Below are 44,969 nucleotides of genomic sequence, written 5' to 3' on the forward strand. Positions count from 1 at the left end.
CTTTTGGGGTGCGGTTCAAACCGACCCTGTTTTCATTAAAAATCTGGAAAATGTTCAAGGCGATGAACGAGATGTGATTTTGATTTCAATGACCTATGGTCCAGAAACTATTGGTGGCAGGGTTTATCAGCGTTTTGGTCCAATTAACAGCAGTGGTGGTTGGCGACGCCTAAATGTGTTGTTTACGCGTGCCAAAAAGCGTATGCACATTTTTTCGTCTATGGGTTCAAGCGATGTGTTAATCGGTAGTGAAAGTGCCAAAGGAGTGCGGTCATTGCAAGCATTTTTGCATTATTGCGAAACAGGGCGTTTGGGAACGCAAGGCATTTTGACAGGCAAAGCCCCTGATAGTGATTTTGAAATTGCGGTTATAAGGGCATTGGAACAGCACGGTTATCAATGTGAACCGCAAGTGGGTGTGAATGGTTTTTTCATTGATATTGCGGTGCGTAACCCAAAATTGGGCAGTCAAGGGCAATTTTTATTGGGCATTGAATGCGATGGGGCGACTTATCATTCGTCCAAATCCGCACGCGACCGCGATAGATTACGCCAAGAAATTTTGGAAAATTTAGGCTGGGAGATTCAGCGAATTTGGTCAACGGATTGGTTTAGAAATCCACAAGCGGCATTGCAACCGATTTTAAATCGTTTGAATGCTTTGACTACACAATAAAATGGAGTCGGAAATTTTCAGGCTGCCTGAAATCATTTATCAGACAGCCTGAAAAAAATCACATAAACCCACGCTGATACTGTCTTGGCACAAACTGCATTTCGCTACTGTCCGCCCCATTTTGCTGATATTGGGCGTTCAGCACCCAATACGGGTCTCGCAACAGCCCACGACCGACCGCCACCAAATCGGCATCGCCCACACCAAGCACATGGTCAGCCACGGCAGGGTTGTCAAGCATACCCACCGCAATCACAGGTTTGCCTGTTGCGTGTTTGACCTTACGAGCCAGCTCCGCTTGATAGCCTGCAAAAAATTCGGGGTGCTTGCCTGCACACAGCACGCCATCTCCGCCACCGCTTACGTCAAACACGTCCGCCCCTGCGTCCGAGAAACGTTTGGCGACTTGTACGCCATAATCGCTATCAAAGCCGTTTTCGCCATATTCTTGGGCGGAAATTCGCACAATTAGGGACATTTCAGACGGCATCACTTTACGAGCAGCCTGAATGATTTGTTCGCCAAATAGCATTTTGTCTTGACCGTATTCGTCCGTACGCTGATTGGATTTGGGCGAGTAGAATTGATGAATCAAATAACCGTGGGCGGCGTGAATCTCAATCGTATCAAACCCTGCGTCCACCGCTCTTTTGACAGAGTCGGCAAATGCTTGTACCAATGCTTTTATCTCGTCAACGCTCAGCTGCCTTGGGGTGATGAGATTTTGCCCAGCATAGTCAAGCTCACCATAATGAATGGCAGACGGGGCAACGGCATTTGGCTCATCTTGGGCTTTACGACCTGCATGGGCGATTTGAATGCCAATTTTCGCCCCTTGTGCATGCACGCTGTCCACCAATTTTTTAAACGCTTGTTCTTGCTCATCATTCCAAAGCCCCAAACAGTTCGCCGTAATGCGACCATTGGCAGCGACATTGGTCATCTCAACAATAATCAAGCCCACACCGCCCACCGCTCGGCTGGTGTAATGGAGCAAATGCCAGTCATTTGGCACACCGTCCGTGGCAGAATATTGGCACATTGGGGGCATGACAATGCGGTTTTTTAGTTCAAGGTTTTTTAGGCTGATGGGGTTTAGGATTTTGCGAAATGTTGCCATGATTGTCCTATTGTTTTAGATGCTAATTGTTTTAGATGCTAAGTTACTTATACTAAGTTATTTTGATACTAAATTTTAGATGCTGATATTTTAAAAAAAATGTGTTATCATTTCAAATTGATTATTATGATATACCGATATTATATTTGACGATACCTGCGACCCATTTATCGCCCTGCCATACACCATTGACGCCATACACCATTGACAAGGATACCCTATGACAAGCCAACAACAACGAGCCGAACTACACCGCCGCATCTGGCAAATCGCCAACGATGTCAGAGGGTCGGTAGATGGTTGGGATTTTAAGCAGTATGTTTTGGGGGCGTTGTTTTATCGCTTTATCAGTGAGAATTTTGCTGATTATATTGAAGCAGGAGATGACAGCGTCAATTATGCACAATTTGATGACAACAGCCCCCTTTTAGACGCCATCAAAGACGACACCATCAAAGCCAAAGGCTACTTTATCTACCCAAGCCAGTTATTTGCCAATGTCGCCAAAAATGCCCACAATAACGACAATCTAAATACACAGCTAAAAGAGATTTTTACCGCCATTGAAGCATCTGCCAACGGCTACCCATCTGAACATGACATCAAAGGCTTATTTGCTGATTTTGACACCACATCCAACCGTCTGGGCAACACCGTCGCCGATAAAAACAAACGCCTAGCCGCCGTACTAAAAGGCGTATCAGAGCTTGATTTTGGTCGTTTTAGCGACAATCAAATTGACCTATTTGGCGATGCCTATGAATTTTTAATTTCAAACTATGCCGCCAACGCAGGCAAATCAGGCGGTGAATTTTTCACCCCGCAAAGTGTCTCCAAATTAATCGCCCAATTAGCCCTATATGGTCAAAAAACAGTCAATAAAATCTATGACCCTGCTTGTGGTTCAGGTTCGCTGCTGCTACAAGCCAAAAAACACTTTGATGAACATCTCATCGATGAGGGTTTTTTTGGGCAAGAGATTAACCACACCACTTATAACTTAGCCCGTATGAACATGTTTTTGCACAATGTCAATTACAACAACTTTCATATTGAGCTGGGCGACACCTTAACCGAACCAAAACTTAACGACGAAAAACCCTTTGATGCCATCGTCTCAAATCCGCCTTATTCCATCAAATGGATAGGCTCTGATGACCCCACTTTGATTAATGATGACCGCTTTGCCCCAGCTGGTGTGCTTGCCCCAAAATCCAAGGCGGATTTTGCCTTTATTTTGCATACTTTGCATTATCTGTCTGCCAAAGGGCGTGCGGCGATTGTTACCTTTCCAGGGATTTTTTACCGTGGTGGGGCAGAAGCCAAAATACGCCAATATCTGATAGATAATAACTTTGTGGAATCTGTCATCGCTCTTGCCCCCAATTTATTTTTTGGGACATCGATTGCGGTCAATATTTTGGTACTTAGTAAAAGCAAACACGATAACAAAACCCAGTTTATTGATGCCAGTGATATTTTTAAAAAAGAAACCAACAACAACATACTGACCGATGAGCATATCAACCAGATTTTAACGCTGTTTGCCAACAAGACCGATGTCCCCCATCAAGTGGCGACGGTGGATTATGACACTATCAAAGCGAGCGATTATAATTTGGCGGTCAGCAGTTATGTGGAGGCCAAAGACACCAGAGAGGTGATTGATATTGATGTACTTAATAGCGAAATCAAAACCACCGTTGCCAAGATTGATGAGTTGCGTGCTCAGATAGATGCAATTGTTAGGCAGATTGGGGCATGAATGTGATGATAAAAAAATTATTACAAGGGCAAGCGGTAGAGTGGCGAACTTTGGGGGAAGTAGTTTTACCAACAAATAACATCAAATGGCATGAAAGCGATTTATCTTACCGATATATTGATTTAAGTTCTGTTGATAAAGATAACAATAATATTGGTGAAACTTTGGAAATTACATCAAAAAATGCACCAAGTAGAGCCCAAAAAATTATTAAAAAAGATGATGTTATTTTTGCCACCACTCGCCCAACTCAAATGAGGTCTGCCTTAATTCCGCCAAATCTTGATGGGCAAATTGCCAGTACAGGTTATTGTATTTTAAGGGCAAATCAAAACGAAGTTTTACCCAAATGGATTTATTACAATTTACAAATAAATGAATTTAAAATTTATCTACAAGATAAACAAAGTGGAACGGCATACCCTGCCATTTCAGATGGGTTAATTAAACAATTTCAAATCCCAATCCCGCCCCTATCCGTTCAAAGTCAAATCGTGCAGATTTTAGACACATTTACCGAGCTGACCGCCGAGCTGACCGCCGAGCTTAGCATGAGACAAAAGCAATATCAATACTATCGGGATTTTTTATTATCAGAACATGAATTGGCAAAAGTGGGGTTTGAGTGGAAGACTTTGGGGGAAGTGGGCGAGCTTATTCGTGGTAATGGCTTGACCAAAAAAGATTTAACAGATGATGGCGTGCCTGCAATTCATTATGGGCAAATTTATACACGCTACGGACTAAGTACAGAAAAAACACTTTCTTTTGTTTCAACAGAATTAGCCAAAAGATTAAGAAAAGTGGATACAGGCGATGTTGTCATTACCAATACAAGCGAAAATTTAGCCGATGTTGGCAAATCATTGGTATATTTGGGTAAAGAGCAAGCGGTAACAGGTGGGCATGCGACTATTTTTAAACCCAATAAACAAATCATTTTGGGTAAGTATTTTGCTTATTTTACCCAAACTGATAATTTTGCCACACAAAAAAGAAAATATGCCAAAGGTACAAAGGTTATTGATGTCTCTACAAATGATATGGCAAAACTTAAAATCCCAATCCCACCCCTATCCGTTCAAAGTCAAATCGTTGCCATTTTGGACACATTTGACACGCTGGTCAGTTCCATCAGCGAAGGTCTGCCCAAAGAAATACAGTTACGCCAAAAGCAGTATGAGTATTATCGGGAGCTGTTGTTGGATTTTGATGCAGGTGATGGGGTCTAAGCCCTGACCCAACGCTTGGGAACTTTGGCAAATGCCAAAATGACAAGCAAAAGAAAGCCCCTAGTCTTGAACCCCAACCGCTTGGATTGGCAAAACTAGGGGAGTTGTTAGGTGCTGTTGTAGCCAAATATGCTTAGATTGTCAAGTCTTGTCAAGCCAATAATAATCAAGCCAATAGATATCAGATTATTTCAGTCAAACCATTCATTGATATCGTGGTATGTTGTTAAATAATGTGATTGCCATAAAGTGATTGCCATAAAATAAATCATAAAATACCCAAGGAAAAACAATGACCACCCAAACCACCCCAATCGCCGAAACCAATCACTTTATCGTTTTAGACAAATACGAAAAAATCATTCAAAACGGTGCAAGCTACCAAACCGAAGCCGATTTGGAAAAAGAGCTGATTGAAGATTTAATCCGCCAAGGCTACGAACACCGCCCCGATTTAAACAGCCAAGCCAAACTCATGGCAAATGTGCGTGAGCAATTACAAAAGCTCAATCATATGGCATTTTCGGATAAAGAGTGGGAGCGGTTTTTGGTGGAATATTTGGACGTGCCGTCTGATAACATCACCGAAAAAACCCGCAAAATTCATGATAATCATATTTATGATTTTGTGTTTGATGACGGACATATCCAAAACATTTATTTGCTGGACAAAAAGAACATCTCACGCAATCATCTACAAATCATCAGCCAGTTTGAACAAACAGGCACGCACGCCAACCGCTATGATGTTACGATTTTGGTCAATGGTTTGCCACTCATTCACATTGAGCTAAAAAAGCGTGGTATTGCCATTCGTGAAGCCTTCAACCAAGTACATCGTTATAGCAAAGAAAGCTTTAACGCTGAGCATTCTTTATTTAAATATTTGCAGATTTTTGTGATTAGCAACGGCACAGATACCCGCTATTTTGCCAATACCACCAAACGTGATAAAAACAGCTTTGATTTTACGATGAATTGGGCAAGGTCTGACAACAACCCCATTAAGGATTTAAAGGATTTTACCGCCACATTTTTCCAAAAAGATACTGTGCTTCGTGTACTGCTTCATTATTCGGTTTTTGATGTCAGCGACACGCTACTGATTATGCGACCTTATCAGATTGCGGCGGCGGAGCGGATTTTGTGGAAAATCAAAAGCTCAGCACAAAACAAAAATTGGAGCAATACCGAGAGCGGTGGATTTATTTGGCACACCACAGGTAGTGGCAAAACCTTAACCAGTTTTAAGGCTGCACGCCTTGCCACCGAACTTGACTTCATTGACAAAGTCTTTTTTGTGGTGGATAGAAAAGACTTGGACTATCAAACGATGAAAGAATATCAGCGTTTTTCGCCTGATAGTGTCAATGGTTCAGAAAGCACCGCAGGGCTAAAACGCAATTTAGAAAAAGACGACAACAAAATCATCGTAACCACCATTCAAAAACTCAATAATTTGATGAAAGCAGAAGACAATTTGCCGATTTATCAAAAACAAGTGGTGTTTATTTTTGATGAATGCCACCGCTCACAATTTGGCGAAGCCCAAAAGAATTTAAATAAAAAATTCAAAAAATTCTGCCAATTTGGTTTTACTGGGACGCCGATTTTTAGCCAAAACGCACTTGGAGCAGAAACGACCGCTTCGGTGTTTGGGCGAGAATTGCATTCTTATGTCATTACCGATGCGATTCGTGATGAAAAGGTGCTTAAATTCAAAGTGGATTATAACGATGTCCGCCCACAATTTAAAACCCTAGAAAAAGAGCAGGATTTGGACAAATTATCCGCTTTTGAGACCAAACAAGCCCTTTTGCACCCCGAGCGAATCCGTGAAATCACACAGTATATTTTGGATAATTTCAAACACAAAACCCACCGCCTAAATGCAGGCGGTAAGGGCTTTAATGCCATGTTTGCGGTCAGTAGCGTGGACGCTGCCAAAGCTTATTATGAAGCGTTTAAAGAATTGCAAAAAGGGCGTGAAAAACCGCTCAAAGTGGCGACCATTTTCTCATTTAGCACCAATGAAGCACAAGATGCCATTGGTGAGATTGAAGATGAGAGCTTTGAGCCGACAGCCATGCAAAGCAGTGCCAAAGAGTTTTTGGACATGGCGATGGCTGATTACAATAAGCTTTTTGAAAGCAATTACAGCACCGACAGCCGAGAATTTCAAAATTATTATCGGGATTTAGCCAAACGGGTCAAAAATCAGGAAGTGGATTTATTGATTGTGGTCGGTATGTTTTTGACGGGGTTTGACGCCCCCAGATTGAACACCTTATTCGTGGATAAAAACTTGCGTTATCATGGCTTGATGCAAGCATTTTCACGCACCAATCGCATTTATGATGCCACCAAATCCTTTGGCAACATTGTAACTTTCCGTGATTTGGAGCAGGCAACCATCGATGCCATTACCCTATTTGGCGACAAAAACACCAAAAATGTGGTGCTAGAAAAAAGCTATGATGAGTACATGGACGGCTACACCGACCAGCAGACAGGCGAGGCACGGCGTGGTTATGTGGAAGTGGTGCAAGAGTTAAACAAGCGTTTCCCCGTCCCTGATAACATCGTTACCGAAACGGACAAAAAAGAATTTGCCAAGCTGTTTGGCGAATATCTGCGTGTGGAGAACATCTTACAAAACTACGATGAATTTACCGCATTAAAACAACTACAAACGGTCAATCTTGATGATGAAACGGCAGTAGCCGAGTTTAAAGAAAAGTTTCATTTGAGCGATGAGAATTTTGTCGCCATACAAAACACACCAATATTGCCTGAAAGAATGGTGCAGGATTACCGTTCTACTTACAACGACATTCGTGATTGGCGACGTCAGCAAAAAGAGTCTGAGCAACAAAACCAAAGCCAAATTGATTGGGGCGATGTGGTTTTTGAAGTGGATTTATTAAAATCACAAGAGATTAATTTGGATTATATTTTGGAGCTGATTTTTGAACACAACAAAAAAATCAAAGACAAAAACGCACTGGTAGAAGAGATTCGCCGTACCATTCGGGCGAGCATCAGCAACCGTGCCAAAGAAGGCTTGGTGGTTGATTTTATCAACAAAACCGATTTGGACACCATTCATGACAAGCCCAGTATTTTAGAAGAATTTTATCAATTCGCCCAAAAAGAGCAATTACAGGAAGCTAAAAGCCTAATCGCCGAAAACAAGTTAAATGCCGATGCCACCAAACGCTATCTCATGACATCACTAAAACGTGAATACGCCAGCGAAAACGGCACGGATTTGAATGCAATATTGCCAAAAATGAGTCCGCTCAACCCCAATTATCTGACCGCCAAACAAAACATCTTCCAAAAAATCGCCGATTTTGTGGAAAAATTTAAGGGCATTGGCGGAAAATTATAATTGAGCAATAAAAATGACCGATATCCGAACCCTAGACCTAAACCTATTAAAAGCCTTTGTTGTGCTCTTAGATGAGTGCAATGTCAGCCGTTCAGCACAGCGACTGTCCATCACCCAACCTGCGATGAGCGGTATTTTAAATCGCCTGCGAGAGAGTTTTAATGACCCGTTATTTGTGCGGGTTCAGCACGGCATGCAACCCACAGATAGGGCGATTGAGCTTGGGCATGTCGCTCGGCGTGTCTTGCAGGACGTAAATTCCATGCTCGCCCCGCCCAAACTAGAACCTGCCAATTTGTCCATGACCTTACGCATTGGGGCGATGGATTATGTGCAACAAATCATCGCTTTGCCCTTGATTTTAAGGCTAAGACGGCTTGCTCCGAATGTCAAAGTTGCTTTATTGCCTGTGCAAGGGCAAAACATCAAGACTTTGTTTGATAAAAACGCCATTGATTTGGCACTGGTTGGGCGACACCACATCACGGACGATATGCCCCAAACCCTGCTGTATGAAGAAAGCTACGTCTGTGCGATGAGCAAAAAGCATCCCATGGCAAACACCGCTTTGACGCTTGATGAGTTTTGTGAATTGCCTTTTGCCATGCTGTCATACAATGGCGGTGAGTTTCGTGGAGCTACTGACATTGCCTTACAAAAGTTGGGGCGAAAACGCAAAGTGATGGTGTCGGTCAATCACATTTCGTTGTTGCCACAGCTTTTGAACGATTCGGATTTGGTGGCGGTGTTGCCCAAACATCTTGCCCAAACCCTGCCAAACGTCCGCCTACAAAATCCGCCCATCAGCATTGACGGTTTTACCATCACGATGACATGGCACGAACGCACCGAACACGACATGGCTCATCGCTGGCTTAGGAGCATTGTGCTTGATGTGATGAAATCGGATAAAGGGGTCAGTCAGTCATAAGATAGAATACTTTTTTGCCTTTGGCATTTGCATTTGCATGAAAAAACCCAACCAAATCAGGACAATCACCCTGCCCACTCTTATTTTTTCACCCCTGTTCTTTGATGGGTGAATTCTTTAAAATATCCGTCAAAAGTTGCCAATATACCGCCACGCTCGCCACATTCACCGCTTCATCGGGTGAGTGAGCATTGATGATTGTAGGGCCTATGGAGACGATGTCCATGTCAGGATAATTTTTCTTAATCAATCCACATTCTAGCCCTGCATGAATGACTTTGATTCTGGGTTCATGTCCCAAAATATCAGCATACAAACGGGCGGTTATGGGCGTAATGACAGAGCTCGGGTCATAGTTCCACCCCACATAGTCGCCGTCAAATACCGCTTTTGCCCCCACCAAATCCGCCACGCTTTGCAAGGTGCTTAACACACCTTGTTTGCCGACTTGGGTCAAGGAGCGGACAAGCAAGGTCGCCACAAGTTCACCATTTGCCACACCAATCACCCCAAACGACAGCGATGTCTCCACCACGTCAGCGATGTTGTCGCTGTATCGCACCACGCCAGACGGTAATACGTTGATGAGATTTATCACGGTTTGGCTGTTTTTTATGACTGTATCGGGTCGCTCGGTGTCTTGTGCCGTGATAGACAATTTGGGTTCTGCCGTGCCGATTTCGCTCTCTATGTCTTTGATAATGCTAGATAAAGTCGCCAAAAACTGCTCTTTGTTCGCTTCATCCATCACAAGCAGTGCCGTACTCTCTCGGGCAATGGCATTTCTTAGCGAACCGCCTTTGATGTCAGCAACTTTAAAATCACACGTTCGTGATAACATCGCCAACACTCGCCCCAAAAGTTTGATGGCGTTTGCACGGTTTTTGTGAATGTCCACGCCCGAATGCCCACCCTTTAAACCCTTGATGGTCAAACTCATCGCACTGTCATAGTCGTTATCCACATGGCTTACAGGCAACGCCAAATCAGCATCCACACCCCCTGCACAGCCCACATAAATCTCGCCTATCTCCTCGGTGTCGGTATTGACCATGATTGGGGCGGTCAGCACGCCTGCTTGTAAGCCCATCGCTCCCACCATGCCCGTCTCTTCGGTCATGGTCAGTAGCACCTCAATGTCGGGGTGAGCCACCGTCTCATCGCTTAGCACCGCTAAACAGCTCGCCATGCCAATGCCGTTATCCGCCCCCAACGTGGTATCAGTCGCCTTTATCCACGCCTTATCATCACTAAATCGCATGATGATAGGGTCTTTGGTAAAGTCGTGGCTCGTGTTGGTGTTGGCTTGGGGTACCATGTCCAAATGGGCTTGCAAAGCAATGGGCGTGCGGTTTTCCATGCCGACCGTGGCAGGCTTTTTGATGATGACGTTGCCAATCTCATCACGCCACACGGTAAGCCTGTGAGAGCTTGCCCACACCACAATGTGGCTTGCTATCGCTTCTTCGTGATAAGACGGGTGCGGAATACTACAAATCTTAGCAAACCACTGCCATAGTTCGCTCGGGGCAAGGTCTTGGACGACAGATAGGTTATGGTTTAGGGCGTTTTGGTTTAGCATGGGGTTTTCCTTTTTGAGTTAGTGTTTGAAAAAATGGTATTGTTAATTATACCCAAGAAACTTTAAAATTACCAAAAATGCAATGATGTTTGGATGTAGGGGTGTGCTGTGCACGCCCCTAAAAATTGGTGTGTTGTCAAAAGACGTGCTCAGCACGTCCCTACAAAGCCTGTGGTAAATATCAAATTCGTTGGGTGCAACTATACCTTTGGGCAGATTTGCAGGGGCGAAGTGCAATTTACCCTGTGATAAAGTATTGATTTTTGGGCGAATAAATTACCCCTACACGTTCAAATTTTAAAATGTATTTTTATTGAACAATACCAAAAAATATTTGATGAGCAAAAACTTACACCGCCTGCGTCCGCTCAACAAGCCACGCTTTTGCCTGCCCGTCCACACGCCCGATAAGCTCATCATGGACACGTTTGTGATAGTCATTCAGCCAGTGTTTTTCTTGTTCGGTCAAAAGATGTGGCAATATCAGACGGGTATCAAATGGGCATAAGGTCAAATCTTCAAATTTTAAAAACTCGCCAAACTCGCTCTGGTGTGCCTTGACCGCCACCACCAGATTTTCAAGGCGTACACCCCATTTGCCTTCACGGTACAGCCCCGGCTCGTTACTGGTTATCATGCCTTCGCTCATGATACGCTCACTTGTCACGGGGGCGGTGCGTGAGATGACCTGCGGGCCTTCGTGGACGTTTAAAAAATAACCCACGCCATGCCCCGTCCCATGCCTATAGTCTAGCCCCTGTTGCCACAGTTGGTTGCGAGCCAATACGTCTAGTTGCATGGACGGTATGTCTTTGGGAAAATGGGCGGTCGCTAGGGCGATATGAGCCTTTAACACATAGGTAACATCACGCTTTTCGTCATCGCTAATCTGCCCCACGCCTGCCATGCGAGTAATGTCAGTCGTGCCGTTTTTGTACTGAGCTCCTGAGTCAATGAGTAGTAAGCCGTCCCCGTCCAAATACGCAAAACGCTCATCTGTCGCCCGATAATGCACAATCGCCCCATTGCTCCGAAATCCTGCAATCGTATCAAAACTTGCCGAAACATGGTTAGGCTGACGACCTCTGGCATGCTCTAACATGACATCAATGTCAAGCTCAGACACACGCTCACCTTGGGCAAGTTTATCTTCTAGATTGGCAAAAAACTCGCACAACGCTACACCATCTTGACGCATGGCTTCACGCACATGATTTAGCTCTTTATCAGACTTTATGGCTTTTAAGATGGTGCTAGGATTGAGCGCTTTTGTGAGTGTGGCAGATTGTGGCAGATGGGCAAGCGTACCAACCGCTACTTTGGCAGGGTCAAACAGCAGAGCATCCACATCATCTAAACTTTGTGCCACGCTGTCATAATGAGCCACGTCAATGCCTGCTGCATCTAGGGCAGATTTGGCGGTATCTGTGAGCTTATCATCATGGACAAATAAAGTAGCCGTGTCGGTTGTGATGAGTAAATGCGATAAAAACACAGGGTTAAAATTCACATCCGCCCCACGCAAATTGGTAAGCCACGCAATGTCATCAAGGCTACTGATGAGATGATGAGTCGCCCCTTTTTGGGTCATAACCTCACGCACTTGGGCAAGTTTTTGTTTGGCACTCGTATCCACAAACACTTCATCATGCACATAAATCGGAGCGTTGGGTAGGCTCGGGCGGTCTTGCCAAATCTGCCCTAAAACATCGGCATCAATGACAAGTTGTATGCCACGCTCGGCAAAGGCTTGGCTTAGACTGTCAAACTCCGCCACAGACAACACCGCCCCGTCTATCGCCACTTTTGCCCCTTGGAGTAGGTTGTCCGCCAAAAACTTGGCATAAGTGGGGCGAGCCTGCTCCATTTTTTGTAGCTCAATGCCCGTGCCGTCAAGCTCTATGGGGGCTTGCACCCAATAACGACTGTCTGTCCACACCCCTGCAAAATCCTGCGTAATAACCAATGTCCCAACTGACCCTGTAAAGCCAGACAACCACGCCCGACCTTGCCAATACACAGGCAAATACTCGGACATGTGTGGGTCAGCAGACGGTATGATAAGGGCGGACAGTCCACGCTCGGCAAGCATCGCACGCACAGCAAGCACTCGGGCGTGGCGGACATCGGACGGGGTTTTGTGAAAGTCGGTCATGGTTTTTCCTTGATAATACTATAAACGCCTATTTTACACCCAAGCCATTTTTGATACAACATTTTAGTATTTTATGCCCCACTCTCAACTTTATATAAGCAATTGATTTATCACAGGAAAATTGCAATTTACCCCCACAACTCCAAAAAAATAGTTATCAAACAATCAACAAGTTACCATTTTAAGTTGAGAATGAAATATTTTATGTTAAAATACGCCTTTTTATCCATGACCCACATCCCCCAACACGACTTCTCTGCCCACGCCAACCGCATTCGCACCTTGCGTGTCGTCGCCCTAGCCCTATCCGCCTTTATCTTTAACACCACCGAGTTTATCCCTGTCGCCCTACTCTCTGACATTGGGGCAAGTTTTGGCATGCCTGCTCATGAAGTGGGCGTGATGATGACCGTGTATGCATGGATTGTGGCGTGCCTATCCTTACCCGCCATGCTCCTAACCGCCAAAATAGAACGCAAAAAACTGCTCATGGGCTTATTCATCATCTTTATCATCAGTCACATCATGACCGTACTTGCCAGTAGCTTTGCCGTACTACTCATCGCTCGGGCAGGCGTAGCACTGGCTCATGCGGTGTTTTGGTCTATCACGGCAAGCCTTGTTGTCCGTGTCGCCCCCAAAGGCAAACAAACTACCGCCCTAGGCATGCTCGCCACAGGTTCGGCATTGGCGACTGTGTTGGGATTACCGCTTGGGCGGATATTGGGACAGTATCTGGGCTGGCGGACGACTTTTGGGGCGATTGGGGCGATTGCTTTTATTGCCATGATGGTGCTATGGTACATTTTGCCAAAACTACCCAGTCGCAACGTGGGCGACTTATCGAGCCTGACACTCATCGCCAAAAACAAACCCCTTATCGCTGTTTATCTCATGATCGCCCTAGCCGTCACGGCACATTTTACCGCTTATAGTTATATCGAGCCGTTTGTGTTGCACATTAATGCGTTTAGCCCGACCTACGCCACGGCAGTACTGCTCATCTTTGGCTTGGCAGGGATTGTGGCGAGTGTGCTGTTTGGGCGGTATTATGAGCGTTTTGAGCAGGGATTTTTGTGGCTAGCGATGATTGGCGTGCTTGTCAGTCTCATGCTGATGATGATATTGGCAGGTCATGTCATGCTGTGGACGGCATTGGCGGTGCTGTGGGGCGTGAGCATGACCGCCATCAGTCTGGTGCTACAACTTCGCACCCTAAAACTCGCCCCACACGCCACGGACGTCGCCATGAGTCTGTTTTCGGGGATTTATAACATCGGCATCGGTGGCGGGGCGTTGCTTGGTGGCATGGTCATCGCTCATCAAGCCCTAGGACTGACCATGATAGGCTATGTCGGAGCAGGTGTGATGTTGCTGGCGGTATTGGTGCATGGGGCGAGTATCAAAATGACACATTAATCAATTAATCAATTAATAAAAACAAAACACCCCTTATCAGACAGACAAGGGGTGCATATTTGCTTGATGGGGCAATTTTGATGAATTAACCCTTCATGAGTTAATTACAACAAATGACCAATCGCATCACGCTCTTCGGTCAGTTCACGTAGCGTGGTATTGATACGCTCTTGACTAAACTCGTCAATCTCCAAACCTTGAACGATTTTGTATTCGCCATTTTCGGTTGTTACAGGAAAACCAAACACAATACCCTCTGGGATGCCATAAGAGCCATCAGACGGTACGCCCATGGTTACCCATTCACCATTTGAGCCTAATGCCCAGTCTCTGATATGGTCAATGGCAGCATTGGCAGCAGAGGCCGCCGATGATGAGCCACGAGCTTCAATGATGGCAGCACCACGTTTACCAACGGTTGGCAAGAACGTGTTGGCATTCCATTCTTGGTCATCAATCATCTCTTTGACAGATTCGCCGTTAATGGTTGCAAAACGGTAGTCAGCGTACATGGTTGGGCTGTGATTGCCCCAAACGGTTAGGTTTTTGATGTCTTTGACGGCTTTACCGGTCTTTTTGGCAACCTGAGTCAAGGCACGGTTATGGTCAAGGCGTAGCATGGCGGTGAAGTTCTTGGCAGGTAGGTCTGGGGCAGACTTCATGGCGATGTAAGCGTTGGTGTTGGCAGGGTTGCCGACTACCAATACTTTAACATCACGGCTTGCCACGTCATTTAGGGCTTTGCCTTGTACGGTAAAGATTTTGGCGTTTTCTTGAAGTAGGTCAGCACGCTCCATGCCTGGTCCACGGGGACGAGCACCGACAAGCAGGGCATAATCTGCGTCTTTGAACGCCACATTTGGGTCGTCCGTGCCAATCACGTCATGCAGTAGCGGGAAAGCACAGTCATCAAGTTCCATGATAACGCCTTGTAGGGCTTGTTGGGCTTTTTCATTAGGGATTTCTAGAAGTTGCAAAATCACAGGTTGGTCTTTGCCAAGCATCTCACCGCTGGCAATACGGAACAATAGGCTATAACCAATCTGACCTGCGGCACCAGTTACCGCAACACGAACAGGCTGTTTGCTCATGACTTATCCTTAAAATAAAATTTGAAAATGGAAAAAATTTTGCTTAATTTTGCCTTTTGAAACCCATTTCAAAAACTGCAAAATCGCCCTAGTGTAGCATATTTTTTGGGGTATTGGCAAAGGTTTTTTGGGGCAAATTACCGCCAATTAGCTTTTGTTAATTTACCATAAAAAACCCGTACATTGACGGGCTTGTGTGGACTAGCGGTATTGACAAGCGATTTCCAAGCCATTTTCACAGGCTTTGGCAAACCATTGTTTGGCTTGTATATTTGCCTTAGGGTTGTCTTAAAAGTTTGGGTTGTGTTAGCCCAGATTGGTGTGATAGACAATAAAAAAACCACCCAAAACCAACATCAGTCAATTTTGGGCGGTGTGTCAATGCTAACTCAAACCTGCTTTTGCAAACTTAACATCAAATCATGGGCATATTTAGGATAATGCGGATTGGGGTTTTTGTCACAATAAAATTCGGTTGCCACAAAGCCCAAGCGATTGATATAAAAATGCAAATTTCGCACCGCAGAATAAGGCGTTAATAAATGCCATAGCCGAACCGCTTTATGGTGCGATTCTATAAATTGCCAGATTGTCTGCCCCACGCCCTTGCTTTGAATGCCACTTTTGACATACAAAAAATCCAGCTCACCTTTATCGCCATTGATAACGACAATTGCACCGCCAATCATCTCGCCATTTTCCACCGCCATATAAGCAATCGCCCCTTGCTTTTGCATTGAATCATTGATATGACGCTCGGGCAACTCATCGCCATAGGTGTCTTTAAAGCTAAGTTGCATTTGTTGTTTAAATTGAGATAAACGGGTGTCATCTAAGGGTAAAATAGTTATCATCGCATTACCTCTATTTAAATTAGAAAAAACACCGCCCAAGCCACGCCCAGACGGTATTTTAAACAGTATCATTAAATCAATTCGCCACCGTAAATCGCTGATGTAAATGGGCTTTTTGCTCAATATCATCGGCAATCGCCACCGCCAAATCCGCCACGCTAATATCGGCAGGTGAGCCGTCCGCATTGGTCAGCACGTCATCTTGTCCGATACGGTAAGTGCCTGTTTTTTCAAAAGAAACAGGGTTGATAGCAAACATCACCGCAGGCGACAAAAACGCCCAGTTAACGTCCGTGCGAGTACGAAGCTCCCCGAGCAGCTCACGCACCACATTCGCCGCAGGATAGACATCGGCAGGAAAATCGGGCGTGTCCACCAGTTGCAGATTTGGGGCGACATTTAGGCTACCTGCACCGCCCACCACCAGCACATAAGGCACATTTGCACGCTTGACGGCAGATAGGATATTGGCATGACCTGTTTGTAAGTCATTGATAATATTAGGGTTTTCCCACCCTACATTAAAGGCATTGACCACCGCATCAAAGCCTACCAATTTATCAGCAAAATCAGGACTATTCATGTCCACCGCCACCGCTTGCACGTTGTGGGCTTGATGTGTTACGAGCAAAAGCGGTAACACTATGTCCACGCTCGGCAAGCTCTTTAACTACCGCACCGCCGACAAGACCAGTAGCACCGATAACTGCAAATTTTTTCATAAAAACTCCGATTGAATGTTGGGTTGATAAGGTGTATTATAGGCAAGTCATTTATTTTATGTAAGTACTTACACTTTTGTTAGTATGAAAATAATTTGAAAAAAGTTTTTAAGTAATTGATTTTATTACTTTTTTAAAATTAAGTGAATATATGGTGTATTTACACGCCACTAAAACCCAATTTAAAAAAGGCAAACCCATGCAACACCACGATGACGATAGGGGCAAAGTCCTTGCCAAAGCCTGCCCCTAGCCGAGCGATTTTAAACCACCTAACAAGCCGTTGGGGGATTTTGGTACTGGTTGTGCTACAATCAGGCACCAAGCGATTTAGCGAGATACGCCGCGAGATAGAAGGCGTGTCCGAGCGCATGCTGTCTGAAACCCTAAAACAGCTAGAAGCGGACGGTATGCTTGTTCGCAAGTCCTTTGACACCGTTCCGCCCCATGTGGAATATACGCTTACCGACTGGGGCAAACAGGCAAGCGATAAAGTGGCGGATTTGGTGGAGTGGCTAGAAGTCAATTTAAATGATATTTTGGCAAGCCAGCCCAACGCCTAATCCACAAAAAAACCGCCCTATTGGACGGTTTTTTATCTTACACCCATTACCAAGATGGCGATACTGTTCCCATGCGTTGGCTAATTGGGGTATATCTGCCGAGTATCACGCCATAGATGGTGGCGTTTTCCATGACATGCTTGACATACTCACGGGTCTCGCCATAGGGAATGGCTTCGACATACTGGTCAGCACTGATGGTGCCATGCTTGGGTAGCCATTTGCGAGCGGGGCTAGTGCCAGCATTATAAGCGGCGGTGGCAGGGGCGATTTGCCCGTTAAAATCACGAGTCTTATCCGACAGATACCATGTACCATAGCGGATGTTGGTGTCAGGGTCGCTTGAATTACCACTACCGCCGATTTTACGAGCAATCATCTTGGCGGTGTTTGGCATGATTTGCATAAGACCGCCTGCCCCTACGCCCGAGCGAGCATTGGCAGCAAAACGGCTCTCTTGGCGAGTGATACCATATGCCCATGCAGGGTCAATGCCTGCACTGCCTGCATGGGTCATAAAGCTGTTTTGGTAAGGCATGGGGTGGCTAATCGCTGATGCTCTTAGGGGCGAGTTTTCCATGGCGTGAATGCTACGGCTATAAATTCCCATATCATGAGCTTTTTTGGCGGCAGCAAGCACGAGCTGATGGTCGCCTGCGTTGGTGGTGGTACGCACCGCCCAGTTCCACTCACGCTGAATGTGCTCCATGCTCGCCCCACTCTCCATAAGCTTAAAGGCACGAGCAAAATCAGGGTTTTGCATGATACGAGCAGTATCTCTAGCACTGATGTTTGGCATACCGATACCGCCGATGTCATTGGCGGTCAGGGGCATATTTAGTCTATCACGAGCAAGCAGACCATAATAGTCTAAATTTTTGGTGAGATTTTGGTAAATCTGACGAGCCTGTCCGCCCTTGCCCGTCTGCTCATAGGCACGAGCCAGCCAGTACTGCCAGATGTTCTCGCCTGCCTTGGTCTTACTCATCGCCCCAATGGCATTAATCACGTCCGTCCATTGTCCAAAATAAATCCCTGCCTGGGCATAATCTTCGGCTTCTTCAAAGTTAAACGGCTCGCCTAGGCTGTTTCTAAACCAATGCACCGCTTCGACATTAAAGCCGTCATCGGTGTTCATGTTCATACGCTTAACGGCAATGCTCCGCCACGCATAGCGACGTGCCATGTCTGAGAGCAGTTTTTGGAGGCGGGCGTTGTCTTGATTGATGTCGTAATTTAGCTGAGTGCTGGCTTCCCAATATGAACGATGAGCCAGTTGGCTGATGGCATAGACATATAGGTATTGATTGGTTTCGCTAAACGGCATGGCGTGAAACTGACTAAAAAAGCCGTTGGGGTTCGAGCGGATACTGGCAAGCGTGCCATAATCGATGGCTAGGTTAAGCTGACGGGCAAGGCTGATGATGTCCGCACTCTTATCAAGGGGCGGATTGCGTGATGACAGCTGACGGGCATCGATTCTCATCATGCGAATCAGCTGTTCGTGGCGGTCAGTGCGATTGATGTGGCGGTTATTGCCCATTTCTAGGGCGAGCTTGTCACATAAAGACTGCTTGATTTGGGTGTTTAGCCAGACATTCTCTTTTTGCTCCAAGGCACGGGCGTCATTTGCTCCGTTATGACCTAGGGCGATGGCACATGCTTCGGACGCGTCAGCATTACGAATGTTAGGAATAACCGCACGCACGCTGTGATAGTCGCCTTGACGTGCCTTTTCTTCGGCATAGTCTGCCACGAGTTTTTCGCTGATGACGTGGTTGGGGTACTGCTGAACAAAGCTGTTAATGGTGCTGGGGTCGTGATAGGTGATGTCGCTACTTAGTCGCCAATAGGTCGGGTACATGGCAAACAGTGAGCCTTGCATGCTCTGCTCATACTGATACATGGCGTTGGTATCGGACTTTTGGCGTTCGGCTTCCATGAACTGATAGACACTGCCGTCTTGGCTATAATCTTTGGCATTGGCACATGCCACAAGCGATACGCCCATGACAGATAGGACAAGGGTGGATAAAGATAAAAAACGTCCAGATGGGCGGTGTTTGGTGTGCATGATGAGTTCCATGATTTGGGCGGTAAAAGATGGGTTAGCTTATCAAATTAATTTTGCAACTCATTTAGGCAGTTGTATAAAAGTTGTAAATTTGGCGGATATTTTTAATAAACTTCCTGCAAAACTAGGTTTTCCGTTCGCCCTGAGCCATGCCTGCGGGTAGGAAAACCGTCATGGGCAGGCATGGCTCACCACGAACGGTTTTCTTTAATTTGGGGTCTTGCAGGAAGTCTAATGATAAATGATTAACTTTGAAAATGAAAACACGGACAAATAATGCCAACCATTTTTTATTTTAAAACCCCCAAAATACACACCACAATAACAACACTCAACGCACTCATCCAAACACCCTTTTCATCATTCACGGGGTTCTAGATATTTCTCCGCTTCTTCTAAATTGACCGTCACCAAGCTAGAAATGCCCGCCGTGGGCATGGTAATGCCCTTTAATTCATGTGCCGCTTGCATGGCAAGTTTGTTATGACTGATAAAGACAAACTGCACACTGTCTGACAACTCATGAATCAGACTCGTAAACCGCCCCACGTTCGCATCATCCAAGGGGGCATCGACTTCATCAAGCACACAAAACGGAGCAGGGTGCTGTTTAAAAATCGCAAAAATCAGACTTAGAGCGGTCAGCGTTTTCTCACCCCCTGACAGCACGGCAAGGCGTGAGTTTTTCTTGCCTTTGGGCTGTGCCATTAGCACCAGTCCTGCCCGCCATTTGTCCGTCTTGGGCAAGCTCTCATCATCGATGAGTGTTAGGCTTGCCTGCCCACCACCAAACACCTTGGCAAACAACGCATTCATCTCATCATTGACCGCTTTTAACATGCCCAAAAACAGCTGTTTGGTCTTGTCATCAATGGCACGAATGGCGTCTTGGAGTTTTTTCATGCTGTCTGTGATGTCTGCCACCTGCTCATCTAGGGGTGAGACTCGCTCTTCTAGCTCGGCAAGCTCTGCCGCCGCCGCCAGATTGACCGCCCCTAGCTTCTCAATGTCCGCCTTAATCTGCTCAATGCGAGAGCTGTTATCGGCAAATACAGGTGTACTCACCCGAAAATCCGCCAACGTGGACGGCAGGTTAAACTGCTCATTCATGCCGAGCATCTGCTCACCCAAATCCGCCAAACGACTCTCCCCCACCGCCACATCGGCATGAGCATTGGCAATGCTCGCCTGTGCGGCAGCAAACTTGGCATGGGCATCGGTCAGATTCTCTTGTAGCTTGCCCTGCATGATGACCAGCGTTTTTGCCACCGCTTCATGCTCTTCGCTTTGCACTTTTAGCTCAGCGGTCTCGGCTTTTGCTTGCTTAAAGGCATCTTCTAACACAGGCAGTCGCTCACTCATCGCCACGCTCTGAGCGATGAGCTCCTTGGTCTCGGTGTCCGCCTTTGCCACGTTCTCATGGGACAACTCCAACAACCTTGCGACGTGGACTTTGTTTTGGGTGAGCGTGGTCTGTTTGAGTGTCAGCTCCTGCCTGTCTTGGGTCATCTGTCTAACCTTGCCTGATAACTCATCCACGCTCACCGACAGCACATTTAGGGTGTTTTGGGCAACTTGCAATATCGGCAAATGCTCATCTAGTGCCGTCATGCTACGCCCAATCTCATCATTCATGAGTCTAAGCTCGCCATCTAGCTCGGAGAGTTCATCGCTAAGGCTTGCCTTTTGGCTGTTAAAATTTTCCCATATCAGCTTATCTTGGCTTATCTGATGTTCTAGTTTGACCAGTTTTGCCCTGCTCTCGTGTAGACTGTGGGTTAGCTTGCTGTGCTTGACGTGGCGTTCTTCTTGTGCCACTCTTAGGACATCCAGCTCGCTCATCATCGCCTTTAACGACCGCTGTTTGTCATCTAACTCACTCTCTATCTGCCCCAGTCTCTCTTCTAGCTCATCTAGGTGTTTGGCGTGTTCGGCTCGCTCAGCAAGCATGCCCTGACCCTGTCCGCCCTGCCCCAAAGCAGAGACGTGCATGACCCCAAAAGAGCCGATAATCCATCCTGTCTTTGTCAAAATCAGCACGCCTTGGGCAAGCTCATCCGCCCATGCGGTAACAAGCTCGTCAAAGCCCTGCTCATCAAGCGTTTGGGTATCCACATCTAGCAGATACACGCCCTGCCACAGTGCCAATGTGGGCGATTTTATCAAGGCAGTGAGCGGAATGAGTTTGTCGCTACTTTGCCTAAAATTGGGTGCGGTACACAGCACCATACTCGGCAAGCGTTCATGGGCAGATAGCCCTGATGTATCGCCTTTGTGCTTGGCTTTTTTGCCGTCTTTTTTCTTATCCTTTTTATCATCATGACTGTGCTTGCCATCGTGCGTGGCTGTTGACAGATGATTGATGAGTGGTAACAAAGAAAAATCACGCCCATCGCCCATCACCCGAGCGTCCAGCCAAAAGTCCAGAAATTTATCCAGCACATCGGCATGTTTTTCGCCATCACGGGTCAGCTTAATGCTGTCTTTTAATGAGTCCAGTTGGGACATGGCGATACCATCCACGCCACTTTTGGTGTCAGCGACCACACCATCAACCCCACTGTTGTCTGCACTGTCATCATGGGCGGACGGGGCGTGCTTGGGTTTATGTACCAGTTTGTGTAGGGTATCATACTCGCCCATCATGGACGCATGGCGTTTTTCTAGTGCAGACAGCTCATCTTGTAATGCTTTGACTTGCCGACTTTTTTCATCAAACACTTGTCTGCCGTCATCATCAGACAGCTCATCTATGGCAAGGTTTAGCGTGGCGATGTTGCTCGTCAGCGTCTTTATCTCGTCCTGTTCTTTGTCGTGGTTTTGCTCTTTGTTTTCATGCTTATTGATGAGTTCTTGGTATTTTTTGGTGACTCGCTCGTGGCTTATGAGTAGGCGATTTTTTTGTGCTGTTGCCAGTTTGTGCGTGTTTTCCAGCTCGCTCTTTTTTTGGGCAAGCTCGCCCACTTGTTGTTTGGCGGCGTTAAACGCCCCTTGGGCTTGGGTCAGCTCATCTTGTAAGGCGGTCAGCTTTAACGCCCCCTCGGTCACATCAGGACTGATTTGCCCAAGCTCTTTGTCAATCTCATCAATGCTTTTTTGGTTCTCCACAATGCTCGCCTCCGACTGGGTTTTGAGCTCGGTTAGGCGGGCGATTTTGTCTTCGCAACTGGCAATCTCTTGGTTTAGGCTATAATAGTTATGCTCTGCCGTCTGCTCCTTCATGCGGGCGTTATGGTAGTTGTCACGTGCATCATCTTTGAGCCAGTTTGCCTCGGCAAGTTTGGCTGAGTGGACATCCAGATCTTTTTTGGCTTTACCCACCGCTTGTTCTAGCTCATGCAGGATTTGGGCGGATTTGTCTTTGTCTTGTTTTTTGGTTTCTAGGTATTGCCACGCCTCAAAAATGCGTTTTAATAAGTCATTTTTATTCAGCTCAAACAGCTCATCATTTAGGGCTTGGTATTTTTTGGCGGATTCGGCTTGGCGGATGAGTGTTTTGTGCTGTTTTTTAAGCTCGCCTTGTAAGTCATTAAGGCGTGCCAGATTGTCCTTGGTTTCATTGAGCTGTTTTTCGGTCTCGGCTCGGCGTGCCTGATAGCGTGACACACCCGCCGCCTCTTCGATGAACTCACGCAGTTGCATGGGTGTAGAATCAACAATCCGCCCTATCATGCCCTGCTCAATCACCGCATAGCTTCTCGCCCCAAGCCCCGTCCCCAAAAACACGTCCACCACATCACGGCGACGCACCTTTTGCCCATTGATGTAATAATCAGATTTGCCTTCCTTGGTCACTTGACGGCGTAGGGTCAGCTCGTGGTATAGGTTCAATGCATGGCGAATGCCTGTACTCTCATCTTGGGTATGCTCAAAAGTCAGCTCCACGCTCGCCAAAGATTTGCCCGCTCGCCCCTCCACGCCTGCAAAGATGACGTCGCTCATCGCCCCACCACGTAACTGCTTGGCAGAAGTTTCGCCCAGCACCCAGCGTATGGCATCAATCACGTTGGACTTACCACAGCCGTTTGGCCCAACAATGGCGGTAATGTCGTGCCCAAAGGTAAAGGTTGTGGCATTGGCAAAGGATTTAAAACCTGAGAGTTTTAGGGATTTTAGACGCATGATGATTGGGATTGGATGTGGTAAAGGGGTGTATTTTAGCAAAAATTTATAGATATGAAAAACTTAATTTATTGATTTGGCTTGTTTTAAAAAAAATAAAAATCATCAAAAATCCCCTAGAAAAATTTGTGTATATTTATTATAATATCCAAACCTATTATATCAGAGTCATCTTATGCCCATAGTTCGCCCCTATTATATCAGAGTCATCTTATGCCCATAGTTCGCCCAAGCAGTCAGCAGTCAGCAGTCAGCAGTCAGCAGTCAGCAGTCAGCAGTCAGCAGTCAGCAGTCAGCAGTCAGCAGTCAGCAGTTTAGCTTAACAAGCCCTAAATTTACTGTCAAGGATTTAATCCTGCCAGACAACACTTTAAATAGCATTCACGATTTTTTATCCTACCAAAAACACGCTGAACACATCTTTAACACATGGGGGCTTGCCACGACACACGCCCACCAACGCCAAATCGCCATTAACCTATATGGCTTACCTGGTACAGGTAAAACCATGGCATCACACGCCATTGCTCATGAACTTGGCAAACCACTCATTGCCGTCAATTATGCTGAAATAGAATCAAAATACGTTGGCGAAACTTCCAAAAACATCACAGCCCTTTTTAACACCGCCAAAGAGCAAAATGCGATTATCTTTTTTGATGAAGCAGACGCTATTTTAAGTCGCCGTGTTACCAATATGTCACACGCCACCGATGTGAGTGTCAATCAAACCCGCTCGGTACTGCTGACACTCATGAACGACCACGAAGGCTTGATTATTTTTACCACCAATTTTATTGAAAATTATGACCCTGCTTTTATGCGAAGAATCCTATCGCATATTCTTTTTGAATTACCTGACTTAGGCAATCGCCAAAAATTGTGGCAAAAATACATCCCCACCGCCCTACCCCTAGCCCCTGATGTCAATTTTGAGATTTTGGCAGAACACTCAGACGGGCTGTCTGGCAGTGATATTAGCAACTGCGTGTTAAAGTCAGCTCTGTCTGCTTCACGAAGTGGCGATAATTCTGTCTCTCTTTCTTATTTTACAAAAGCAATTGATGAGATTAAGACAAGTCAAAAGGCAAACCAATTCTCACAAACAACGACAAAGCAAGTTAGTGAAGAATATGTAAAAACCCAACTTGATGAAAAAACATTTAACCATCTTAAAAATAAGGATAGTATATGATTGATCCAGTAAGCCTACTACTTTGGATGGCTGCAGGTGCGGCTGTTGGTGCGGCTGTGGTTATTTTTTGGGAAGAAATTAGAAATTTTTTCATTGAAAGCTTTCAAAGACTTCCTGTAGAAGTACAACAGAATTTGCAAGGTGTTGTTTCCTTAGCAAAAGCCGTGGACAGAGATATTATTAAAACTTTTAAATATTACTCGTACGATCAAGTAACCCAATCATGGAGTGAAACAGTCGAAACAAAGCGTATTAATGACAGCGAAGTTCCTGAGCACATCCGAAATAGATTAAACTCCGGCAATACAGTAGATATTACCGATGAAGTCGCTAAAGAGTTACAATTACACCTTTAAGGAGTTACAATGCTTAAGAAAGTTATGGCGGTTATGACCACACCTATCGCACTAGGTGCCATTCAAGAGATATTTTTTAAGGAGAAAGAACCCGTCTCAATAGAATATATATTGGACAATATCTCTCCTGATATAGACAAAGAAATCATAGACACCGTTAGCAAAAAAGAATTAAATCCGATTGGCGGAGAGATTATTATTTATATTGATAATCACACAAAAGATGTTATTATTGAGTGGGATTTTTACTTTAAAGACAGGCAAGGAAAATCTGATCAAATGACAAAAATAAGTAGCAAAAAAATGGTAAGGCAAGAATACATTACTAGAGACGATTATTTTTCCTTGAAAAATAAACCTTTAAATTTTCCGATAACCAGTCCTGACATCAAGCATGGAAATTAAAAATGAATCTTACAGAAAATCAAATCAACGAGATAACATCTCTCATAAAAGAAAATGAAGTTATTTATGAGAGACGTCAATATTTTCAAAAGCATTGCTTAAATACCTTAGGCATCGGCATTCCCATATATAATTTTTATGACTATGATGAATTAATACATTACAGACAAGTTGAGAATGACTCTACTATCTACAAAAAGATAGTAGGGGATAGACAAAAATTTGAATTATATTATGAAGACATACACCAAGAAATATATAATAATAAAAAAATAATAAACACTGTTAAAAATGATATTTTATTCTATATAAAAAGCAAATCTATTATATCTGTAGATCAAATCAAAAAATCAAATTTTGATTTTTTAACAAATTTTTATGTTGAATTTTTTTTAGAAGAACTCCACAAGATGGAAAAGCTAGATAAAATCAATATTAGTAATGATCAAGTGGTATATAAAATAAAACCTAAGGATTGAAATATGAAAAACATAAACAAGAATGATTTAAAATTTTTACCTCAGTTTGATTACAACCCATATTCTTATAACAATGAAAAAACCACACCAAAAGACCCTATGGGTATAGAAAATGCTTTAAGTCAGCAAATAAAAAGAACGCAATCTAATGAGCTTTCTCACGAAGAAGATTATGTTGATACAGACAATAGAATTGGTCGTCTAAGATATTTGAGAAGCCTATTGGCTAATCAGCTAATATTTCTTTTGACAGCTTTTTTTATCATCATTGCCATACTATCAGAAAGCTCCATTTATGATTCTGCAAGTGGATATCTAATTCTTTCAGCCATCTACCCATGCTGGAGAATATTATGGCAAACAAGAAAAAGGTTGCACGATATCAACCTAACAGGCTGGCATACTTTATGGGTACTAGTTCCTTATCTTAATTTTTTATTCATAGTATACTTAATCTTTAAATCTGGCGATGAAAATAAAAATGATTATGGATTGCCATCCAAGCCAAATCCAGAATTAGATTTAACTATAATTATATGCATTATTGGTGCATGTATATTTTCTTGGTCTGTGTTAAATGAGTATATAAGACCCTATTCTGACGATTATGAATATTACGACTCCTATTACTCAGATCCTGCCTACTAAAATACAACCAAAGAACTTTAAAGCTGTCATAATTATGATATATGAGGGCATGCTAAGTACTTTCTTTAATATTGTCGTTTTTTATAGGCGTGCACAGCACGCCCCTACATACTTATGACAAATATCAAGCTCAATAGGCACATTCTACCCCACTACCCCACTCCACACCAATTGACAACCCACCACAATCAGCAAACAGGCAAAGGCTTTTTTGAGCGTCCCTGCTGGCAGTTTATGGGCGATTTTTGCCCCCAGTTTGGCAGTGATAAAGCTCGCCACACTAATGGCGACAAAGGCAGGTAAATGCACAAAGCCAAGCAGTCCTGCCACAGGCTCACTCATGTTTGCCACATGACTTCGTCCAAATACCATAAAGCCCAACGCCCCTGCAATGGCAATGGGCAGACCGCACGCTGCCGAAGTTCCGACCGCTTGTTTCATGGGCAGACCTGCGTGGGTCAGATACGGCACATTTAGGCTACCACCGCCAATCCCAAAAATCGCCGAAGCCATACCAATCACGCCGCCTGCCACGCTTTGACTCATCGGCTTGGGCAGGGGCTTAATGTTCTCGTCCGCCTTTTTCATGAACATCTGTATGGACATGGCAATGGCAAACACACCAATCAATACTTGCAAATAATCTCCCTTGATAAGCGTCGCCACCCACGCCCCAAACAACGAACCGACCACCAAGCCATAAGTCAAATTTTTAAACACGTCCCAACGCACACCGCCTTTTTTGTTGTGGGCGGTCAAAGAGCTGATAGACGTAATAATGATGGTCGCCAACGCCGTCCCTACCGACACATGGGGGATAAACTCGCTCGGAAAGCCATACGCCCCCAAAATCCACACAAGTGCTGGCACGATGATAAGACCACCGCCCACGCCAAACAGCCCTGCACACACGCCCGCAAACGCTCCTGCGACCACAAACCACAGATACATCATGTTACATACTCTCACATTTACCAAATTTATGGTATTATAGCTTATTTTTATTCATTTGAAACGACCAAAAACCGCCCCATGCCAAATTTTTTGACCGCCACGCCCCACACCCATTTTGACACGACAGGCAGCACCAACACCCAGCTAATCCACGCCATTACAGACGGCACGCACCCCCACACCGCCCCCCACCTATACACAGCAAGCCACCAAACGGCAGGGCGTGGACAACATGGGCGGACGTGGGTAAGCGGTGCAGACAATGTTTTTTTGTCTTTATATGCCCCCATTGGGCAAGGCGAATTTGAACTACATCAATTATCAGGCTTATTGTCTTTGGCGGTAGGCTATCAACTTGCCCAATTAAAAATCATTCAAACCATTAACCAAACTCGCACCGAAAATAACCTACCCCCCATTGGCGTAAAATGGGCAAATGACGTGGGCTTTTATGATGATGAAGTAGGATTTTTTAAAAAACTCGCTGGCATTTTAATTGAACCTGTTTTTAAAAAATTGGATAAAAATACACTTGTGGGCGTGGTGATTGGCGTGGGCTTAAATGTCAATAATTCGCCTATCATCAAAGACGGTCTTTATCAAGCAACGTGTTTAAAAGAATTATCTGATATAACTACCACCGCCCAAGATTTATATATCCCTATGGCAAATGCGATATTTCAAGCAGTGGAAATTTGCAATCATTGCAAAGAACCCATGTATCTACAAAATTTTATTGATAAATTTAACGCCAATCATCTTTTGACCGACAAACTTATTCATATTTTTATGCAAAATAATATGACCGATACTTACGCAAAAGGCAGATGTATCGGCATTGGCAATCAAGGCGAATTGTTATTAAATGATCATGGCGATATTAAGCCGATATTTGCAGGTATGGCAAAAATCGTGAATTAGGTTTTATTTGGCATAGTTAATTTATATAAATACCAAAACCCATTTTATTAAGGAAAATCATGAAAAAACTTTGGCTAGATTTGGGCAATACCCGCCTAAAATATTGGATTGTAGATAACGACACGATTATCGCCCATGACGCAAAAGAACACCTAAAAGCCCCCAATGAATTATTGCTTGGACTGCTTGGCACGCTGGCAAGCTTTGAGCCTGAATTTGTGGGGATTTCTAGCGTGCTTGGCGATAAGATTAACACCGCCATCAATAAGACCTTGCAAGGCTTTAACGTGCCATTTGAATTTGCCAAAGTGAACGCCAACCACCCCCTTTTGACAAGTCATTATGACCCCAATCAGCTTGGCGTGGACAGATGGCTACAAATGCTTGGCGTGGTGGATAATACCAAAAAACAATGCGTGGTGGGCTGTGGTACGGCTTTGACGATTGATTTGATAGAACACGGCACGCATTTGGGTGGATATATCCTGCCCAACGTCTATATGCAACGCCACGCCCTATATGCAGGCACTCAGCAGATTGCGGTGAAAGCTGGGCGGTTTGACAGCACCGAATTGGGCAAAACGACCTTTGATGCGGTCAATCATGGCGTACTGTTTGGCGTGGTGGGGGCGGTGCGTGCGGTGCGGGCCGATTATCCTGATTTTGAGGTTACGCTCACAGGGGGCGGGGCGGACATGATAAATGTGCAGTTTGGGGGCGAGCTTGACACCGAAGAAGAGCTACTGCTGGCAGGGCTAAGACGGTATTTTGCTTGACATGAATCACAACAAAGAACAATCCGTCACTTAGCCTGCTATTTTGCCAAATCCCAAATCTCCCCCTTATCCACAACCCCCACTTTGTCAGCAAACACCGCCTGTCTCATCGCCCTTGCTAGGGCATCAGTTGGCATGGGTTTGGCGGACATAAGTAGCCCAAAGCGGTTTGCCACGGTAAGCACCTTTTCGCCCAATCGCTCGCCCATGCGGTCGCTGTTTTGTCGTTTTAATAACGGTGGTCGCATGAGTGTGAGCTTGTCAAAACCAATGGCGGACAATGATCGCTCCATGTCGCCTTTTAAGCGATAATAAAACAGCGGACTGTTTGGGTTTGCTCCGTCTGATGAGATGACGACCATTTGCCCCACGCCATTTTGGTGGGCGATGTTGGCAACATTGACGGTATAATCATGGTCGATTTTGTACTGCTTAGGTTTACTGCCTGCCTGCTTTAAGGTCGTGCCAAGACAACCAAACAGCACGTCCCCACGCACCTTATCCGCCCATGTGTCAGGCGTGTCAAAATCAACGATGTGGACGGTCAGTTTGGGGTGGGAAGTATCAATCGCTCGCCTAACAAATACCGTCACTTTATCAAATCGCTCATCGGCTAACAACTGCTCGGTCAAGGGCTCGCCTGTCGCCCCTGTCGCTCCGATGATTAGAGCGTGTAGGTTGGTTTTCATGGTGGTTGCCAAATGAAAAAGGGTGTTAAAGGGGTATTATAGCACAGGTTAAAACACCGCCCCTTTGGACGGCATTTACCCATTGTGCTTATTTTGCTAAAAACGGCTCTACCACCGCCCACACCGCATTAAAATTATCGGCAAATACGCTGTGAGATGCATTAGGGATTACGGCAATGTCGGCATTGGGTAGGGCCTCATAAGCCTTTATCACGGTTGGCAAGGGGGCGTTTTGGTCGTCTTCGCCCACGATGAGCAAGGTTTTGGCGGTGATGTTTTTAAAGACGCTCTCGCCAATGTCAAGCTCATTAAAATACGCCACGTTTTGCCCATACCATTCTTCTGTCCGCTTGGGTTCGGGACGGATTGTGGCTTGCTCTTGCCAGTATAGGGGGTCAAGTTTGGTAAAATCGGCAAACGTTCCACCAAAGGTGCGAAAGCCTTTTGCCACTCGCCTGCCCCAATGGCGATGATTTTGGCGGTTTTGTCAGGGAAATTTAAGGCAAAATGATAAGCGGTGTACGCCCCATCGCTAAACCCCAAAATATGGGCGGGTTTGTCCGTGATGTGGGTCAGCACGTTATACACGTCTTGGGCTTTGACGGCGTAGCTTGGCACTTGATGACCGATTTCTGATTTGCCATGCCCGCGGGTGCTTACGGCGATGACTTGGTGTGTTTTGGCAAGATTATCAATCAATTGCCCCATCTCGCCAATTGAGCCGACCAACCCACCATGTAACACCACCACAGGTTCGCCTTGTCCGTGGATTTCATAATAAATCTCTTTCCAAACTAAAAATAAACCCTTATAAGTATTGGGGTTGAGGTTTTTAAAAATCCACAAAAATCGGGGTTTGGAAAGAAGTCTAATAAATCTTGGCGTCTTGGCTTTGAATATAATGCCCATTGGCATTGCCGTAGTTTACGGCACTTTGATAGCTGTGGGCGGTTTGCCCAAAATGGCGTAGATTGTCGGCGTGGGCGACAAGGCTTGTGCCAAAAAGCACAAAAGCGGTTAGATAGGGCAAGATTTTCATAATAATCCTATAACTCGTATTGTGGTTGGCGTAGCAGAGTTTCACGACTTGGGGCGATTTTTTTGTCCCAAACTTCTGCTTTAAATGCCTGCTTGTCCAACTCTTGAAAATCAATGGTGATGTACTCGGCAGGCGTGTTCAAACGCTCGCTTGCCAATACGGTCAGCTCATCAGCAAAGGTTTTGAGTTCGGCTTGGCTTAAGCCTTTTGGGTAGGATTGTAGGGTAATGTGTGGCATGATTTGCTCCAAAAATATTTGAAAATGGCAGGGGCTTAATTACCCCCACTAAAATTAGTTACACTCAACCAACTTGATATTTACCACGGGTTTGTAGGGGTGTGCTGAGCACACCCTTGATGACATTACCGTGCAGGGCGTACACAGCACGTCCCTACATCCAAACATCATTGCGCTTGTAGTAATTTTAAAGTTTATTGGGTATAAATACCATACCACTATCAATCAACAAGGATTGACCTGTCATATAGTCGCTGTCGGCACTTGCCAAATAAGCCACGCAGGCAGCCACGTCTTCTGGCTCGGACAAGCGTTTTAGGGCGATGTTTTGAGCAAATTGTTCCATGCCCCATTCAAAAGGTTTGCCTGCTTTATCAGCAACGTCTTGTGCGACCTTCATCATCATTGGCGTTTTGACGATACCAGGGCAATAGGCGTTCACGGTAATGCCAAGCGGAGCCAAATCACGGGCGGCAACTTGGGTAATGCCACGCACGGCAAATTTTGTACCGCTATACAACGCCAATTCAGGGTTGCCAACGTGTCCTGCTTGCGATGACGCACTGATGATTTTGCCACCGTGTCCCAATTCTTTAAAAGCTTTGACGACAGCCTGAATGCCCCAATACACGCCACCGACATTGACATCATAGCAACAGCGATAATCGTCATAATCAAATTCTTCAAATGGCGTAACAGGGGCAACGCCTGCATTATTGACAATCACATCAAATCCGCCCAACTGATTTTTGGCACTTTCAACAGCAGCAAACACTTCTTCACGCTTGGATACATCCACTTTAATTGCCACCGCCGTATAGCCCTGTTCATTCAATGACTTGGCAAACTGTTCGGCAGTTTGCAAATTGTAATCCGCCACCGCAACCTTAAAACCGTCTTTTGCCAAACGGCGACAAATCGCTTCACCGATACCTTGACCGCCACCTGTTACCAAAGCAACTTTTGTTTCGCTTTTTTGCATCTGATTACTCCTAACTGTTGAAAATCGCCACATTTATGGCAATCGTTTAAAAAACTTTATGAAACGATTTCATTTTAAGCCATTTTCTGATATAAATATAATCATCAAATCATATAAAAATTATTATTGGTATTTATATCTATGGGCGATTTAAACAACCTAGACCTAAATCTACTCAAAGCCCTGCACGCCCTGTTGCAAGAAAAAAACGTCAGCCGTGCCGCCAGACGCCTTAACCTCACCCAACCTGCGGTAAGTCTCATGCTCGCCAAGCTCCGCCACCGCTTTGGCGACCCCTTATTTATCCGCACCGCTCACGGCATGATACCGACCACCCGAGCCGAAAGCCTATATGAGCCTGTTTGTCAGATTTTGGACAGCATTAGTCTGTTAGTCGCCCCTACCGATTTTGACCCAAAAGAGCTTACCACCACCTTTAAAATCGCAGGCACCGAAAACGGCATTCGCACGCTCGGCATACCCTTTGCCCTAAACATCGCCACACTCGCCCCCAATGTCAAAGTGGCGTTTTTTCCGATTCAGGGGCAGGATTTGACGCAGAATTTGGCGGACGGCGTGTGGGATTTGGCAATCATGGGGGCAGAGCAGTTGGGCGACAGCCTGCATTTTGAGCCATTGATTTTTGAGCGGTATTTGTGTGCGGTCAGACACGACCACCCAGTGCTAACAGAACATTGGGACATAGACAGATTTTGTACGCTTGAATTTGTGATTACCGCCTATCATGGCGGGCATTTTACAGGAGCGACCGATGATGCGTTGGCACAGCTTGGCAAAACACGCACGGTCAAATTCTCGGTGGGGCATTTTTCGCTGTTGCCTGATTTGTTAAAAAACAGCGATTTGGCAACCGTTGCCCCTGCTCATTTTTTAGAGCAATGCCCTGATTTGACGGTGCTAGAACTGCCCTTTGCCATTGACGGCTATCAAAAGGTCATGGCATGGCACGCCAAAAGCCATTATGACCCTGTGCAGATGTGGTTTCGGCAGGTGATGAAAGATGTGGCGGGGGAGATTGGGGGATTTCAGGCAGCCTGAAAGCTTAATTTTGCAAAATTTCAATAAAAAACACCGCTTGAAAACTCAAACGGCGTCTCTACCCCAACCAAATTAAACATTCAAAATCCGATTCGCCCGAATCACATTCTCATGCGAAAAGTCGCCCTCTGTCATGTTGGGTAACTCGGCGATGGCATAGGCACGGTTTTGGCGGACGCTGGTGGGCGTTTGGGTCGAATTGGCACGGCTTTGGCGTAATTCATGGGCGGTATAATCACAGCAATACCCTGCCGAATTGGGCTGTTGTCGCCACGAACCTGCCAAATCGCCACCGTCAAGCGGTGCAAATCCGCATTGCTCCACCAGCGTCATAACCCGCCCTTTGGCAGGCTCATCATTGCCCGCCACCCACATGGCCAGGCGGTCTTTTCTATCAGGATTTTTACCCAGATTGGCAAGCGAATGGGCAAGTAGCATATTAAAGGCCTTGACCACATCTCGCCCCACGACAGAACTCACCCACACGCTCTCCGCCATGCCATTATCAATCTCATCAATCGGCTTATCCCGAAATTCAGGGTAATAATTGGCGGTGTCCACCACCACGCAATCAGGCGATAAACCTTGCCACAGCGATTTTGGCAAATCGGCAATAGCAGGCGTTGGCAGGGACAAAATCAGTACATCAGTCCCCACGCCCACCGTGTCCAAATCGCACGCCTTTGCCCCAATTTTGTCGGCAAAATCACGTACACCGTCCACGCCTTTTGAGTTGGCGACAGAGACATTATACCCTGCCTGAGCAAGTTTTTGGGCGATTGTACCGCCAATTTGCCCGATACCAATGACCGCAATATTCATCATTTCTGCCCTTATCTCACACGCTCGCCAATCCATTCTGCCACATCATCATTGATTTTTTGTCCGCCTTTTTCAAGCATGAGTAAATGCCCAAAATTGGGGTACAGCACCAAACTTTTATCGCCTGATTTAGTTTCATTATAAAAATCAATGGCATCTTGTGGTGAGACAAACACATCTTTATTACCGCTAATCAGCATCACAGGGGCGGTAAGTTGACGACCGTGGTCTTTTAGGTATTCAAGCCCTTCTTTAAAGCTGTTGGGGAAAGAGACCGAGAATTTTTCAAGCATCAATGGGTCATTGTCAAGCGACAAGCCAGCACCTTCAAATGGGATATTGAGCGTGGTTAAAGAAACCGCCCCGCTCACAAAACTGTCTTTTGGCTCTGGGCGTGGCAAATAGCCAAAATTCATCTGATGATAACGAAGCACGCCTGCCGCCAAGATAAAGCCGTTCACATCATCAGGATATTTGGTGCCGTATAGTGCCGAAATGTGTCCGCCCATGCTGTGTCCGAGTACAAAAACGGGCGTGTTTGGGTATTCGGCTTTGGCTTTTTGCACGACCAGACGCAAATCTTCCACCATTTCAAAATAGCTGTTGATATGAATACTGTCTCGCCCATCCGATTTGCCGTGTCCACGGTGGTCAAAGCGGTACACGCCAATGCCGTCTGCATTCATCGTTTTGGCAAAATCGCCAAACACGCCCGAATGGCTCGCCAAGCCGTGCGAAATCACCACAATGGCTTTGGGTTTGGCGTGTGGTATATCTTTTTGCAAGTGCAATTTTAAGCCGTCTTGGGTGCGGATATGGGTAATGACGGATTTGGATTGAACTGCCGTTTTTGCAGGCTGTGCTGGTGTTTTGGCGTGGGCGACACCGCTGGCAAAGGGCAAGGTTAGGGCTAATGCTAGGGCAAGGGATTTGATTGATGATTTCATAATACATACTCTAAAATTGGAAAGTAGGATTATTATAAAATTTTAAAATTGATAAAAGAATAATGATTTTTGGAAAAGATGTTTTTAAATTTGGAAAAAACATTTATCACAACACAGTATCCCATACCACAACTTCTGTTTTATTATCACCCCCAAATAATAGATTAAATCTCTTTCCAAACTAAAAATAAACCCTTATAAGTATTGGGGTTGAAGTTTTTAAAAATCCATAAAAATCAGGGTTTGGAAAGAAGTCTATTTTACTGATATATTCATGAAAAATTAGCCATAAATTGAGCAATTCTACCACTTTTGGGGTATTTTTATCATTTTATCTGATGAATTTATCAAAACAATCCTTAAATAACCCCACATATTTTATGGGTTCATACCAACAATTCTGTTATAATCAAATCAAGAAATCATGCTGATAAGTAATGATAAAAGTTTGGCATTTGTTGTATTTTATCAATATTAGATGATGATTTTTTTATTTCATTTTAAATCCTTAAAATTTATAAGGATATTTTACCCGATAGGGAAATTGGCAAGGTTTTATTTTTAACATCTTATGATAATAAAAAGGTGAACGTATGCCATTTAAGCCCATTCCTGCGGTCATTGCCGTGCTTGTTACTCTCATCATTTGGTTTGGTATTCCTGTGCCACAAGGCGTTGAGCCGAACGCATGGCATCTGCTTGCGTTGTTTGTCGGGACGATTGTTGCCATCATTGGCAAAGTGTTACCGATTGGGGCGATTTCCATCATCGCCATTACCCTTGTCGCCCTGACAGGCGTAACCGCCGACACGCCCAAAGATGCGATGAAAGATGCGTTATCCAGCTTTTCAAGTCCGCTTATTTGGCTTATCGCTGTGGCGGTCATCATCTCACGGGGGCTTGTCAAGACAGGGCTTGGGGCTAGGATTGCGTATAATGTCATCGGCTTTTTTGGCAAAAAGACGCTCGGTATTGGCTACTCATTGGCAATCGCTGAGACCTTACTTGCCCCCATTACCCCGTCCAACACCGCTCGGGGCGGAGCGATTATCTACCCCATTACCCGCTCTATTGCCGAAAGTTTTGGCTCAAAACCTGATGACGGTACGACCAAAAAAATGGGCGAATATTTATCACTGGTAAACTACCAATCCAACCCAATCACGTCCGCCATGTTCATCACCGCCACCGCCCCAAACCCTTTGGTGGTGGAGCTGGTCGGCAACGCCACAGGCAACGAGATTCATCTGTCGTGGACAACGTGGGCACTCGCCATGCTCCTACCGGGGCTTGCGTGTATCCTGCTTATGCCCCTTGTCATCTATATCATTGCCAAACCTGAGATTACCAAAACGCCTGACGTCAAAGACTTTACCAGCCAAAAACTTGCCGAGCTTGGCAAACTAAGCCGTGATGAGAAAATCATGCTTGGTGTATTTGGTGGCATGCTCCTACTGTGGGCGAACATGCCTGCCATGCTGTTTGGCGATGTGTGGGCGGTGGATGCGACAGCGGTGGCATTTTTGGGCTTGTCGGTGGTGATTTTGACAGGCGTGCTGACGTGGGATGACATTCTAAAAGAAAAGTCGGCTTGGGATACGCTCGTGTGGTTTGGTGTGCTGATTATGATGGCGACCTATCTGAACAAACTTGGGCTCATTGCATGGTTTTCAGGGCAGATTGAGACTGTCATTGGGGGCATGGGAGTAGGCTGGGTTGGGGCAGTGGTGATTTTAACACTTGTATATCTGTATGCTCATTACTTTTTTGCCAGCACAACCGCTCACATTACAGCCATGTTTGGGGCGTTTTATGGTGTTGGACTTGCTCTTGGGGCACCGCCCATGCTCTATGCCTTGATTTTGGCAGCATCTAGCAGTCTGATGATGACGCTCACACACTACGCCACAGGCACAGCTCCTGTCATCTTTGGGGCAGGCTATGTCTCGCTTGGACAGTGGTGGAAAGTTGGGGCGGTCATGAGTGTGGTCAATCTTGTGGTATGGATTGGCATCGGACTGATTTGGTGGAAAGTGCTTGGGTATTATTAATTATTATTGATAAAATTATGTCCAAATAAACAAAAATAAGGGTAAATTGAATTTACCCTTATTTTATTATTCAAAAGACCCTCTCTTAGCCATGTAGTGATTTATAAATCGTCCCTGCCAGCACCTTACCAATGCCTTTCACGCTAGCAATCTCGCTTTCGGACGCACCAAGTAATTGCTGAATACCGCCAAAATGAGCCAACAGGTCTCGCCTGCGTTTTGCCCCCAGGTTGGGGATGACTTCCAGCACGCTTGCCCCACGAGCCTTGTCTCGTTTTTTGCGGTGAGCGGTAATGGCAAAGCGGTGAGCTTCGTCTCGTATGTGCATGATAAGGTGCAGCGCCTTAGAATTCATTGGTAAATCTATCGGCTCATGCTCCAAAAAGTGTAGCACTTCAAGCCCTGCCTTTCGCCCCTCGCCCTTTGCCACGCTGACGAGCAATGTCTCGTCCAATTTACCAAGCTCGGTTAAGACGTCTTTGGCAATGTTTAACTGCCCCTTACCGCCGTCTATCAATAGCAAATCAGGCAAGGGGTGTTTGGCATACCGCCTTGTCAGCACCTGTCTCATCGCCCCATAGTCATCGCCCCCGACCACGTCATGAATGGCGTACTGGCGATAATCCCGCTTTCTTGCCCCACGACTGTCAAACACCACGCACGACCCCACCGCCAGCTCGCCCATGGTATGACTGATGTCAAAGCACTCAATGCGGTTAATCGCCCTATCCGACACCGCTCCTAGCACCTGTTGCATGGCGACAAACCGCTCATTTAATTCATTAAAATCCGACAACTTGGCGGTCAAGGCATTATGAGCATTCAAAATCGCCAGCTCCTGCCACTCTCGGCGGTGCTTTTGTACCTTGTCTTTTATCAGGCATTTTTTGCCAAATTCAGCATTTAACAGCTTGGCGACCGTGTCTTTGTCATCTATCATCTCATTGATGATAATCTCTTTGGGCAAATCATCGCTCACGTCCAAATAAAACGACAACAAAAACCGCTCCAATCGCTCAGCAGGCGTATCAAACACCCCCACATCATCAGGAAAATAATTCTTACCGCCCAGCACCTTACCACCACGCACGGTCAGCACATGGACGACCGTCAGCCCGTTTTTGTCGGCAATGGCAAACACATCGGCACTGCTGTCATCACCCACCCGATACACCGCTTGACGGGCGGTAATGTCAGAGAGCATGGCAAGGCGGTCTCGGTAAAATACGGCTTGCTCAAAGTACATATTCTCGGCAGATTCGTGCATTTTTTGGGCGAGCATGGCTTGCAGTTCGCCTGTTTTACCATTCAAAAAATCTAACGCTTGCCCCACATTATCATCATAATCAGTCTGGCTAATCAGCCCCACGCACGGGGCGGTACAGCGTTTGATTTGGTGTTCTAGGCAGGGGCGTTTGGCGGTGGCAAATACCGTATTGGTACAGTTTCTTAGCATAAAGAGCTTTTGCAAAAGTAGCACCGCTTCTTTGGCACTCGTGGCGGACGGATAAGGCCCAAAATAGCGACCCTCGGCATGATTGCCCTTGCCCCGCCCCACCGCAAGGCGTGGGAATTTATCCTTTGAGATGAACAGATACAGATAGGATTTATCATCCCTTAGAATGATATTATAAGGCGGACGGTGCTGTTTGATGAGATTTTGTTCAAGGAGTAGAGCCTCAGATTCACCTCGTGTGATGATGATTTCAATATCACAAATACGAGCAACCAAAGCCACTGTTTTTGGATGTTCAACAGTCTTGGCAAAATAGCTATTAACCCTATTTTTTAGAGATTTGGCTTTACCAATGTACAAAATTTCACCCGACTTGCCAAGCATTTTATAAACCCCTGGCAGGTTGGGAATATTTTTTAATAATTGTATAAGACGGTCAGCATGAGCATGATTCATAAAAAACTTAGGTACTTAACTGATGGTTTTATAAGGTAAATATAAGGTAAATTTTAGGTTTTACAAGTCATACCAAATCAAGTCATACCAAATGATGAATAAAAAAGAGCCAAAACTGGCTCTTTTTGACAAATAAACAAGGTTGCACAATAATATTGTGCAATACATCTTGATTAGTTATTAGTGGTTGTTTGCACAGGAACAGTTGTAACAACAGTGCCATCAGCGGCAGCATTGGCAGCATCAGCAGCAGCTTCGGCGGCATCTTGGGCATTTTCAGCAGTAGCCTCAGCTTGTTTTGCAACAGTGCCATCACCTGCAATTTGTGCCTCAGCAGCAGCATTAGAAGCCGTATCAGCAGCGGCTTGTGCAACATCAGCGGCCTGTTGTGCGGTAGCATCAGCAGGAGCAGCAGCGGCAGCAACTTGTGCCTCATTTGCAGCTTCTTGGGCAGCAACAGCAGCATCGGTTGCTTCTTCCGCTGGTTTTGAACAGGCAGTTAGTGCCAATGAACCAACTAGGGTAGCTAGGATTAACTTTCTCATACTATTTTCTCCAAAAAGTGGAAGTTTTAGATTACCTAAATATAGGTCGTCTAAATTATAGGTATTCCAAATAGGTTTTAGGTAACATTCATCCATCATCCAAACATCATCATAAATACAAATGATGCAAAAAAACAATAAAGTATTACCCCTATATTGCTCGTGCTATTATATAAACATCATTCGGCAATAACAAATGATTTTTAGTAATAAATAGGGTCAATCTGTAACAAAACGTTTCTTTTGACCGCCATTTTTGATTTTTGTCATAAAAATGACTTCAAATTTTTTTAAAATGATTATTTTTCAATGGATTTTGGTAACCGCTGTTTTTAAAAACGACAACTCAAATCATTGACAAGCAGACCAAAATGATAACATTTTAACCACTTTTTTATAATGACAGCTTGCCAATATCATCTCATTTATCAACATTTACAATAAATAAAGACCTTATTTAGTCATGTTATTAAAAAACTCATCATTGGTTTTGGCATCTTTTAGACGGTCAAGCAAAAACTCGGTCGCCTGATAGTCATCCATGGGCTGCAAAAGTTTACGCAAAACCCACAATTTTCTTAGCATTTCATCATCAATCAGACGTTCTTCACGACGAGTGGATGATTTTTTGATGTTAATGGCAGGGAAGATACGGCGTTCAGCAAGTTCTCGCTCTAAGGTAATCTCTTGGTTACCCGTGCCTTTAAATTCTTCAAAAATCACGCTATCCATCTTCGAGCCTGTGTCAGTCAGGGCGGTAGAGATAATGGTCAAACTGCCACCTTCTTCAACATTACGAGCCGCCCCAAAAAAGCGTTTTGGACGCTCCAACGCATTGGCATCCACCCCCCCTGTCAGCACCTTACCGCTTGACGGAATGACTGTGTTGTAGGCACGGGCAAGACGTGTGATGGAGTCTAACAGGATAACCACATCTTGTTTGTGTTCAACAAGGCGTTTGGCTTTTTCGATGACCATCTCCGCCACTTGGATGTGGCGAGCAGGTGGTTCATCAAAGGTCGATGCCACTACTTCGCCACGCACCGTGCGTTGCATTTCAGTCACTTCTTCGGGACGTTCATCAATGAGTAGAACGATGAGATAGCATTCGGGATGGTTTTTTGAGATGGCTTGGGCGATGTTTTGTAGTAGCACCGTCTTACCTGCCTTGGGCGGGGCGACGATGATAGAACGCTGACCCTTACCAATGGGAGCAATGAGGTCAATCACACGCCCTGTCAAGTCTTCGGTCGTGCCGTTGCCCACTTCTAGGCGCAACTGCTGGGTCGGGAAAAGTGGTGTTAAGTTCTCAAAGATGAGTTTGTGGCGTGAGCGGTCGGGTGTGTCAAAGTTAATCTCACTGACCTTTAATAGAGCAAAATACCGCTCGCCATCTTTGGGCGGTCTGATTTGCCCTGCGATGGAGTCGCCTGTTTGTAGATTGAAACGGCGGATTTGGCTTGGGCTGACATAAATGTCATCAGGCCCTGCCAAATATGACCCTTCCGATGACCGTAAAAAGCCAAAACCATCTGGCAAAATCTCTAAAACGCCATCACCATAAATCGGCTCGCCGTTTTTGGCGTGGGTTTTTAGGACGGCAAAAATGATGTCTTGTTTACGGCTACGAGCCATGTTTTCAAGCCCCATTTGCTCAGCAATGTATAGCAACTCGCTGACAGGCTTGCGTTTTAGTTCGGTCAAATTCATGAGATGATCTAGATAAGATGTGTAGAAGTGAAAATACAATGAACACCGCCAAGAAAAAAGTCAAGGACTGACAAGGGCGGTAAAAATATGAAAGGATAAATCAGCCACCCATAATAACCGCTCTTTGCCCGAATGTCAAGGGCTTGGGGATGATTTTTTGATTTGCCAAAGGCTTATGACTGGCAGATGGTTGGGCAGGCAAGTCAGCAAGCCCCTTGTTAGGTTTAGATTTTTGTCACTTGCCATGCTCCATCGCCCATCACTTCTAGTTTGGTATCGTGGTATTTGAGCAAGGTTGAGCGATGTCCCACACTGATAAGTGTGGTATTTGGCAGGCTCATGAGCAGTCCATACATGGCATTTTCTAACCCTTCATCCATACTGGCGGTCGCTTCATCCAAAAACACCACGCTAGGGCGATGTAGTAGCACCCGAGCCATGGCAAGGCGTTGCTGTTCGCCAAGCGAGAGTTTTTGCGTCCAGTTTTCTTCGTGATGCAGTTTATCCACCAAATGCCCAAGTTGCACACGCTCCAACAAAACCGCCATGTCATCATCTGACACATCCTCTGGCACAACCTTAGGATAATACAAAGTATCAATCAACCGCCCTTGTGGCAAATAAGGCTTTTGTGATAAAAATAGCGTGTGAGCAGGGCAAGCGACCGCCCCGTCCGCCCACGACCAAATGCCTGCCACTGTCCGTAGCAAAGTCGTCTTACCCAGTCCTGATTTGCCTTGTATCAACAAATGCTCGCCTTGGGTTATGGTTAAGTTTAGCTTATCAATCAGCACTCTGCCAGCAGGGGTTTTTACGGTCAAATCAGCAAATACCACATCCGACTCATGGGGCGTTATGGCGATGGTTTGTTCCGTTTGGGCGTGTTGTATGGCATTTTCAAAATCCGTCAAACGGTCAAGCGTGGCTTTATAAACCGCAAAATCATCATAAATATTTCTAAAATAAGACAAGTTACCATGAAGTCGCCCAAACACTTGCATGGTCTGCATTAAGTCGCCAAGCTTGATGTTGCCTGCAAAATACCGCCCCACTTGGATAAGCAAAGGAAATACGCTGGATATTTGCGTTACCACCAAATTAAACCCTGAAAATTTTAACGTGCGATGTACAATGCCCCACATATTGCCCACCACTTTATCAAATTCACGATACAGTCTTGCCTTTTCTACTCGCTCGCCTGCATAAAATGCCACGCTCTCGGCATATTCTTTGAGACGAATGAGCGAATAGCGGTAGTTGGCGTTAAATTTTTCATTATCAAAGCTAAGCTTGATGAGCGGTTTGCCAAGCCATATCGCAATCACGGTTGCGATAAGCACATAGATAAAGACCAAAAACACCATCATCTTGGGAATCTCAACCCCCATGACCGTCATCGACCCCGCCAGTCCCCAAAGCAGTATGGTAAATGACACAATGGAACTTACGGACGCTATCACGCCTGTGGCAAGCGTGAGTGAACGTTTGGCATATTCTTGGATGTCCTGCTGTATGCGTTGGTCGGGGTTGTCAAGTTCCATAAAGGCGGTTTTGTAGTAGGCTTGATTGGCAAGCCATCTATCCACAAAATGACGATTGAGCCACTCTATCCAGTTGATACAAAACCGCTGTTCGGCATAGTACATGAGTAGCACATTTGCCACCGCCGTACTGGCGATAAAACAAAACACCACCATCTGCGTCCAAAAGACCTCTTGGTTTAAGTCCTGCAAAGACGAATACATGGTGTTATACCAATTAGAATGAATCAAACTAATCCGCACTTCTAATAAGGTCAAAAACACAATAAACGCAAAAAATGTCAATGGCTTAATACTGCGTTTGGGCGACAAATAGCCCTGTGCCATCGCCCAAAACTGCCCACCCCAAGCGGTAAATCTAACCAAGCCCCACACGAACAACGAAAAACACACGCTCGTGATTGCCATGCTTTTGGCAAGCCAGATGAGCGAATCGATGATTTCTTTTGACCAATCCATAATACCCCAACACACCCCAACGAATAAATCTCAAATACAAAATGGGCGTATTTTAGCATGATTTTGGCGTTTTTATTAATAATGATAATTTATAACAATCAAAAATTTATCTTAAAAGAGGATTTGATTTATTTTTAAATGTAAATAACTATTTAGTGATATTGACTTTTATTTGAAAATAAAATATATTAATAAAGTTTATTATTTTGTAACAAATATTGTTGTAAAGTAACTTATTTTTACCGCACCTATTTTTAAAGAATATTTTTATGAAAAAAACCTTAATCGCCCTTGCGGTCAGTCATGCTTTAGTCAGCCTTGCTCATGCCGATGACAACACTGCCATCTCAACCACTGTTAGCACTGACGAAACAGGTGTCTCTACGTTCCAAGCAGTCATGCCCAGTGAGACGATTGTCATCACCCCATTTAGCCAACAAATGGGCACCCAAACCTTAACCGCCAGCCAAATCAAAAACCAACCCACAAGCAACGGCAACATCACCGAACTTTTAAAAAACAACCCAAGCGTACAGTTTGACAATCAAGCAAATTCAAGTCTTATGGGTGGAGAGCTTGAACCTGCCAAAGTGTCGTTTCATGGTGAAAAATTTTATAACAACAACTTCATGATTGATGGGTTGTCTAATAACAACAACATCGACCCCGCCAGTAACAACGCCATTGCAGGTAGCCTGCCGACAGGTTATAACGCTTGGGATTTACCAGCAGGGGGCGAGCAGTCGCTTTGGATTAATAGCCGTTTGCTTGACCATGTTGAAGTCTTTGACAGTAACGTCTCTGCCAAATATGGCGACTTTACAGGCGGTGTGGTGGACGCCAAAATCAAAAATCCCAAGTCCGACCGAGCCTCGGGCTATGTCTCTTATCGCATGACAGATGACGCTTTGACCAGTTTTCATGTGCATGGCGACATCAAGGACGACTTTGAGTCGGCAAGTCAGCTGTATTATCAGCCCCGTTTTACCAAAGAGTTCTACTCTGCCAGTATCAACCAACCTATCAATGATAAGTTTAGCCTACTGTTTTCTTATGACCGCCAAACCTCCAAAATCCCCTACTACCAAAACATCTTGAACGAATGGCGAGACCAAGAACGTAAAAGCGAAACGTATCTACTAAAAGGGCTTTATAAAGCAGACAATGGCGATACGGTAAGTGCTACTGCCATGTACGCCCCGCATTCATCGCTGTTTTATCGCCGTAACATCAAAGACAGTGGTTTTGAAAACCAAGGCGGTGGTTATCGCTTTAACATCGACTGGAAACATCTGGCAAATTGGGGGCGTGTCAATAGTGTCATCGGCTATCAGCATGACGAAAACACCGTTACCAACGAATCCGACCACTACTATCCGTGGTGGCACAAATACCAAAATAACACCTCCTCCGTCATCAACTGGGCGACAGGCTCACTCACCAAGGCAGGGAGCCAGACTGGTTTGCAAGGGGGTTATGGCAAATTTGGCACGGACAAAAAGACCTTGACCGCCAAACAAGATTAGACCTCTTTCCAAACT

Annotated in this window: 37 protein-coding genes and 1 pseudogene; 17 read left to right on the forward strand and 21 right to left on the reverse strand. The window is 45.3% G+C overall.

Features of this window, described 5'->3' with window-relative positions; all coding sequences use genetic code 11:
- Window positions 1–676: DUF559 domain-containing protein (locus tag B5J94_RS10310; protein WP_143821969.1), on the forward strand; the 676-nt coding region annotated here is incomplete at its 5' end.
- 58 nt (window positions 677–734) lie between these two features.
- Here B5J94_RS10310 and B5J94_RS10315 read toward each other — a convergent pair.
- A complete protein-coding gene (locus tag B5J94_RS10315) occupies window positions 735–1,796 on the reverse strand; it encodes an NADH:flavin oxidoreductase/NADH oxidase (RefSeq protein ID WP_062498861.1) in 1,062 nt (353 codons plus the stop codon).
- Window positions 1,797–2,016: 220 nt separating this feature from the next.
- Here B5J94_RS10315 and B5J94_RS10320 point away from each other — a divergent pair, with 220 nt between their 5' ends.
- The 4 genes from B5J94_RS10320 (at window position 2,017) to B5J94_RS10335 (ending at window position 9,118) form a co-directional block, all read left to right on the forward strand.
- Entirely contained in the window at window positions 2,017–3,561 is a 1,545-nt protein-coding gene (locus B5J94_RS10320; RefSeq protein WP_062498860.1) for a type I restriction-modification system subunit M, read from the forward strand.
- 5 nt (window positions 3,562–3,566) lie between these two features.
- Complete coding sequence (locus B5J94_RS10325) at window positions 3,567–4,793, forward strand: restriction endonuclease subunit S (RefSeq protein WP_062498863.1); 1,227 nt, start codon at window positions 3,567–3,569, stop codon at window positions 4,791–4,793.
- A gap of 292 nt (window positions 4,794–5,085) precedes the next feature.
- Complete coding sequence (locus B5J94_RS10330; RefSeq protein ID WP_062498859.1) at window positions 5,086–8,187, forward strand: type I restriction endonuclease subunit R; 3,102 nt, start codon at window positions 5,086–5,088, stop codon at window positions 8,185–8,187.
- Between the two features lie 13 nt (window positions 8,188–8,200).
- Window positions 8,201–9,118 (forward strand): LysR family transcriptional regulator, encoded by a 918-nt coding sequence (locus B5J94_RS10335; protein ID WP_062498858.1) that lies wholly within the window; start codon window positions 8,201–8,203, stop codon window positions 9,116–9,118.
- A gap of 88 nt (window positions 9,119–9,206) precedes the next feature.
- On the opposite strand, the gene B5J94_RS10340 is transcribed toward B5J94_RS10335, so the two are convergent.
- Both B5J94_RS10340 and B5J94_RS10345 read right to left on the reverse strand, forming a co-directional pair.
- On the reverse strand, window positions 9,207–10,700 hold the full coding sequence (locus tag B5J94_RS10340) for an aminoacyl-histidine dipeptidase (RefSeq protein WP_062498857.1): 1,494 nt from the start codon (window positions 10,698–10,700) through the stop codon (window positions 9,207–9,209).
- Between the two features lie 349 nt (window positions 10,701–11,049).
- A complete protein-coding gene (locus B5J94_RS10345) occupies window positions 11,050–12,855 on the reverse strand; it encodes an aminopeptidase P family protein (protein WP_062498856.1) in 1,806 nt (601 codons plus the stop codon).
- Window positions 12,856–13,083: 228 nt separating this feature from the next.
- Here B5J94_RS10345 and B5J94_RS10350 point away from each other — a divergent pair, with 228 nt between their 5' ends.
- Window positions 13,084–14,274, forward strand: coding sequence for a sugar transporter (locus B5J94_RS10350; protein WP_062498862.1), 1,191 nt, complete (start codon window positions 13,084–13,086; stop codon window positions 14,272–14,274).
- Window positions 14,275–14,378: 104 nt separating this feature from the next.
- On the opposite strand, the gene B5J94_RS10355 is transcribed toward B5J94_RS10350, so the two are convergent.
- The 3 genes and pseudogenes from B5J94_RS10355 to B5J94_RS10365 all read right to left on the reverse strand — a co-directional run bounded on the left by B5J94_RS10355 (window position 14,379) and on the right by B5J94_RS10365 (window position 16,941).
- A complete protein-coding gene (locus tag B5J94_RS10355) occupies window positions 14,379–15,365 on the reverse strand; it encodes a malate dehydrogenase (RefSeq protein ID WP_062498855.1) in 987 nt (328 codons plus the stop codon).
- 389 nt (window positions 15,366–15,754) lie between these two features.
- Window positions 15,755–16,219, reverse strand: a complete 465-nt coding sequence (locus B5J94_RS10360) for a GNAT family N-acetyltransferase (protein WP_062498854.1) — start codon at window positions 16,217–16,219, stop codon at window positions 15,755–15,757.
- A 76-nt stretch (window positions 16,220–16,295) separates the two neighbouring features.
- A pseudogene (locus B5J94_RS10365) lies at window positions 16,296–16,941 on the reverse strand (NAD(P)-dependent oxidoreductase).
- A gap of 212 nt (window positions 16,942–17,153) precedes the next feature.
- Here B5J94_RS10365 and B5J94_RS10370 point away from each other — a divergent pair.
- Window positions 17,154–17,504: a winged helix-turn-helix transcriptional regulator gene (locus B5J94_RS10370; RefSeq protein ID WP_197035906.1), complete on the forward strand. Its 351-nt coding sequence runs from the start codon at window positions 17,154–17,156 to the stop codon at window positions 17,502–17,504.
- Window positions 17,505–17,550: 46 nt separating this feature from the next.
- Here the strand turns inward: B5J94_RS10370 and B5J94_RS10375 are convergent, their stop codons facing one another.
- Together B5J94_RS10375 and B5J94_RS10380 are read right to left on the reverse strand one after the other, a co-directional pair.
- Entirely contained in the window at window positions 17,551–19,578 is a 2,028-nt protein-coding gene (locus B5J94_RS10375; protein WP_062498853.1) for a lytic transglycosylase domain-containing protein, read from the reverse strand.
- A 360-nt stretch (window positions 19,579–19,938) separates the two neighbouring features.
- The gene (locus B5J94_RS10380; RefSeq protein WP_062499462.1) at window positions 19,939–23,700 is read right to left on the reverse strand and encodes an AAA family ATPase; all 3,762 of its coding nucleotides are present in this window, start codon (window positions 23,698–23,700) and stop codon (window positions 19,939–19,941) included.
- A gap of 472 nt (window positions 23,701–24,172) precedes the next feature.
- On the opposite strand from B5J94_RS10380, the gene B5J94_RS10385 reads away from it, so the two are divergent.
- From B5J94_RS10385 to B5J94_RS10405, 5 genes are read left to right on the forward strand one after another with little or no spacing between them, the layout of a single operon-like run.
- A complete protein-coding gene (locus B5J94_RS10385) occupies window positions 24,173–24,895 on the forward strand; it encodes an ATP-binding protein (RefSeq protein WP_228144587.1) in 723 nt (240 codons plus the stop codon).
- A complete protein-coding gene (locus tag B5J94_RS10390; RefSeq protein WP_062499460.1) occupies window positions 24,892–25,251 on the forward strand; it encodes a hypothetical protein in 360 nt (119 codons plus the stop codon). Before B5J94_RS10385 ends, B5J94_RS10390 begins: the two co-directional genes overlap by 4 nt.
- A gap of 9 nt (window positions 25,252–25,260) precedes the next feature.
- Window positions 25,261–25,656: a hypothetical protein gene (locus tag B5J94_RS10395; RefSeq protein ID WP_062499457.1), complete on the forward strand. Its 396-nt coding sequence runs from the start codon at window positions 25,261–25,263 to the stop codon at window positions 25,654–25,656.
- Between the two features lie 2 nt (window positions 25,657–25,658).
- Window positions 25,659–26,135: a hypothetical protein gene (locus tag B5J94_RS10400; protein WP_062499455.1), complete on the forward strand. Its 477-nt coding sequence runs from the start codon at window positions 25,659–25,661 to the stop codon at window positions 26,133–26,135.
- A gap of 3 nt (window positions 26,136–26,138) precedes the next feature.
- Complete coding sequence (locus tag B5J94_RS10405) at window positions 26,139–26,783, forward strand: DUF805 domain-containing protein (RefSeq protein WP_062499453.1); 645 nt, start codon at window positions 26,139–26,141, stop codon at window positions 26,781–26,783.
- Window positions 26,784–26,927: 144 nt separating this feature from the next.
- On the opposite strand, the gene B5J94_RS10410 is transcribed toward B5J94_RS10405, so the two are convergent.
- Window positions 26,928–27,737 carry a sulfite exporter TauE/SafE family protein gene (locus B5J94_RS10410; RefSeq protein ID WP_062499451.1) on the reverse strand — a complete coding sequence of 270 codons (810 nt, stop codon included), beginning with the start codon at window positions 27,735–27,737 and terminating at the stop codon, window positions 26,928–26,930.
- A gap of 78 nt (window positions 27,738–27,815) precedes the next feature.
- Between B5J94_RS10410 and B5J94_RS10415 the strand changes: the two genes are divergently transcribed.
- Window positions 27,816–28,658 carry a biotin--[acetyl-CoA-carboxylase] ligase gene (locus B5J94_RS10415; protein WP_062499449.1) on the forward strand — a complete coding sequence of 281 codons (843 nt, stop codon included), beginning with the start codon at window positions 27,816–27,818 and terminating at the stop codon, window positions 28,656–28,658.
- Window positions 28,659–28,717: 59 nt separating this feature from the next.
- On the forward strand, window positions 28,718–29,434 hold the full coding sequence (locus B5J94_RS10420) for a pantothenate kinase (RefSeq protein WP_062499447.1): 717 nt from the start codon (window positions 28,718–28,720) through the stop codon (window positions 29,432–29,434).
- Window positions 29,435–29,472: 38 nt separating this feature from the next.
- Here B5J94_RS10420 and B5J94_RS10425 read toward each other — a convergent pair whose 3' ends face one another.
- From B5J94_RS10425 to B5J94_RS10440, 6 genes are all read right to left on the reverse strand, one after another.
- Entirely contained in the window at window positions 29,473–30,123 is a 651-nt protein-coding gene (locus B5J94_RS10425; RefSeq protein ID WP_062499445.1) for an NAD(P)H-binding protein, read from the reverse strand.
- A gap of 88 nt (window positions 30,124–30,211) precedes the next feature.
- A complete protein-coding gene (locus B5J94_RS13940; protein ID WP_143821971.1) occupies window positions 30,212–30,445 on the reverse strand; it encodes an alpha/beta fold hydrolase in 234 nt (77 codons plus the stop codon).
- A complete protein-coding gene (locus B5J94_RS10430; protein WP_158081058.1) occupies window positions 30,334–31,032 on the reverse strand; it encodes an alpha/beta fold hydrolase in 699 nt (232 codons plus the stop codon). The genes B5J94_RS13940 and B5J94_RS10430 overlap by 112 nt, the downstream gene beginning before the upstream one ends.
- On the reverse strand, window positions 30,992–31,162 hold the full coding sequence (locus B5J94_RS14240) for a hypothetical protein (RefSeq protein WP_158081059.1): 171 nt from the start codon (window positions 31,160–31,162) through the stop codon (window positions 30,992–30,994). Before B5J94_RS14240 ends, B5J94_RS10430 begins: the two co-directional genes overlap by 41 nt.
- Window positions 31,163–31,169: 7 nt before the next feature.
- Window positions 31,170–31,400 carry a tautomerase family protein gene (locus B5J94_RS10435; RefSeq protein ID WP_079364125.1) on the reverse strand — a complete coding sequence of 77 codons (231 nt, stop codon included), beginning with the start codon at window positions 31,398–31,400 and terminating at the stop codon, window positions 31,170–31,172.
- A gap of 187 nt (window positions 31,401–31,587) precedes the next feature.
- Window positions 31,588–32,382, reverse strand: coding sequence for a (S)-acetoin forming diacetyl reductase (locus tag B5J94_RS10440; RefSeq protein WP_062501272.1), 795 nt, complete (start codon window positions 32,380–32,382; stop codon window positions 31,588–31,590).
- Window positions 32,383–32,523: 141 nt separating this feature from the next.
- Here B5J94_RS10440 and B5J94_RS10445 point away from each other — a divergent pair, with 141 nt between their 5' ends.
- Complete coding sequence (locus B5J94_RS10445; RefSeq protein ID WP_062501274.1) at window positions 32,524–33,441, forward strand: LysR family transcriptional regulator; 918 nt, start codon at window positions 32,524–32,526, stop codon at window positions 33,439–33,441.
- Between the two features lie 72 nt (window positions 33,442–33,513).
- Here the strand turns inward: B5J94_RS10445 and B5J94_RS10450 are convergent, their stop codons facing one another.
- On the reverse strand, window positions 33,514–34,266 hold the full coding sequence (locus tag B5J94_RS10450) for an NADPH-dependent F420 reductase (protein ID WP_062501277.1): 753 nt from the start codon (window positions 34,264–34,266) through the stop codon (window positions 33,514–33,516).
- An 8-nt stretch (window positions 34,267–34,274) separates the two neighbouring features.
- Window positions 34,275–35,210 carry an alpha/beta hydrolase gene (locus B5J94_RS10455; RefSeq protein ID WP_062501279.1) on the reverse strand — a complete coding sequence of 312 codons (936 nt, stop codon included), beginning with the start codon at window positions 35,208–35,210 and terminating at the stop codon, window positions 34,275–34,277.
- A gap of 593 nt (window positions 35,211–35,803) precedes the next feature.
- Between B5J94_RS10455 and B5J94_RS10460 the strand changes: the two genes are divergently transcribed.
- Window positions 35,804–37,261, forward strand: coding sequence for an anion permease (locus B5J94_RS10460; RefSeq protein ID WP_062499738.1), 1,458 nt, complete (start codon window positions 35,804–35,806; stop codon window positions 37,259–37,261).
- Window positions 37,262–37,346: 85 nt separating this feature from the next.
- Here the strand turns inward: B5J94_RS10460 and uvrC are convergent, their stop codons facing one another.
- From uvrC to B5J94_RS10480, 4 genes are all read right to left on the reverse strand, one after another.
- Window positions 37,347–39,173: an excinuclease ABC subunit UvrC gene (gene uvrC, locus B5J94_RS10465; RefSeq protein WP_062499736.1), complete on the reverse strand. Its 1,827-nt coding sequence runs from the start codon at window positions 39,171–39,173 to the stop codon at window positions 37,347–37,349.
- 173 nt (window positions 39,174–39,346) lie between these two features.
- Complete coding sequence (locus tag B5J94_RS10470) at window positions 39,347–39,856, reverse strand: hypothetical protein (RefSeq protein WP_211271084.1); 510 nt, start codon at window positions 39,854–39,856, stop codon at window positions 39,347–39,349.
- Between the two features lie 315 nt (window positions 39,857–40,171).
- Window positions 40,172–41,428: a transcription termination factor Rho gene (gene rho, locus B5J94_RS10475; protein ID WP_062499733.1), complete on the reverse strand. Its 1,257-nt coding sequence runs from the start codon at window positions 41,426–41,428 to the stop codon at window positions 40,172–40,174.
- Between the two features lie 224 nt (window positions 41,429–41,652).
- Window positions 41,653–43,428 carry an ABC transporter ATP-binding protein/permease gene (locus tag B5J94_RS10480; protein WP_062499731.1) on the reverse strand — a complete coding sequence of 592 codons (1,776 nt, stop codon included), beginning with the start codon at window positions 43,426–43,428 and terminating at the stop codon, window positions 41,653–41,655.
- Window positions 43,429–43,697: 269 nt separating this feature from the next.
- On the opposite strand from B5J94_RS10480, the gene B5J94_RS10485 reads away from it, so the two are divergent.
- Entirely contained in the window at window positions 43,698–44,954 is a 1,257-nt protein-coding gene (locus tag B5J94_RS10485) for a TonB-dependent receptor plug domain-containing protein (RefSeq protein WP_062499729.1), read from the forward strand.
- Window positions 44,955–44,969 lie beyond the last annotated feature (15 nt).

This window comes from Moraxella lacunata, assembly GCF_002027545.1.
Lineage (GTDB): Bacteria > Pseudomonadota > Gammaproteobacteria > Pseudomonadales > Moraxellaceae > Moraxella > Moraxella lacunata.

What these genes read in the sequence shown, in the direction of transcription:
- B5J94_RS10435 (WP_079364125.1), bottom strand. Translation starts at nt 31,400, where the DNA reads ATGCCACACATTACCCTACAATCCTACCCAAAAGGCTTAAGCCAAGCC.
- B5J94_RS10375 (WP_062498853.1), bottom strand. Translation starts at nt 19,578, where the DNA reads ATGCACACCAAACACCGCCCATCTGGACGTTTTTTATCTTTATCCACC.
- B5J94_RS10360 (WP_062498854.1), bottom strand. Translation starts at nt 16,219, where the DNA reads ATGATAACTATTTTACCCTTAGATGACACCCGTTTATCTCAATTTAAA.
- B5J94_RS10330 (WP_062498859.1), top strand. Translation starts at nt 5,086, where the DNA reads ATGACCACCCAAACCACCCCAATCGCCGAAACCAATCACTTTATCGTT.
- uvrC (WP_062499736.1), bottom strand. Translation starts at nt 39,173, where the DNA reads ATGAATCATGCTCATGCTGACCGTCTTATACAATTATTAAAAAATATT.
- B5J94_RS10430 (WP_158081058.1), bottom strand. Translation starts at nt 31,032, where the DNA reads ATGGGCATTATATTCAAAGCCAAGACGCCAAGATTTATTAGACTTCTT.
- B5J94_RS10380 (WP_062499462.1), bottom strand. Translation starts at nt 23,700, where the DNA reads ATGCGTCTAAAATCCCTAAAACTCTCAGGTTTTAAATCCTTTGCCAAT.
- B5J94_RS10350 (WP_062498862.1), top strand. Translation starts at nt 13,084, where the DNA reads ATGACCCACATCCCCCAACACGACTTCTCTGCCCACGCCAACCGCATT.
- B5J94_RS10370 (WP_197035906.1), top strand. Translation starts at nt 17,154, where the DNA reads ATGACGATAGGGGCAAAGTCCTTGCCAAAGCCTGCCCCTAGCCGAGCG.
- B5J94_RS10345 (WP_062498856.1), bottom strand. Translation starts at nt 12,855, where the DNA reads ATGACCGACTTTCACAAAACCCCGTCCGATGTCCGCCACGCCCGAGTG.
- B5J94_RS10450 (WP_062501277.1), bottom strand. Translation starts at nt 34,266, where the DNA reads ATGATGAATATTGCGGTCATTGGTATCGGGCAAATTGGCGGTACAATC.
- B5J94_RS10410 (WP_062499451.1), bottom strand. Translation starts at nt 27,737, where the DNA reads ATGATGTATCTGTGGTTTGTGGTCGCAGGAGCGTTTGCGGGCGTGTGT.
- B5J94_RS10320 (WP_062498860.1), top strand. Translation starts at nt 2,017, where the DNA reads ATGACAAGCCAACAACAACGAGCCGAACTACACCGCCGCATCTGGCAA.
- B5J94_RS10420 (WP_062499447.1), top strand. Translation starts at nt 28,718, where the DNA reads ATGAAAAAACTTTGGCTAGATTTGGGCAATACCCGCCTAAAATATTGG.
- B5J94_RS10485 (WP_062499729.1), top strand. Translation starts at nt 43,698, where the DNA reads ATGAAAAAAACCTTAATCGCCCTTGCGGTCAGTCATGCTTTAGTCAGC.
- B5J94_RS10355 (WP_062498855.1), bottom strand. Translation starts at nt 15,365, where the DNA reads ATGAGCAAACAGCCTGTTCGTGTTGCGGTAACTGGTGCCGCAGGTCAG.
- B5J94_RS10415 (WP_062499449.1), top strand. Translation starts at nt 27,816, where the DNA reads ATGCCAAATTTTTTGACCGCCACGCCCCACACCCATTTTGACACGACA.
- B5J94_RS10335 (WP_062498858.1), top strand. Translation starts at nt 8,201, where the DNA reads ATGACCGATATCCGAACCCTAGACCTAAACCTATTAAAAGCCTTTGTT.
- B5J94_RS14240 (WP_158081059.1), bottom strand. Translation starts at nt 31,162, where the DNA reads ATGAAAATCTTGCCCTATCTAACCGCTTTTGTGCTTTTTGGCACAAGC.
- B5J94_RS10440 (WP_062501272.1), bottom strand. Translation starts at nt 32,382, where the DNA reads ATGCAAAAAAGCGAAACAAAAGTTGCTTTGGTAACAGGTGGCGGTCAA.
- B5J94_RS10400 (WP_062499455.1), top strand. Translation starts at nt 25,659, where the DNA reads ATGAATCTTACAGAAAATCAAATCAACGAGATAACATCTCTCATAAAA.
- B5J94_RS10445 (WP_062501274.1), top strand. Translation starts at nt 32,524, where the DNA reads ATGGGCGATTTAAACAACCTAGACCTAAATCTACTCAAAGCCCTGCAC.
- B5J94_RS10460 (WP_062499738.1), top strand. Translation starts at nt 35,804, where the DNA reads ATGCCATTTAAGCCCATTCCTGCGGTCATTGCCGTGCTTGTTACTCTC.
- B5J94_RS10455 (WP_062501279.1), bottom strand. Translation starts at nt 35,210, where the DNA reads ATGAAATCATCAATCAAATCCCTTGCCCTAGCATTAGCCCTAACCTTG.
- B5J94_RS10325 (WP_062498863.1), top strand. Translation starts at nt 3,567, where the DNA reads ATGATAAAAAAATTATTACAAGGGCAAGCGGTAGAGTGGCGAACTTTG.
- B5J94_RS10340 (WP_062498857.1), bottom strand. Translation starts at nt 10,700, where the DNA reads ATGCTAAACCAAAACGCCCTAAACCATAACCTATCTGTCGTCCAAGAC.
- rho (WP_062499733.1), bottom strand. Translation starts at nt 41,428, where the DNA reads ATGAATTTGACCGAACTAAAACGCAAGCCTGTCAGCGAGTTGCTATAC.
- B5J94_RS10425 (WP_062499445.1), bottom strand. Translation starts at nt 30,123, where the DNA reads ATGAAAACCAACCTACACGCTCTAATCATCGGAGCGACAGGGGCGACA.
- B5J94_RS10395 (WP_062499457.1), top strand. Translation starts at nt 25,261, where the DNA reads ATGCTTAAGAAAGTTATGGCGGTTATGACCACACCTATCGCACTAGGT.
- B5J94_RS10390 (WP_062499460.1), top strand. Translation starts at nt 24,892, where the DNA reads ATGATTGATCCAGTAAGCCTACTACTTTGGATGGCTGCAGGTGCGGCT.
- B5J94_RS10480 (WP_062499731.1), bottom strand. Translation starts at nt 43,428, where the DNA reads ATGGATTGGTCAAAAGAAATCATCGATTCGCTCATCTGGCTTGCCAAA.
- B5J94_RS10405 (WP_062499453.1), top strand. Translation starts at nt 26,139, where the DNA reads ATGAAAAACATAAACAAGAATGATTTAAAATTTTTACCTCAGTTTGAT.
- B5J94_RS10315 (WP_062498861.1), bottom strand. Translation starts at nt 1,796, where the DNA reads ATGGCAACATTTCGCAAAATCCTAAACCCCATCAGCCTAAAAAACCTT.